The organism is Cohaesibacter sp. CAU 1516 (assembly GCF_005771485.1).
Classification (GTDB): Bacteria; Pseudomonadota; Alphaproteobacteria; order Rhizobiales; family Cohaesibacteraceae; genus Cohaesibacter; species Cohaesibacter intestini.
In genome coordinates this window covers 1-44,148 of record NZ_VANT01000013.1, presented here as the reverse complement: position 1 = coordinate 44,148, position 44,148 = coordinate 1, and the positions used below count along the sequence as shown (strand labels likewise).

Annotated in this window: 48 protein-coding genes; 10 read left to right on the top strand and 38 right to left on the bottom strand. The window is 54.5% G+C overall.

Annotated elements, in window-relative coordinates; genetic code table 11:
• Positions 1 to 595: 595 nt before the first annotated feature.
• Both FDK21_RS19470 and FDK21_RS19465 read left to right on the top strand, forming a co-directional pair.
• Positions 596 to 3,562: an ATP-binding protein gene (locus tag FDK21_RS19470; RefSeq protein ID WP_138150551.1), complete on the top strand. Its 2,967-nt coding sequence runs from the start codon at positions 596 to 598 to the stop codon at positions 3,560 to 3,562.
• 13 nt (positions 3,563 to 3,575) lie between these two features.
• Positions 3,576 to 5,240: a response regulator receiver domain gene (locus FDK21_RS19465; RefSeq protein WP_138150550.1), complete on the top strand. Its 1,665-nt coding sequence runs from the start codon at positions 3,576 to 3,578 to the stop codon at positions 5,238 to 5,240.
• A gap of 26 nt (positions 5,241 to 5,266) precedes the next feature.
• On the opposite strand, the gene FDK21_RS19460 is transcribed toward FDK21_RS19465, so the two are convergent.
• The 5 genes from FDK21_RS19460 to FDK21_RS19445 all read right to left on the bottom strand — a co-directional run bounded on the left by FDK21_RS19460 (position 5,267) and on the right by FDK21_RS19445 (position 8,794).
• The gene (locus FDK21_RS19460) at positions 5,267 to 6,361 is read right to left on the bottom strand and encodes a DNA cytosine methyltransferase (RefSeq protein WP_210238850.1); all 1,095 of its coding nucleotides are present in this window, start codon (positions 6,359 to 6,361) and stop codon (positions 5,267 to 5,269) included.
• Positions 6,362 to 7,017: 656 nt separating this feature from the next.
• Entirely contained in the window at positions 7,018 to 7,173 is a 156-nt protein-coding gene (locus tag FDK21_RS20710; RefSeq protein ID WP_171022182.1) for a hypothetical protein, read from the bottom strand.
• 249 nt (positions 7,174 to 7,422) lie between these two features.
• Positions 7,423 to 7,767, bottom strand: coding sequence for a hypothetical protein (locus FDK21_RS19455; protein ID WP_138150549.1), 345 nt, complete (start codon positions 7,765 to 7,767; stop codon positions 7,423 to 7,425).
• Between the two features lie 2 nt (positions 7,768 to 7,769).
• Complete coding sequence (locus FDK21_RS19450; protein WP_138150548.1) at positions 7,770 to 8,090, bottom strand: hypothetical protein; 321 nt, start codon at positions 8,088 to 8,090, stop codon at positions 7,770 to 7,772.
• On the bottom strand, positions 8,087 to 8,794 hold the full coding sequence (locus FDK21_RS19445; RefSeq protein ID WP_138150547.1) for a peptidoglycan-binding protein: 708 nt from the start codon (positions 8,792 to 8,794) through the stop codon (positions 8,087 to 8,089). The genes FDK21_RS19450 and FDK21_RS19445 overlap by 4 nt, the downstream gene beginning before the upstream one ends.
• Before the next feature lie 225 nt (positions 8,795 to 9,019).
• Between FDK21_RS19445 and FDK21_RS20705 the strand changes: the two genes are divergently transcribed.
• Positions 9,020 to 9,190: a hypothetical protein gene (locus FDK21_RS20705; protein WP_171022180.1), complete on the top strand. Its 171-nt coding sequence runs from the start codon at positions 9,020 to 9,022 to the stop codon at positions 9,188 to 9,190.
• A 195-nt stretch (positions 9,191 to 9,385) separates the two neighbouring features.
• Here FDK21_RS20705 and FDK21_RS19440 read toward each other — a convergent pair whose 3' ends face one another.
• The 32 genes from FDK21_RS19440 to FDK21_RS19290 all read right to left on the bottom strand — a co-directional run bounded on the left by FDK21_RS19440 (position 9,386) and on the right by FDK21_RS19290 (position 38,783).
• Positions 9,386 to 10,498, bottom strand: a complete 1,113-nt coding sequence (locus FDK21_RS19440; RefSeq protein WP_138150546.1) for a contractile injection system protein, VgrG/Pvc8 family — start codon at positions 10,496 to 10,498, stop codon at positions 9,386 to 9,388.
• Positions 10,498 to 10,725 (bottom strand): tail protein X, encoded by a 228-nt coding sequence (locus FDK21_RS19435; RefSeq protein ID WP_138150545.1) that lies wholly within the window; start codon positions 10,723 to 10,725, stop codon positions 10,498 to 10,500. Before FDK21_RS19435 ends, FDK21_RS19440 begins: the two co-directional genes overlap by 1 nt.
• A complete protein-coding gene (locus tag FDK21_RS19430; protein ID WP_138150544.1) occupies positions 10,725 to 11,165 on the bottom strand; it encodes a phage tail protein in 441 nt (146 codons plus the stop codon). Before FDK21_RS19430 ends, FDK21_RS19435 begins: the two co-directional genes overlap by 1 nt.
• On the bottom strand, positions 11,165 to 13,822 hold the full coding sequence (locus FDK21_RS19425) for a phage tail tape measure protein (protein ID WP_138150543.1): 2,658 nt from the start codon (positions 13,820 to 13,822) through the stop codon (positions 11,165 to 11,167). The genes FDK21_RS19430 and FDK21_RS19425 overlap by 1 nt, the downstream gene beginning before the upstream one ends.
• A gap of 196 nt (positions 13,823 to 14,018) precedes the next feature.
• Complete coding sequence (locus tag FDK21_RS19420; RefSeq protein ID WP_138150542.1) at positions 14,019 to 14,258, bottom strand: phage tail assembly protein; 240 nt, start codon at positions 14,256 to 14,258, stop codon at positions 14,019 to 14,021.
• Positions 14,259 to 14,335: 77 nt separating this feature from the next.
• Positions 14,336 to 14,854: a phage major tail tube protein gene (locus tag FDK21_RS19415; protein ID WP_138150541.1), complete on the bottom strand. Its 519-nt coding sequence runs from the start codon at positions 14,852 to 14,854 to the stop codon at positions 14,336 to 14,338.
• 12 nt (positions 14,855 to 14,866) lie between these two features.
• Entirely contained in the window at positions 14,867 to 16,141 is a 1,275-nt protein-coding gene (locus FDK21_RS19410) for a hypothetical protein (protein ID WP_138150540.1), read from the bottom strand.
• Between the two features lie 84 nt (positions 16,142 to 16,225).
• Positions 16,226 to 16,792 (bottom strand): hypothetical protein, encoded by a 567-nt coding sequence (locus FDK21_RS19405; RefSeq protein ID WP_138150539.1) that lies wholly within the window; start codon positions 16,790 to 16,792, stop codon positions 16,226 to 16,228.
• 4 nt (positions 16,793 to 16,796) lie between these two features.
• Positions 16,797 to 17,792 carry a hypothetical protein gene (locus tag FDK21_RS19400; protein ID WP_138150538.1) on the bottom strand — a complete coding sequence of 332 codons (996 nt, stop codon included), beginning with the start codon at positions 17,790 to 17,792 and terminating at the stop codon, positions 16,797 to 16,799.
• Positions 17,793 to 17,926: 134 nt separating this feature from the next.
• Positions 17,927 to 21,160 carry a DUF4815 domain-containing protein gene (locus FDK21_RS19395; RefSeq protein WP_246657631.1) on the bottom strand — a complete coding sequence of 1,078 codons (3,234 nt, stop codon included), beginning with the start codon at positions 21,158 to 21,160 and terminating at the stop codon, positions 17,927 to 17,929.
• Positions 21,160 to 22,284 carry a phage tail protein gene (locus tag FDK21_RS19390; protein WP_138150536.1) on the bottom strand — a complete coding sequence of 375 codons (1,125 nt, stop codon included), beginning with the start codon at positions 22,282 to 22,284 and terminating at the stop codon, positions 21,160 to 21,162. The genes FDK21_RS19395 and FDK21_RS19390 overlap by 1 nt, the downstream gene beginning before the upstream one ends.
• A complete protein-coding gene (locus FDK21_RS19385; protein WP_138150535.1) occupies positions 22,285 to 23,145 on the bottom strand; it encodes a baseplate J/gp47 family protein in 861 nt (286 codons plus the stop codon).
• A 15-nt stretch (positions 23,146 to 23,160) separates the two neighbouring features.
• Entirely contained in the window at positions 23,161 to 23,532 is a 372-nt protein-coding gene (locus FDK21_RS19380; protein WP_157967744.1) for a GPW/gp25 family protein, read from the bottom strand.
• Entirely contained in the window at positions 23,519 to 23,752 is a 234-nt protein-coding gene (locus FDK21_RS19375; RefSeq protein WP_138150534.1) for a hypothetical protein, read from the bottom strand. Before FDK21_RS19375 ends, FDK21_RS19380 begins: the two co-directional genes overlap by 14 nt.
• An 11-nt stretch (positions 23,753 to 23,763) precedes the next feature.
• Positions 23,764 to 24,288, bottom strand: coding sequence for a phage baseplate assembly protein V (locus tag FDK21_RS19370; RefSeq protein ID WP_138150533.1), 525 nt, complete (start codon positions 24,286 to 24,288; stop codon positions 23,764 to 23,766).
• Positions 24,288 to 25,052: a hypothetical protein gene (locus tag FDK21_RS19365; RefSeq protein ID WP_138150532.1), complete on the bottom strand. Its 765-nt coding sequence runs from the start codon at positions 25,050 to 25,052 to the stop codon at positions 24,288 to 24,290. Before FDK21_RS19365 ends, FDK21_RS19370 begins: the two co-directional genes overlap by 1 nt.
• Positions 25,049 to 25,423 (bottom strand): hypothetical protein, encoded by a 375-nt coding sequence (locus tag FDK21_RS19360; RefSeq protein WP_138150531.1) that lies wholly within the window; start codon positions 25,421 to 25,423, stop codon positions 25,049 to 25,051. Before FDK21_RS19360 ends, FDK21_RS19365 begins: the two co-directional genes overlap by 4 nt.
• A gap of 20 nt (positions 25,424 to 25,443) precedes the next feature.
• On the bottom strand, positions 25,444 to 25,770 hold the full coding sequence (locus FDK21_RS19355; RefSeq protein WP_138150530.1) for a DUF2190 family protein: 327 nt from the start codon (positions 25,768 to 25,770) through the stop codon (positions 25,444 to 25,446).
• 79 nt (positions 25,771 to 25,849) lie between these two features.
• Positions 25,850 to 27,769, bottom strand: a complete 1,920-nt coding sequence (locus FDK21_RS19350) for a prohead protease/major capsid protein fusion protein (protein WP_171022176.1) — start codon at positions 27,767 to 27,769, stop codon at positions 25,850 to 25,852.
• Entirely contained in the window at positions 27,753 to 29,264 is a 1,512-nt protein-coding gene (locus FDK21_RS19345) for a phage portal protein (protein WP_171022174.1), read from the bottom strand. The genes FDK21_RS19350 and FDK21_RS19345 overlap by 17 nt, the downstream gene beginning before the upstream one ends.
• A gap of 4 nt (positions 29,265 to 29,268) precedes the next feature.
• Complete coding sequence (locus FDK21_RS19340; RefSeq protein WP_138150527.1) at positions 29,269 to 29,460, bottom strand: hypothetical protein; 192 nt, start codon at positions 29,458 to 29,460, stop codon at positions 29,269 to 29,271.
• Positions 29,460 to 31,493 carry a terminase gpA endonuclease subunit gene (locus FDK21_RS19335; protein ID WP_138150526.1) on the bottom strand — a complete coding sequence of 678 codons (2,034 nt, stop codon included), beginning with the start codon at positions 31,491 to 31,493 and terminating at the stop codon, positions 29,460 to 29,462. Before FDK21_RS19335 ends, FDK21_RS19340 begins: the two co-directional genes overlap by 1 nt.
• 14 nt (positions 31,494 to 31,507) lie before the next feature.
• Complete coding sequence (locus FDK21_RS19330) at positions 31,508 to 32,104, bottom strand: winged helix-turn-helix domain-containing protein (RefSeq protein ID WP_138150525.1); 597 nt, start codon at positions 32,102 to 32,104, stop codon at positions 31,508 to 31,510.
• A 138-nt stretch (positions 32,105 to 32,242) separates the two neighbouring features.
• Positions 32,243 to 32,788 (bottom strand): hypothetical protein, encoded by a 546-nt coding sequence (locus tag FDK21_RS19325; RefSeq protein WP_138150524.1) that lies wholly within the window; start codon positions 32,786 to 32,788, stop codon positions 32,243 to 32,245.
• A gap of 171 nt (positions 32,789 to 32,959) precedes the next feature.
• Positions 32,960 to 33,694: a hypothetical protein gene (locus FDK21_RS19320; protein ID WP_138150523.1), complete on the bottom strand. Its 735-nt coding sequence runs from the start codon at positions 33,692 to 33,694 to the stop codon at positions 32,960 to 32,962.
• A gap of 298 nt (positions 33,695 to 33,992) precedes the next feature.
• Positions 33,993 to 36,626 carry a phage/plasmid primase, P4 family gene (locus FDK21_RS19315; RefSeq protein ID WP_138150522.1) on the bottom strand — a complete coding sequence of 878 codons (2,634 nt, stop codon included), beginning with the start codon at positions 36,624 to 36,626 and terminating at the stop codon, positions 33,993 to 33,995.
• Complete coding sequence (locus FDK21_RS19310; RefSeq protein WP_138150521.1) at positions 36,623 to 36,928, bottom strand: hypothetical protein; 306 nt, start codon at positions 36,926 to 36,928, stop codon at positions 36,623 to 36,625. Before FDK21_RS19310 ends, FDK21_RS19315 begins: the two co-directional genes overlap by 4 nt.
• The gene (locus tag FDK21_RS19305; protein WP_138150520.1) at positions 36,928 to 37,587 is read right to left on the bottom strand and encodes a hypothetical protein; all 660 of its coding nucleotides are present in this window, start codon (positions 37,585 to 37,587) and stop codon (positions 36,928 to 36,930) included. The genes FDK21_RS19310 and FDK21_RS19305 overlap by 1 nt, the downstream gene beginning before the upstream one ends.
• On the bottom strand, positions 37,587 to 37,748 hold the full coding sequence (locus FDK21_RS20700; protein ID WP_171022172.1) for a hypothetical protein: 162 nt from the start codon (positions 37,746 to 37,748) through the stop codon (positions 37,587 to 37,589). The genes FDK21_RS19305 and FDK21_RS20700 overlap by 1 nt, the downstream gene beginning before the upstream one ends.
• Before the next feature lie 129 nt (positions 37,749 to 37,877).
• Positions 37,878 to 38,378 carry a hypothetical protein gene (locus FDK21_RS19300; protein ID WP_138150519.1) on the bottom strand — a complete coding sequence of 167 codons (501 nt, stop codon included), beginning with the start codon at positions 38,376 to 38,378 and terminating at the stop codon, positions 37,878 to 37,880.
• Entirely contained in the window at positions 38,375 to 38,584 is a 210-nt protein-coding gene (locus FDK21_RS19295) for a hypothetical protein (RefSeq protein WP_138150518.1), read from the bottom strand. The genes FDK21_RS19300 and FDK21_RS19295 overlap by 4 nt, the downstream gene beginning before the upstream one ends.
• Positions 38,577 to 38,783, bottom strand: coding sequence for a helix-turn-helix transcriptional regulator (locus FDK21_RS19290; protein ID WP_138150517.1), 207 nt, complete (start codon positions 38,781 to 38,783; stop codon positions 38,577 to 38,579). Before FDK21_RS19290 ends, FDK21_RS19295 begins: the two co-directional genes overlap by 8 nt.
• 111 nt (positions 38,784 to 38,894) lie before the next feature.
• Between FDK21_RS19290 and FDK21_RS19285 the strand changes: the two genes are divergently transcribed.
• The gene (locus FDK21_RS19285) at positions 38,895 to 39,512 is read left to right on the top strand and encodes a helix-turn-helix domain-containing protein (RefSeq protein ID WP_138150516.1); all 618 of its coding nucleotides are present in this window, start codon (positions 38,895 to 38,897) and stop codon (positions 39,510 to 39,512) included.
• A gap of 66 nt (positions 39,513 to 39,578) precedes the next feature.
• Here FDK21_RS19285 and FDK21_RS19280 read toward each other — a convergent pair whose 3' ends face one another.
• Entirely contained in the window at positions 39,579 to 39,836 is a 258-nt protein-coding gene (locus FDK21_RS19280; RefSeq protein ID WP_138150515.1) for a hypothetical protein, read from the bottom strand.
• 364 nt (positions 39,837 to 40,200) lie between these two features.
• On the opposite strand from FDK21_RS19280, the gene FDK21_RS19275 reads away from it, so the two are divergent.
• From FDK21_RS19275 to FDK21_RS19250, 6 genes are all read left to right on the top strand, one after another.
• Positions 40,201 to 40,602, top strand: a complete 402-nt coding sequence (locus FDK21_RS19275) for a hypothetical protein (RefSeq protein ID WP_138150514.1) — start codon at positions 40,201 to 40,203, stop codon at positions 40,600 to 40,602.
• Positions 40,603 to 40,778: 176 nt separating this feature from the next.
• A complete protein-coding gene (locus tag FDK21_RS19270; protein ID WP_138150513.1) occupies positions 40,779 to 41,060 on the top strand; it encodes a hypothetical protein in 282 nt (93 codons plus the stop codon).
• 249 nt (positions 41,061 to 41,309) lie between these two features.
• Positions 41,310 to 41,909: a hypothetical protein gene (locus tag FDK21_RS19265; RefSeq protein ID WP_138150512.1), complete on the top strand. Its 600-nt coding sequence runs from the start codon at positions 41,310 to 41,312 to the stop codon at positions 41,907 to 41,909.
• A gap of 14 nt (positions 41,910 to 41,923) precedes the next feature.
• The gene (ssb, locus tag FDK21_RS19260; protein ID WP_138150511.1) at positions 41,924 to 42,379 is read left to right on the top strand and encodes a single-stranded DNA-binding protein; all 456 of its coding nucleotides are present in this window, start codon (positions 41,924 to 41,926) and stop codon (positions 42,377 to 42,379) included.
• A gap of 232 nt (positions 42,380 to 42,611) precedes the next feature.
• Positions 42,612 to 42,845 (top strand): hypothetical protein, encoded by a 234-nt coding sequence (locus tag FDK21_RS19255; RefSeq protein ID WP_138150510.1) that lies wholly within the window; start codon positions 42,612 to 42,614, stop codon positions 42,843 to 42,845.
• Positions 42,838 to 43,890 carry a tyrosine-type recombinase/integrase gene (locus tag FDK21_RS19250; protein ID WP_171022168.1) on the top strand — a complete coding sequence of 351 codons (1,053 nt, stop codon included), beginning with the start codon at positions 42,838 to 42,840 and terminating at the stop codon, positions 43,888 to 43,890. Before FDK21_RS19255 ends, FDK21_RS19250 begins: the two co-directional genes overlap by 8 nt.
• The last annotated feature ends 258 nt before the right edge of the window (positions 43,891 to 44,148 follow it).

The following is a 44,148-nucleotide window of genomic DNA, read 5'->3' as shown; positions in this document are numbered from 1 at the left end:
TGCTGGGGATTAGTTTAATGGTAGAGCATCGCGGATCCGCACAGATCTGCGATTTTTTTTGTAAAAAAAACGCTGTTTTTGATCAAAATTTCCGCAGATTGTAAAATTATCCTGTAGCACTAAGCGCCTCCAAAACCGCGACTTTGAGCCTTAACCGCACTAAGAAAAGCGCCAGTTCTACCTTTTGCAATTCATCTCTACGCTTAGATAGAGATCTATCTCCGCAGGCCCGCTTTCAAGACAAATGCACCTCTACGGCTAACCGGCCCGTTGCGTGCATTAGTCAAATTCCGCATACTGCGGCGCAGCATTCCGTTAGCGGACATCAAATATGGGAGTGTAGCTGCAACGAAACTCTCCAATGACGAACACCCTTGATCTGTAACAATCTGGCTTGGTTATGTCATGGACTTGACTGCGGAGCAAAGATGATGAATGCCACATAAAACGCTAGATCTCCTCCTGAAAATCTGTAGTAAATTTGGAGGCGCTATGATCTTGGCAACGCAATGTTTCCAAGGTAACGTTAAAGTTGAGGAGAGGTTGGGTGAGATTGTGAGTCCCCTACCTCACATCCAAATAAGGTAGCTGGGTAGTGGCAAAATTTAACATACGAGCGAGAACCATTGATCTTCTTGGTCGCCAACAAATCGCAAACATATCCACTGCTATCAGCGAGCTTTTCAAAAATGCGCACGATGCATATGCCACCAAAGCTGAAGTCGACTACTTTCGGGACGATGGTCTCTTTGTCTTAAGAGATGACGGTCTTGGTATGACCAAACAAGACTTTGAAGATCGCTGGCTCACACTTGGAACTGATAGCAAGGTGGGATCGTTTTCAGGCTTAAAACGCCCTCCGGTGGATAGCAAGCAAGATATTCGTCCGCTGCTTGGCGAAAAGGGTATAGGACGGCTAGCAATCGCGGTAATCGGCCGACAAGTACTTGTACTCACTCGCGCAAAAGTCGATGGAAAAGCTGAAGATAGCATTACCGCTGCTTACATCCATTGGGGACTGTTTGAGCTACCAGGGATCGATCTCGACGAAATCGTTATTCCACTTGAAACTTTTAAAGCTGATTCTCTGCCGACCCTAGAAGACGTGCAAAAGATGATAGCAAAGGCGAGGGAAAGCCTGGACATCCTATCAAGCCGGGTCGACGAGAAGGTTGCGAAGACTATCCGCAAGGACATGGATGCTTTCAAAGTCGATCCTCGCGATGCAGCCACATACCTAGGAAAGCCCTCCTTCGAACTAAACGGCTCCGGTACACATTTCTATATTTTACCTGCAGACGAGATCATCCAAGACGATATTGATGAGCGGGATGAATCCACCAAGGCTACAAGGTTCGAAAAAAACCTCATTGGTTTCACAAATACTATGACGCCGGATTTCCGGAAACCGAAGATCATAACTCGATTTAGAGATCACGTTGATGAAGGGGAACCCTTAGAGCGGGTTGGAGAGAAAGCCTTCTTTAGCCCTGAAGAGTTCAAGCAAGTCGATCATCATATTCGAGGACGTTTCGATGAATTCGGTCAGTTTCACGGGAAGGTCGGTGTGTATCAAACACTTCCAACGGAGTATGTTCTCAATTGGCCAAACGCAGATGGTAGACCGACTAGATGCGGTCCATTTGACTTTTCAATCGCAGTGATCCAACCAACTCCAACGGACTCGCTGGTTGGCCCGACAGAGCACGCTAAAATCCGACGTAAACTTGAACGCCATGGTGGCGTTTACATCTACAAAGACGGGATCCGAGTTCAACCATATGGGGGCCCTGACTTCGATTTCCTAGATGTTGAACGCCGGCGAAACTTGCGAGCAGCAACAGCCTACTACTCATTCAGGAACATTATGGGGGCGGTAGAACTCACATCTCGTGACAATCCCAACTTGGTAGAAAAAGCAGGGAGGGAAGGTTTTCGCGAGGATAAGGCTTATCGACAGTTTCGAAGTATCCTGATCAATTTTTTCATACAATCCGCGGCGGACTTCTTTCGGGAAAGCGGCAAGTATTCTGACGAGTGGATTGAGAAACGGCATGAACTTCAACACCTTGATGAAGTTCGAAAAAAGCGCGAGAAGCAATCTAAGGGCAAAAAAGACAAGTTCGATGCGCAGTTAAAGAAATTCTTCAAGGTCATAGACTCAGGACGGCTACCAAAAACTATCTCCGATACGGTTTCAGGTTTCGAAGAAGACGTGCTTTCCGAACTCAATAGTAAGAAGAGCCCTCAAGCAAAGGCACTTGCAATTGGTCGCCTAGAAGCCGCTGCGAAGCTGCAATTAGACCAACTTCGCAAAGAGCATGCAATCTCAAAGCCTCGAGGTGTTGGCCTTAATACTGAACTACGAAACAATTGGGAGGCCTACCAAACAGAAATGGGCTGGATAACAAATGATCTGGTTTTGCCTGCCGAAAAGAAAATCGAGAATATCGTCACAACGACCATAAAGAATAACAAGCTGAACCTTGAACCATCGCTGCGACTTAATGCGGCTGTTAAAAAGCATACGCATGAAACTCTTGCATCGATGAAGTCTCTACGGACGCAAACCGAAGAAACCCTCACAGACCTGACACGCACAGTCAGGGATACAACAAAAAACAGTTTTCGAACCGTATCGAAAGTCGTTGATGAGGTCCTTGCCGAACTAGAGGCTGTTAAAAGTAGTGAGCAGGCAGAGTTCGATTTCTCAAAACAGCGAGAGGCTTTCGAAACCTTAGTAGCCGACGCTTTCGAAGGAGAGAGCGAAAAACTAAGAAAAATTTACAGTCAACTCGAAGCAGTTCTCTCATCAACCCAATCCAACGGTTCAGATATGGTCGAAGTCACTGAAGCGCTAGAAGAAGAGGTCGTTGCGCTCCGCGAGCGACAAGAAGTCGATTTCGAGCTCGCACAAATTGGGATGGCGCTTAACACGATCAATCATGAATTTGGAAAGACCGCTGGTAGCTTGCGTGACGGCCTGAGGCGTATGAAGTCATGGGCGCATGCCAATCCAGACATGAAGCGCCTCTACGATGATATGCGCGTCAATTTTGATCATCTGGACAGCTACTTGGCATTGTTTAACCCGCTCGACCGGAAGCTGCAGTCGACTGCTGTTGACATCAAAGGCAGTGACATATTTCGATTTGTGTCTGACTTATTTGAGAAGCGCCTCAAACGCCACAACGTACAACTGGTCGCGGATCAGGGGTTTAAGGCCCACACGCTCCATGGTTTTCACGCAGACTTCTACCCTGTATTCGTCAACCTAATCGATAATGCGATCTATTGGGCCTCTAGCGCTAGAAGCGACGTGGGTATCATTGAACTAATTGAAGACAATGGCGACCTTTGTGTGAGAGACAACGGTCGGGGGGTGAGTAGAATTGATGTCAGGAACATTTTTGAGCTTAACTTTACTCGTAAGCCGGGTGGCAGGGGGATGGGGCTGCATATTTCAAGACAGGCGCTTGGTAGGCTTGGTTACGAACTGAGCTTAGATCCACCAACGCCCAATTCCGGTGCCTGTTTCCGTATTTCAAAGATGTCTCAATAGAAGATTTGATCAAATGAATTTTGCAAACGACCAATACAACGCTGCTAGCTCCTTCGCATATACTATGATCGTAGTTGATGACGAACCTGTAGCTGACTCGGTCGAACAGAAACCGATCGCTGAGGTTAAGACACCTGGTAGGCACGATGTTGCAGCCGCCCAGAAGGAAAGCCAGAAACCTGAAGCAAAGCGTTCACATCCACTAGACGCAAAGGGGTTAATAAAGAGCGCCCTAGACTTGGGGATGGTTTGCTCTGTTGTTAACCCTACTGGAGATGAGATTAGTGTAGCAGAAAGTGTCGCAAAGGCCTCCTTAAGAGCTGACATCGTTGCCCTAGATTGGCATATGAACGATGGTGATGACGGCGAGCTAGCATCTGAAATCATTAAAGAAATTCTTCGTGGAGACCAGGATATTGGTGGTCGTCTGAGACTCATTGCGATTTACACTGGAAACAAGAATCGCGATGACATCCTGGATAAAATTGCTCATAGGATCAACGCCGCTTCAGAAATCTCAGAAACGGTGGTCAAGAACGAAGAAGTCCTCTCTAATTCGGCTGGCCTACGTTTGGTGTGGATTGAGAAGTCGATGGGCAATGAAAAATTAGAGGGTGCAGTGTCTGAAGTACAGCTTCCGAACAAATTGCTCAAATCGTTTGCGGAGCTCTCAAGCGGCCTCTTATCCAATGTCGCTCTTGCCACCATTTCTGCCATTCGCGATTCAACCCACCATGTATTGAGCAAATTCTCATCTGACCTTGACGGTCCATTTTTCCACCATCGCGCTCTATTGGAAAACTCTTCGGATTCTATGGATTATGCTGTTTCTATCGTTATGAGTGCGATGAAGTCTGAAGTTAACAAGTCCCAAGTTGCCGAGAAATACGCTACACTTGATGCCATTAAGCGCCGACTTGAAGCTGCTGGAACCCATAATTTTGTACTGCGTTACATGAAAAACGGAGTTGAAAAACAATTTCATTTTTCGTTGGATGAAATTTTGACCATTATTGAGAGCAAAGAAAATAATTGGCCAAAGGAAATATTAAATTCCGCTAAGATTAGAATTGAAAATAACAGTAACGCGAAGCCCTCTCAAGCGAACTTCAAAAGCGATTTTACAACTGTTTTTGCTTCATCTAGAGATGAAGCCAATCAAGCAATGATGCGTTTTTCATTCTTAAGCACTTCGAATTCGAGCGAGTTGAGCAAAGTAAGTCGTAACGCACAGCCAAAGCTCGGACTGGGTTCAGTTCTTTATTCTGAGAAAAGTGGCTACCTACTATGCCTGCAAGCATCTTGTGATGCTGCCCGAGGCGATGGACTGTTTTTCTTTGTACCGCTAGAAATTGCTCAAAGCTCGCCACATGTCGTAGTCCCCCACCTTAACTCTAAGGGAGAGCCTAACTACATAGGCCTCGCGGTACCTTCAAATTGTTACACAAAATCTTTGACGATAAATTTTGGGAAGATCGATCCTGATAACGGTGGCGTTCCAATAAAATTTGACGCAGAGAAGAACATTTTCCACGTTCTCTGCGACGAGAACAACGATTTTCGGTGGTTAGCAAACTTAAAATACAAAAGAGCGCTAAGAATTTCGCAGGACGTTAGCCAACAGATGTCAAGGATTGGCTTTGATGAGTTTGAACCATATAGGAAAAAGAGATCCTAAATACTAACTACGAAAGCTTGCAGAAATTACTCTATACCAGTCAATGACTTCGATATTTCAATAGCATGCCGCCTAATGAATTCCGGGGGCAGCGCATTTCCGATCATTAGCGCAACCTTGCCGCGCCCTTCAGTGAGGTCAAACTGATAATCGGCAGGAAATGTTTGAAACAATGCCGCTTCCCGTAGGCTTATTGCACGATCTTCCTCTGGGTGAAGATATCGCCCCTTTGATGGATTTCCGCAGCCACCCGTCATTGTAGGGGAAACCTTGTCCCAAGACATGCGTCCGTACACATCGCGAAAGCCAGACTTTTTGCTCTTATGACAATCAAGTACCAGATGTTCTGGTAGCGATGTTCTCGACCCCCCGTCCTTCGGTATATTGCGGATAATTTCAGCCACATGAGGAGCTCTGTTTGGAACATGGTCGTGCAGCGGGTCACCCGTTTCACCAACGGGCGCAAGACGAACTGCTTCGAGGCATTTCCGGACAGTAATAGGTTCTGATTTTTCAGCTTGTTTGATCTGACCGGTCTTGGACGCGAGTAAGATCATCCTGTAGCGGCGCTGCGGAACACCATATTCCGAAGCATCTTCTACCCTGACATTTTTTCGTCCGACCTTGTAGCCAAGAACAGAAAGCCGCTTCAAAAACGTCTTCATCCTGTTATCTTTTGTTAACGCAGGAACATTCTCCATCATAATTGATCGAGGTGAAATTGCCTCTACAATCCTAAGGAACTCAAAAAGAAGATCGTTCCGGTCATCCACAACTGCATTTGACTTTTTTCGAGTTCTGAGTGTTGAAAAGCCCTGGCAAGGAGGGCAGCCAGCCAACAAATCTAGCTCACCTCGTTTCAGACCAATGGCCTTTAAGAGCTCAACAGCGCCAATCTCGCGAATATCTTTTCGAAAGCAGTAAACTTCAGGGTGATTGATAGTGTAGGTCGCGGCAGGAATTCGTTCGATTTCAATACCTGCTAGCACCTTAAAGCCAGCTTGCTTCAACCCAAGTGTCATGCCTCCCGCACCACTAAAAAGATCCACTGCAGTCAATGCCTTGTGCACCGAAGGCCTTGATTGTCGCCAGATGTCTGATTTGACTTTGGATTCTTTCACGGATCAACGCCTAGCCATTTGATATAAAACAGATAATTTTAGAATAGATGATACATCGGGCACGGTGTGATCTCAAGATGCAATTTTCAAGTTGTGCCTTTTTGATTGAATAGAACTCATAGTAAATCAACTGAGTTTTCACTGTTCCAATTGTACTCGACTTCAGTGCCAGATGTAAGGTTTCATTCTCATTTGATCAGTCTAGAGACCTGCCCGCTCGCAAGATCGTTGGCCACGGTGAATCATCGATCTCTCACTGGCAGCCAATCTAGCACCACTATCCACCCTGTATCGTATTTGCAGCAAGACCAGTTCAATCAGTATGATAGATGTCCGCTTTGTCGCAGGCAAAACAACCATGTTGCCGTACAGAAAATCCACTTTCCGCCCGATCATGCCGCTATTGCCGGGGCGAGCTCCCAGAAACCTCGAATGTCCGCTTCAACTGCCAGCTTCAGAAACCTCACACCCACGGCAGAGATCCGCTCACCGCCCAATCCAGCCGGATTTCTTAGTCAAACGCAGAAAACACTGCGCTGCGCCGGTATGACAACAAAAAGCTAATTCGAGCGATTTGATCAATGATGTGAGCAGCATTGCGCCCAGCCAGCAAGACACCAAAAAAGCCCGCCGGGATTAACCGGCGGGCTTTTGTTTTATTTGGCAGCGACCTCAGCCTCTCGGAGCTGATTGCGCTTGATCCGCCAGTCTTGCCATCTATTCAGGATCAGCATGAACATGGCAACGATAGTGAAGATCAGCAGGACGCCCTGCAAAATGGGATTGAAATACTGATCCCAATAATATGCCATTCCATTGACCCCCAATGCGGCAGCTACTTTGGTTTCCGACTGAGAGATCATTGGCCAGCCCTCACACGCGCGCCGCGCACCTGCTCATAGAATTGCACAGTGTCGCGGTGACGATTGCGGCACTCGGCCAAGGATTGACGATGGCGGGCGATCACCGCCCGTGCATCTCGTCCGGTCTGGACGCCCGGATCCGCGCACTGACGTTGCAGATCGGCAGGCATGGGCGGCAAATGAGCCGCCGCCACCGGCTCACCGGATGTTTTGCAACCGGCTAACGTCATCATCAGTGAGGATGCAAGCATCAGCCTGACCAAGTTGCGCCTCATAGTCTTTTACCTTCTGCTCAAGGTTTGATTGTTCGGCCTCACGGTCTTGTGCGCGAATAACAGCACTTTCCAAGGCCTCGGCATTGATCTTGATGGATCGGGTCAGGTTCTCGATTTTGCTATCCCTGAGATCGAGCTGCACCTCCTGAGCCTTGATCTCGGCAATGCGGGATTGATCCAGCCGCCCCTTGCCATAGGCACCGCCCACGACCAGGAGGAAAGCCAAAGCAAGCCACAAGCGCCGATCCGATAAAAGCGACAGGATCATGATCAGTCACCCGCCTCCATGCGCCCCGGATCTGGCGGAAAGAAACCGTCAGCGCCGTGACGCTTTTCCCACGACCGGCCAACCGTATGAGCCCCGGTCACCAAGCCGCCAGCACCAACCATAGCAATCAGCAAGTTGGACGCGTCAGCAAGTTGAGCGAGCCCCACGATCAGCAAGAAAAGAACCGTCAGCCCCAACGCAGCAAAAAAGCCGACATAAACCAAAGAGAAGAGAGGGCGCCAAAGCCGCCGCACCCGCCACGCATGAGCATAGGCAGGATCGGCCAACAAATAGCCCTTTGTTTTTGGCACTGTCTCGCTCATCGTGTTGCCCCATATCCAGAGGATGGCCGCGTCCCTGCAAAAGGCGCATAGATCTTGCCAGCCTCGGAAGGTGGCACGCGAAACGCAATGAAGTGACTTATGTGGAAACTGTCATAGCGGATCTGATCTTTCTGATTGCAGCCCAGCAGTGTGACCATGCCGGTCTTGCGGTCATAGTTGGCAACTACCCCAATATGACCAGCATTGGCGCTCCAACGGATGATCCCGAAAGATCCGACCAGCGGCCCGCCAGCATCAACGCCATAAAAGCGCCAGTCTTGCGCAAAGAACGGATTGGACGGCACCGGCACCGATGGAAACATTTCCAAAGCGGCATTTTCCGCCCCCTCGCCGCACCAAGGCAATTGTTGAGGATTGCCCAGCACTTTGCCAAAGGCGCGAAACCAGCCCAGCAGATCGAGCGTGTTGCGACCCTCATGCCAGCCAAGCCGCTGGATGAGTGGGCGAGCGAGAGGCGGAATGTCCAGCACCACCCCTTTGGCCTCGGTCTTGACCTCAAACAGCATCCGCAGAGTGATCGGCCCGACCTTATCACGCGGTTTGAGATTGACCGACTTTTTAAAGGCGATGATCGCCGCCGAGGTCATCGGCCCTGGCACACCATCAATAGCCCCCGGATCAAAACCCAAGGCCTTGAGCCGTGCTTGCACGCGCCGGAGTTGCTCGGTCGAGAGGTTTCTCATGTCTCTATCCTCATAAAAAAAGCCGCCTCAAGGGCAGCTATCTCAAGTCATTTTGGTGAGGTGTTTATTGTGGCCACTCAGCAGCCAAATCTTGGATCCGCTACGGCATCGATCTACAAGCGCACGAGGTGATCAAAACACACCCCATTGCCCTGATTTAATACAAGCGGAATCATCGAATCCCCTTTATGATCCGATCTGTCCCAGTGTGATGAAGAGAAAAGAATGTCCGACAATCCTGCCCCATGGCCCAAAATCGTCTCACTCATAAACCGAGCCATCTTGCTCACCGAAAATGAGGCCGAAGCCAATCACCTGCGCGCCTTGCTAACAGATGCACGCGTCGAGGCGCTGGATCGCTGTGTCCAGAGCCACAAAGACTACACATTTCATTGATCTGAGTTTGGCTGAAGCTGGTCAACTTGGTGCCCGACTGCCGATCACTGGTTGTTATAAAACTGTGCATACCGGTGCAGATGCAAGACCATAAGAAGAACAAAAGGCAATCAAAAGAAATACAACCCGAAACTGCACTAAACTTCTTTCTTAGTCAGTTTTCCGAAACCTTCCCACCGGGTGCGGGGTTTTTGTTCATACCCCGCCAAAGGTCACACCGTATCCGCTCGGCTGGCTGGATTGGGTCGCGCTCGACCGGGGTAAGGCCTGCTTTTTGCGCGTGTCCTTCCCGGCCCCGCCCTTTGGCAGCTCTATGGACAGGTTGCAGAGATAGCCTGAGGCGTTGAGCGTATGGGTGCAGCTCTTGACCCGATATTGGCCGTCTACACCAGCGCGCGCGCCTTTCAGATTGATCAGACCACCGGCAAAGAGAGAGGAATTGCCATCACATGTGATTGTGCCGCTCCCAGCCGCTCGCTCAGCGCCTTCTTTGTCCGATTTGGCCGCAGCCTCGGCCTCCTCTTTCGTTGCCTTGAGCGAGGCACTGGAACGCGCCTTGGCCTTAGCCTCTTTCTGACCCTCGGCCTCGACCTCAACCACCTCACCCTTTTCAAAATCGAAATAGCGCGAAGCAAAGGCCGAATGTGCAGGCCTGCTTTGCTTTGGCGAGATCGACCAGCCGGTCAGGTTAGGCGATTGCTCGGACCAAACAATATCGACAGGCACAAGCGAGCGCCCGCTCGCCGACTTGCCACCATTGGCCTCGATCATGACCGGCAGGTCATCAAACAGGCTCGACTTGCCGCCGACCTCACGCGCGATCCGCTTGGCAAATTCCAGATAGCTCTCACCATCCGCCACCTCGCTGACCCGCGTGATCTTGCCGATTGCCTCATCAATGCGAGGCGGCTGGAGACCGGCCTCTTTTGCCGCATCGGTGAGGATCTCTTTCACCGTCTTATTTTGCCAGCTCTTTTGCAGGGGTTGCTTGGCCTTGCCGGTCAGATCCGCCGCATCAGCCGAGACCGCCAGCGTCCGGCCACCACTGCCGCCGCTTGAGGTGACGTTGCTCACCTTGCCCCGGAATGTCTCTTGTGCGCCATGTTTCGAGCGTCCCAAGGTGATCGACACCGGGTCATTCTTTTGCGGCAGATAAATCGACCCATCCTTGTCATCGAGCGTCAGGGAAGCGGTTGCCGCCGTCTCATCGGGATCATTGATTGTCAGGCTGATCACCCGCGCGGGATCGTCCTCACAGGACAGACGCAATTGACCAGCGATTGACACCGCATAATAGCTTGCACCCATCAGTCAAAAATCCTCACTGCAGTGATCTGCTCAGCCGCCTCGAAACTGGAGGCGACCGGCACCTTGATCTCAGCGCCGAGCGGCAGCTCGACAAAAGCCGACAAGCCAGGATTTGACACCAAGACCGCCTCGACCGCACCAACGATCCGCCGCCGATAGTGAGACCAGAGCAGGCCAGACAGTTTCAGGCCGGTCGCCCTGACCTTGATCACATCATAATCAGACATCACAAGCCGAGCCTTTCCATCAGATTTTTGAGCCGGGTCATGGCCGCGACCCGATCCGGTTTGAGCGTCAATTCCAGCTCAAGGCTGACATCAATCACCCGCCCGATCCCTCGACCGCTCAAGTGCCGGTCAGACATCTCGCACGAGGCGATTGTGTACCAGCCCAGCACCGACCCATCCCCACGCGCCACAAAGACCGGCACCGCATTATCACACGCCTCCTCAAGCCCGGTGACCTCAGGAAAGCCACCAAGCTCGAAAGGCGCAATCTTGCCCTCAAGGGTGAATTTCTTGTCACCCTTGCCGATCTTCTCATGGGTCTGGCGACCGCCCAAGACGCCCTTGCGAGCGACCCGCGCGGTGGTCGATTGGGAGGCCCTCAAGCCGCCAAAGACTTGGCCCTTGATCACCACCCCATCAATGACAAATAGATCAGACATCACGCAAATTCCGAATTATGAAAGCTGCTCATCTTTTGGTCACGCCAAAGCCGTTCGATCTCGGCCCGCACCGCCTGAGCAATCGCCGCCGGGTCCATCCCGCCGCCGCTGATTGTGATCTGAGGGGCAAAGACTTCACCACCCCCACGGCCAGCCACCGCCGCCATGCTATCCTTGCGAGATAGGACGCGGCCATTTTTGGCAAAGGTGGCGATCTCGGTGCCGTCCTCATTGACCTCGTAGGAGGCCCCGGCATAACCCGGACCACCCAAGGCCCTTTGACCATCGACAGGCTTAGACACGGCCCCGCCTGACACATTGACAGACCGGATCTGAGCCGCCTTTTCCGCCAAGGCCTGAGCAAGAGGTGCAGACCGCACGCCCATGGCTTGAGCCTGCAAGGCCTTGTCAATCTCGGCCTGACGGATCCGCGCGGTCAGGCCATCAATCTCACCAGACAATTGCGACCGCTCAGCCTCAAGGCTGGCAGAGCCGCCGCCTGACGAAATTTGTGCATTGACCGCCTGCAGGCGTTGCTGCTTGGAGGCCAGATCATCCCGGATCGGCAACCCCGCGCCGGGCGATTGGCCCAAGCCCAGACTAGACCGCGCGCTTTGCCCCCATTTATAGAGGTCACCGATGATCGGCAGGTCACGCGCCCATTGCTCTTGAGACGCATGCTTTGCATCAATCCGCTTGCGATCCTCAGCCGTGACATCCTCGACCTTTTTAATGCCGGGATCATCCATCAGGGCCAGCGCTCCAAGCACCCCACCCATTGCGGCCTTGCCCATCAGCTTGCGAGAGGCCGAGCCGAGCGAGCGGGTTTTCTTAGCCGCCCGATCCGCCTTGGTGGAATAATCATCGAGCGCACTGCCAAAGGTGCCAAAGGCCCGCACGAGACTGCCCGCCCGGAAAGTTGCCTTGAGCAAGGCAACGGATCCAACAACCCCGGCCAAAGCAAAGGCAGCGCCACCGCCGACCACCAACAAGGTGCCAACGGATCCGGCCAACAGGGCAATGGTCTTGGTCAATTCCGGGTTGGCCTTGGCCCATTCCCGACCGGCATTGATCAACTCGGTGGTGGTGCGCAAAAGCTCCCGATAATCAGGCAAAAGTTGCGTGCCGATTTCCGTTTTGAGCGCCGACCATGCCGAGCCGAGACGATCTTCATCACCTTTGGCGACATCACCCATAACCTTGGATATCTCGGTCGCTTCTCCACGTGCTCTTTTTAGCTCATTTGCCAGCGCAACAATCTCATCCTTACGATCCAACAGCACAGCAAAGCCGCTCGCCGCCTCTTCACCTGCAATCTGCTTACCAAACTCCAATCGCTCCGCATTTCCATACTTTTGCATAGCGGCATGCAGCTCATCCAGAATGGTCGCCATTGGACGCATATTGCCCTCAGCATCCTTTGTTGCCACACCGAGCTTTGCCAACGCCTTTTCGGCCATTTTGGGCGGACCAGCCAAGCGGGAAATCACAGCACGCAGCGCCGTACCTGCCCGCGATCCCATAATGTTGGCATCGCCGAGCTTGCCCGTTGCAGCCGCCACATATTCAAGCTCAACCCCTGCCTGTTGGGCATTTGGCCCTACATAACCGAGCGTTTCGCCGATATCCTTCACACTCACCTTGGATCGAGTAAATGTCCCAACCAGTGTATCAGCAACACGGCCCATTTCGCCCGCTTCTAACTTATAGCCCCGCAAAATACCGGCAGAAATTTCAGACGTTTTTGCAAGATCGGTCCGCCCCGCCTTGGCCAAACTAAGGACAGAAGGCATTGCCGAAATAATCTCTTTTGAAGTCATACCAGCAGCACCAAGATAGTACTGCCCCCTTGCCGCTTCGGCATTGGTAAAGCTGGTCGAAGCGCCTAAATCCAATGCCTGTTTGCGCAACGCCTGAAACTTTGCTTCACGCACCGTTCTGTCTTTATCCTTCATGGCGCTAGTGGAAAAAGTTCGTGTGACTGCACGCACACCTTGCATTTCCTCCTCAAATCTCTTGGCCTCATCGACCGGATTTTTCAAGCCAGACAAGACCCGGCGCCCGGTATGGATCCCGGTATAACCCGTTGCCGTCAGACCAGTCGCCCGGTTTAGGCTCTCATCAAGCTTGCGCTTTGCCTCAGCCCATTGTTTCTGTTGAGCCGTGACCTTTTTGAATTTTGAATAGTTGGTGTCGAGACGGGAATTGACCTTGCCGACCGCAGAGGCAAGCTCGCGCTCTTTATCGGCCAGGTTCTTGACGCTAATCCCGGCGGTTTTGAGTGCCTCACGGTTGTCTCTTAATGCCGCCCGGTTGGCCTTGAATTCTGAGGAAGCCTTTCGCGCAGCACTTTGCGCCCGCTCCAGTTCAACTCGCATTTTTGTGGTTGGTCGAGTAGCATTCTTAAAGGCCTGACCAAGCTCTTTCGCTCGCTGTTGCGCAGTCCGCATTTTGGTTGCCGACTTGCCGAGGTGGCTTTCAGCCTTGCGAAAATCCTCGATCAGCTTGACCGGCCCGCGCAGCTTTTGGAGCTGGCCCAACTCACGCTTTGCCTTGGCACCGAATTTGCCAGCCGCGCCGGACATTTTGCCAAGAGGCCCGGTGAGCTTATCGACCCCCCGCACCGTTAGTTTTGTTTCAATTTCCCGCGTTGACATGGCGCACCTCGAAAAGAAAAGCCGTCACCCGATCACTCGGCTGACGACCTGTCAGGGATTAGGGAATGAAGAAAGCCCAGCTCACCAAGAGGCAGGGCCATCAGCTCAGATAGCGACCAGCCGGTCGCTGAGCCGATCTCAAAGCAGACCCGGTAAAGATCCACCTTGATCGGGTTGGCTTTGGTAAAGTCAGCAACTAGATCAGATCGGGAAAAAAAGCTGCTTTACCGCGCGCCGCAGCCGACCAGAAAGATTGCGGATCCATTGAGCGAATATCATCAAGGGTCACACCGGCCATGAGCGCCGCCGCCTTGCAATAGCTCACGAGGACCGGCTCTTTTTCGTCAAGCTCAGCATAAAAATCAATAATATCGCCACCGGTCGGCTCCTTAAAAGTGAGATCGGAAAAGGTGAGTTTCTTTTTGCTCTCGGTCATTGGTCTTTCCTTAGGATGAGATTGGTTGAGAAAAGGCGGGCCATGGCCCGCCTCAGGAGAGGGAAGAAATAAGGGCCTTAAACAAGGCCAAGGATCGCATCATCCTCGGCCTCGATCTTGACACCGGCAAAGCGAGGACTTTCGCCCCACGCCCAGCCAAACAGCTCTTTGCCGTCCTCGGAGATATCCGCCGCCATGATGCTTTTCAGCTCATAGTCATGCTTATGCAGGCCGGTGCGATTTTTGGCCTCAGGGGTGATCCCACCAAGGCGACAGGTCGCAGTGACCTCATGCGGCACTTTCTCGCCGGTGACCTCATCCTCGACAACGCCGGTAAAGGTCCAGGCGGCCTTTTTACGGAAGACCGCATAAAGATCCGAATGGTTGCCCAGCATTTTGAGGGTCATGGTCAGCTTTTCCATTTGGCCGGTGCTGATCTCAATGGTCGGGCCAGATGCACCAGCGCCATCAAAATCCTCATAGCCATCCACCAAAGCGGGAAAGCCCAATTCCTCGATCAGCTCGGCAAAGACCTGATCAGGAAGCTCGGAGCAAGTTGCGGAAACCCGCTTCATTACCTTGAATTTTTGCGCCATGGTTTCAGCTCCTTACAGGCTCAAGTTTTTGGCAAAAGTTTCGAGCTCGGCGATCTCCAGCTCAATGCCGGCATCGTCGCGCTCCATGGTCAGATCAATCCGGGTGAGAGGGGCACGCGGCTCGGCCCGGCCCGTGAAGGCCAGCTTGCCTTTGCGCCAATCGTTTGGCGTTTCAGCATCCGGCACGAACAGGACTTTAGGAGCGGAATAGATGATTTCCCGCTGAGCCATCCCCACCAGCCAATTGTTGGTCTGTTTGATGACCGCCTTGATCGCCCGCTTGGGGTTCATATTGTATTTGAGCAGGAACACCTTGTAGGAGCGCAACAGCGTCAGCAGGATGTAATTTTGCATCCGCACAACGTTGTAATACATCTCCAGCGGATCGCTGGACAAAGTGTGGCAGGTCACAAGGATCATGCCGCCCTCGCCCGCCGCAAAGTCATCACCAACGCGACCGCGCACGATGATATCGCATTGCGCATTGAGGAGCTGCTGACCTTCCGTCGATGGATCCATCCAATCAAAGGTCATCTCACGGCCCGGCGCGGCAATGCGCAAAGCCCGATTGCCCGCCACATGAGACGGAACACCATCATGCTCGGCATCGACCGCCGCTTGCAACCCGGCCACAAAACCAGACGCCCCGACCGTCTCCAGATTGTTGCTCTCATCGGCGATCTGCACACCGGTCTCAATCATCGTGAGACTGGCATCAGAATAGAGCGAGCGCACCGCCTTGGCCTCGACCTCGGTGCTGTTTGGCCCATTGATAAAGGCATGACCAAAGGTCGAGGCATTGACCGCCGTCAGCGCCGTCACAATGGGATTTGCGGTATTGTCTTGGATGAATGCATCATACCCGCCCGCAATCGTATTGAGGCGCGGCATGAGCGCCCCTTGCGCAACCGCATGCTTGAGAGCAAAGACCCCGGTCTTTTGGTCATCCAAGCCACGCAAGGCTGCGATATTGGCGTTGCGTTTAGCGGTTGGATCGGTCTCGGTGCTATCCTTGACCGGGACCACCGTCACATTGAGCGCCTGCTTGCCACTTGGCAGACCGCGACCGATGGCTCGGATCTGATCGACCAGATCCCCCTCACCTAAGCGAGCGACCAGATCGGGGTCATTGGTGGCGACCGTGTAGCAGCGGTTTTGCTCGGTGCCTTCTGGCAAATTCTGGCAAATACCGGTCACACTCGGCACACCGAAATCAGCTTGTTTGATCGGTCGGGCTTGATTGGACAGATCCCAACGGCCCGACAGACCGACAGCAACATCTGACATTGATTTTCTCCATTCAGAGAGACATGAAAAAACCCGCTCTGACGCGCGTCAGGCGGGTGGTGAGAGGTTTGCGTTTGGTGAGGCTCAGACGAGGCGACTTTCAGCCTCGCGCCACAGGGCTTCGAATTGGGTTTGATCGGTAAGGTTCAGAACCGCGCGCATTTGATCGATCAAAGGATGATCGGGCCGATAGTAGCTTGCATTATTCCATGCGTTGAGAGCGCGGGCCTTGGCCTTGGCCGGGTCTGGTTCCCCGCTATAGTCTTCTGCCTCCAGAAGCGCGGTCACCTGATCCTCATAGACATCAAGATCGAGGAGCACATCGATCAATTGGGCGCGGGTGATATCTTTGAGGGGTGGCGGGGTTTCAGGCTCCACCGCCGGAGAAGTGAAGATCTCGCCATCAAAGGCCCAGCCAGTCAGCGGGATGGTCTCACCATCCTCAATCACAATCACAGACTGACCATCAGGGACAAGCGCCGTGATATCCACCGCAACCGAGGTGACTAGCCCTTCGGACACGAGAGCAAAGGCACTGCCCTGCTCTTCTTTCAAACTGTACCAATCCACACCACTTGCGTTTTTGAAATACAGAATATTCAACGGATTGTCGGGCTTTTCATATCGTGTAAAGTCGCCAAGATTTTTCACATCATCACCCCGAGATTGTCACCCAAGCGCCGTCCACTTGGATTTGCAGATACTTGTAAAACTGGTAATGCGTATTGCGGTTTGCCCCCGATACATATTCGAAGGCTGATTTTGAGCCTGTAACAAGGGATCCCGCAGGAACGTGTAGATCGTGAGGAATTGGAGACCATTGCGACGATCCACCGGACTGAGCCCGAACATAGCTTTCAGCACTTAATCTTACGCCCGTAACCAAGCCGGTCGGCACTGATGGAAGCTCCGTTTTCAAGGCATATGCAGTGGGCACTTCGCCACCAAACAGGCCATTGGTCAGGTCGAAGTTTGCATGAACATTCCCAGCATGAAAGACATTGCGATCCGCTCCGCCTTCATGCACCTGCATTGCACCATAGGCACGAACCCCGCCGGAATATGCGGCCATCTTTAAAACGCCGTCATACAAAAGCTCAGGGTAATGCCCATCGCGAATAGTAATGGCCGTGCGCACCGTGCCATCTTCTTTCTCACCCTGGATGAAAGTTTCGCGACCGTGGGCCCGATTGACGATATAAAGATCGTTCGAGAAGCTCTGAAGATAGCTGTTTGTACCGTTGAAGGTAAACCGCAAATCCCCATCGCTGCCGAGCCTGAGATCAACATTATCAGCAAAGGTCAAAGGGTTGCTGATAACGTTGGCTTGATCGGCACGCACATACCGAGCATCATGATTGTGATCGCTCGTCGCCTTGCCGTTGAGCGCATCGGCCAGCCCATCAACAGAGTTGATATTGACCGAGAATTGCCCAAAGACGGCATTGACGCTGACCGGCACCCAAGCTCCGGCCTGACGGGCGAGGAGATAGCCCTCGCCCGCCTGAGCGGCATCCACATCGGCGAGATCGGCCAAGTTGTGGCTATGGCCCGCCGCCGCCTTGCCGGTGAGGGCATCATTGAGGCCCGTCACCTTGTCCATGCCGATGCTGGCATCCGCATCGCGTTTGCCAGAAAGGGCAGCAAACAAGGCATGCACATCACCATCAATCTTGCCCAGATTGAGGTTGAAGGTCGCTAGATCCTCAGACATCCAGCCATTCGGGCCAAAGCCGATTAGGCCATAATTGCGGTTAGGAGTTGTTGTCATAACCTTGCCTTTTCCTAGTAGATGGCCGCAGCCTGATCGCCGATCAGAGGCCGAGCGTCAGGTCCGCCGGTCAGGGTGATCTTGACCCGCCCCTCGACCGCACTGACACCGGACGCCTCATGCCGACGATCCGACCAATGGTTTTCAAACAAAGCCTCGGTCTCGGTCAGTGGCAGCTCGACCCAATTGTCATCAGCCTGATCATAATGGACACTTGCCCCCGCACCCGGCGGCAGGAACGCCCGAAAATAATCAGTCAGCCGAACATTGGCCCCGATCTTGAACGCCTTGGAGATATAGGTCGCACTTTGGGCGATCTCCCCGGCGATCAGGATGACTGGCGCAAAGAGGATCGGCGAAAGCTTCTCCGTTCCTCGCAGCACCGCCCGCAATTGGACGCTCTCGGTGATATATTCATCCAGCGACAAGACCTGCCCCGCCGTGAGGCGATAGATCACCCCATTGGTGCGCTCGATCTCGAAGGTCACCGAGCAGTCACCAGACGGCACAAACACCCCGGCCCGCACCTGCAAATCAGAGCAATTGACCAAGGCATGAGAGCCGAGATCCACTGTCTTGGTGGTTTGCGTGTAACGCGCCGCGATCAGCCTGAAAGTCAGATCCGAATTTTGATGAGGCGTCCAGCTTTTGGCATTGGAGGACGACAGCCGCACGCCGACCGTATAGGGCTGAGCCGTAATATAGCGTTGATTGACCACATCGAGCGCGCCCAAGGTCGCCTCGGCCACCGCATGCACCCCGTCATCTGTTTTGATGACAAAGGCATGCTCTCGGTCACTTTCGGTCAAGACGGGCAGACGATAGCGTGCGCCTTTCCATCCCACGGCAGCGCCCGCCATTGGCACAAAGCCCTCAGAGACAATGTCCGAGGTTGGATCACCATTCTCTACCGTCACCTGATTGACGAGGATTGAGTTCTCCTCACCACCGATGGCACAGAGTTTGAAATCCACACCGATGACCTGACGGGTTTCCGCAGGCGTGAAGGTTTGGGCCTGAGGGTCACTGTCCCCCGTGTTGCCCCCTTCCCCGGATCCGCCACCACCCCGCTGGCTCCAGTTGGTAAAGCCGTCACTGCTCGATTGCTCGACCAGATCGACCACGCCCCGTTGCCAAATGCTGATAGAGGTCACCCGCTGCAGGGTCTCGACATTGATTGACCCCTCAGCCGTGAAAGCCGCCCACGCCTCAAGCCCCGCCGCAGACTTGGCAAAGACCTGTTTCGTGCCAGTGGTGACGCCCTCAGGAATTGTGAAAGCAACCTCGATCTCACCTTGCGCATCGGCAGTTTGCACGCCCGCTGGTTTGACATCACGGCCATCAAAGGTCAGCTCAGCCAATTGCTCGCCTTCCGACAAGCCCTTGATCGTGGCCGTCACCGAAATCGACCGCATGAATTCAGCCTGCTCGGTACGCGACCCCAAAGAGCGGGTGCTTTCGTCTACGGTCTGGAGCGGCCCGCCATCCCACCGCGTACCGCGCTGGAATTCTTCCGTTTCCGGAGAGGCCCATTCGGTGGTTGAGACCGTCCAATAATCCGCCTGAGGCGACAATTCCATCGCCCCTGGCATCGGGTTAAAGTTCTGGTAGGGGTTGATCGGCTCGCACCCTGATTGCGCCTCTTGCGCGATGATCACCTCCTCGACATAGTCGAGGAGCACCGGGCCAGAAAGTGGCGCAGTGTAAAAGGTCGAAGCAATCGGCAATTGCAAGAGACCGCCAAACACCGCAGCATTTTGAGGCTCACCCGCATCGCGGTTGCTATCATCGAGAAACGGATCCACGAATGTATTGCGCACCCGTGCATTGTCCCGCCGCACCGCTTGCGCCTCCAGGAGGGAAAGTTGCAGCATGCGGGTCATATTTTCCATATGCGCCCATCGCCGGGCGAGCTCATCATAGGTCGGAGCAAAGGTGCCATTGTTGACCACAGTTGGCGTGCCGAACCAATCATTGTGCACCTCAGCCAGCTTGAGCAAATCCGCAGGGCTTTGCGGCTCCAAGGTTGAGCCCGGCACGCCGTTGACATAAGCCGGGAAACCGTCTTTGTCCAAACAGATCAGATCAATCCGAGGCAGCTTGTAGGTATAGGCGAGGATCGCCTGACCACCCGCCGCCGAGCCCGACACTGTGATCGAGGTGGCATCAAAGGCATCCGGCACCACGACCGCGCGATAGCGATAGGTCACGTTATAGGTGGTGCTCTCAGCAGGCTCAGCACCCGGCAATTGCCAATCCACCCCGCCAGCAGTCAGCTGGTAATCCGTCCCCCGCACGTAAGTCGTGCCGCCTTGCACCACAGAGATGATACTGGTGACGCTATTGTCAGGCAGGCCATCCACACCATTGGCGATTGTGCCGCGCGTGATCTGGACGGTCTTTTCCTTCTCGATCAGGACTTGGCTGACCTCGGCAATCGGCGCATAGGCGACCGTGAGTGTGGTGGGATCTGAGCTGGCAATCACATGGGTTTCACCCGGCACCGCCGCGACTTCAAAATCCTCCTCATGGCCGATCCGAAGCGCGGCAAAGCGGGTGCGCTTGCGGCCTTGGATATTGGCCTCGCCCTGTTCGATAGAAAAATACTGCTTGGTGCCATCTTTGCCGAGCGCCGTCACGCGACAGCCCGATACAATGTAATTGCCACGCACGCGGTCATATTGCGCGATGGCCGCGGTCACGCCTTCCAGCGCAGGCGGAGGGGTCTGATCAATGATCGCCCCATCCTGCAGCGAATAGACGCGATAAAAATCGCCATCACCGCCATCATCGACAAGGCCCCACGTCAGAGACCAGATCTCACGCGCCGCACCCGGCTCGCCCTCGGCATCCGATCCCGGCACCTGACCCTTGAGCTGAGGATATTCCTCATCGGTCAGCTCGCTCTTGATCAGCCGCACACCGATCTCAACAAGGCCGACCATCGAGACAGGATCAAGCACTTGAGCCTCGACCGTCAGCACATCACCAGCGATATAAATCTCACCGGCTTCCAGCGTCACGGCAGCGGCCTCAATATCGACAATCGCCAGCGCCCCGGCAATCCGGTCACCATCATTGGCGATCAGGTTGCCGATCCGCCGCGTGCGCGCCCGCGCAATGGTCTGCAGCTCATTGAGCTCACCGCCTTGGATCAACGGTTGTTCACCGTGGAAGGTCACGCCTTTCCACTCAGGTTTATCGACCGCACGGTCAATCACAAAATTCAATTCATCCCGCGTTGCCATCATACCCTCACTTGAAATTTAAGTTGTTCTCGCACAGTCTTGCGCAATGGGATCTCGACCGCTTGCCGCGCCATCTCGACCCCGCCAGAAACGAGATCAGGGGTCAGCCACATCCGACCGGGCAAGGTGCCCTCGGCAATGTCAGCCTCGGCAATCAGCGCGATATGGTGAGCGGTCATCAGATCCGCGTCATCAAACGCCGTGAGCGCCTCGACATAGAGCCGATCACCCGCCTCACTTGGCGCCAGAGAGACCCCGTTAAACTGATAGGCACCATCGACCGCCACGCCGACCGGATGGACCGCCCGTACCCGACGATAGCCAATGGCCTCACCAGCCTCATCAAACAGGCCAACCAGATAAGTCAGCCGCTTGAGCTGGCTCATCATCACGAGACGCCGTTGCGCCACCGCGTCCGACACCCAGGGGAAATTGGCCTCACCCCAAGGGATATCGGCATCAGCCCACGTCAGACCGGCATTCTCATCGACCGGCTCATCAATCCAGAGATCGAGCGCCTCACCGACCGCTTGAGAGAGCAGAAAATCCGCTTCCCACGTCCGGCCAAAAGACCAGATCGCGCCGCCCTCCTTGACCCGGATCCCGCTTGAGAAATCCAACATGGCATTGTCAAGCCGCGCGCCATCCGCCTCGGCGGCCCGCACGTCATAGGCAAAGACACCGCGCCAGAGGTCCGACCGCATGGCCATTGACAGCCGCGTCACCCCCTCGATCTGCTCCAGCAGCGGGTCATCATTCCCCGGCAGGCTGGAAAACAGGAGAGTGATTTGGTTCCAATAGGTCCGGGTCGGTCGCGCCTTTTCGATCTCAGCGACCAGATCCAGCCAGCCGAGACCCAGCGCGACCGCCCCATCACTGGAGCGCACCCGCGTCCAATCCGGCCCCTCATTAACGAGGGTATATTGGTTTGCGATGTAGGGCGTCAGCTCAGTCAGCCCATATTCGATGATCAGCGGCAGAAGAAAGGAGGGTGACGGGTGATCATGCTTAAAGCCCCGCATCGTGCCAATGGCATTGTGCAAGACTTGAGGCATGGCCATGGCGTCAGCCATCGCGCGTTCCCATGGGGTCGCGTTCGATGGCAACAACGATGCAAGAGACATTTAAAAAGCCCTTCCGACGAGCTCCAGATTGACCTCACCGAGCACCGCCACCTCAGTGAAAGGCACCTGCTTGTCAGAGGCCGGAGAGACGATCTCAATGCGATGCACGCCCGAATGATAGAGCTTGGCCTTAAGCCAAGTGTCATTGACATCGCGGCCCAGCAGCATGATCTCGGACCATGCTGCGATGAGCTGAGCCCGCATCTCCTCGATCACCGTGACCGAGGCATCCGGCAACAGCCAGACACGCGCATGCACATCGGTCACCGCCCGTGCGGCAGGCCCGACGATGATTGTGTCATTGGTCAGACGAGCCTCAGGGCTTTGCAGAGCCGCATCAACCGCCGCCAGCAACTCAGCATCCGGCACGCCGTTGTTATCGGTCGAGATGATCGCCACATGGACGGTCGGATCCCGCCCGATCCGATAGGGCTTGGCATCCGCGACGCGCATATCGGCACTCATGGCGATGAGCTTATAATGCGGCTCACTGCCCCCAAGATCGCCGGAGCTGGTCTTGAGCACAATCCGGGTGAGATAGCGATCATCGCTCTCACCCGCCATCCGAGGCAGTTTGTGAAAGCAGCCCAGATAGTCGATATCACTGCCAGTCGCAAAGGGCAGGAATTGCCCCCGCACCGCCTCATTGACTCTTTGCCGCATCATCAATTCTTCATAGGTCGAAACCTGCAGAAGGATCACAGCCGGGTCAGTCTCCAGCGCCTCCACGTCATAGGTCAGCCCTTGCGCTGCAAAGGCCTCGACCGCCCGATCAATCCGAGCCGCCAAGAAAGCCTCATAATCAATCTCATTGACCATGGTCGGCAAAGGCAGGCCCTCAGGCCAAAGGCTATTGGACATTGACTTTCTCCAACCCTAAAGCAGCACAGAGACATTGTGCTTTTCGACCGTGAAATCACCCAGATGACCGCGCGGCATGAAATCGCCAACGACCGCGACCGGCAACCGGCCTTTTCGCCGGGTGGTCACCGTCTCAGCAGGCTTGACCCGCTTGACATCAAAACGCGGCTCCCAAAGGTCAATCGCCAAAGCAATCGCCCAAAACATCAGGAGCGCATTTTCATTGTCGAGATTTTCGCGCAGCAACATAAAGGGGATGAGCGAGCCAAAATCCTCACGCATCACGCGCACACCAAAAGGCGTCGGCAAGATGTAATCCCGAATGCTTTGGATCGTATGATCCCATTCGCTCGCCATCTTGCCAGTGTTGCGATCAATCCCCGGCATCGTCTTTTGCACGCGACACGGTCGGAGCCTTGTCAACCTTTGGCGCAGCCTTGGCCTTTGCCTCGGACTTTTCATGCGCCGAGGTGGTGACATGACCGAGCAACCAAAAATGGTTGAATTGTTTCTCGCTCAGCTCGATTGTCTGCCCCGGCTTGACCGGCGCGCCATTGATCCGCTCACCGGCCTTGTCAGTAACCTTGCATTTGATTGTCTTGGACATGGTTTCTTTCCTCATTTTGGTGTGAGCGTGCGCGCCGGACCTTCTGCAATCCCGCCATGGGTATGGGTCTCATCAATCGTCACACCGTTATTTTTGACATAACCCTCATCAAGATCGACATTGCCGACCGTGCGGATCCCGGAGCCGGTCAGCTCAAAACGCTTGCCATCGACCTCAGCCAGAATTTGACCATCCTTGATCAGCAAGGAAGTCTTGCCGACCGTCAGCCTCAGCTCATCGGGCCCCTCAGAAGGATTTTCATTTTCACCAGTCCAATCACCGGGCAGGTAAAAAGCTTGTCGCGCATCGCCATTGGGACAAAAGAGTGTGACAGGCTCGCTCTCACTTGCGGTAATGTTGAGTTTGACCGCACCCGCCGCAAAGCTCTTTTTACGCGCGCGGATAGGGTCACCCGGCCCGACCGAGACCTCAGATAAGTCACCATCAACTTTGGTAATCCGGCCCGGTCGGATGAGCCGTTCGATCCGCTTCTCAGCCACAGTGAGCCGCGATAAGATTTCCTGAAAGGGATCCATCAATCCAAAACCTTATCAGCCGGGTCACGACCATCGACCGGCAACCAGACAAAACCGCCCTCATCCGGCACAAGATCACCAAGCCCCAGCAATTGAGCATCAAAGCTGCTCATATTGCGCTCAGCCAGCTCAGCCAATTGCGGCAGCGCCGCCGGGTCCCCGTTAAGATCAGCACGCAACAGAGCCGCATGCCGTGCCGTCTCTTGGACATTTTCAAGATAGGTGAGCGCCCGATCCACCCAGCCGGAGGCAGGCTTGTTAGGCGCAGGCTCGGCCAGCATGCGCGTGGTCAGATGGATCTCACGCGCGGCAAACCGCACCCCATCTTTGCGACCACCGCCAACCATGCTCTTGCCGGTTACCAGATCCAACCCATCATGGAACAGCTCAGCCGCCTCGCTGCTTTCGGGTTGCAAGGCGAACAAGACACCTCGCTCCAGACGCGAGAGATAGATCACCGCCCCCGGATCCGAGAAAGGCAATTTCCACTTTTGTCGGCTTGGATCATTGGCCGCTTGCTCATCGGCATAAAGCACCGCCATTGAGATCAGAAAGGTCTGCTCAGATCGCCCCTTGAACACCGAGGGATTGAGGGACAATTGCGTATCCTCGGAATTAACAATCACGATAGGCGCACAATGGTGCGCCTTGTCCTTGATGATATTGCCGATCAGAGCATCAAACACCCGCTCTTGCCCCGCAAGGGTCTCAGCGGCCTTGATTGCCTGCACAAGCAGCATTTGCAAAATGGATCTGATAATCATGCCACTGACACCTTGACGCTGATCAGGCCATTGGAGGACGCAGGAGGCGCATATTCAACGACATAAGCATTCCGCTCATGGTCGAGCTGCTCGATCCGATCCAATTCCTTGAAGATAAAGCCCGGCGGCAAGTCAACTTTTCGAAACCGGATAAACGGCACCGTCAGGGTCACATCGCCCTTAAAGTTGACGCCGATCCGCTCGCCATCGAGCTTTTGCGAAAACTCTTTCTCTTGCGGGACACCCACGCATTCAAAAGGCTCGACCGCCCCGCTCTCATCAACATTCCCATATTGGTCGCGCGCCACCCGACTGATCAGATAGCGCTCACCAAAAACTTGGTTGTTAATGCCAGCGGAGACGGTCGCCATAGCTCGCCGCAGGGACATGGTTAAACCACGGTCGGGACCAGCACGATCTCAACCTTGTTGGACGCACTCGCAGCCGCCGCAAAGCCGATCTTTGTGTTGCCGGTTGCAACGCCGGTGACAATGCCCGGGTCAGCCTTCCAATAGAGCTTGGCCCCTTGCGTTACATCAGCGCCATCCAGATCAGCCTCAAATTTACCGACGCGGCAAAGACCGACCGGCTCACCCTCAGCCGCAGAGGTAACGAAACAGCCGAACATTGCGCCAACCATGGCAAAATCGCCAGACTTGGCACCGCCAGCAGGCGCAGGCACATCAATGACATTGCCCTCGGAAAGATAGTTTTTCATGATTTTGGATCCTTAAAACGAGCAAAGCCCAGCACGAGGGCTAGGCTTTTGCTCAAGGGATAGATTGGATCGGCCTAAATTATTGGCCGGGATTTTTGACCGCGCCACGGAAATCAGACGCCGACACATGGAAATCAAGAACCACGACAAGCTCAACACCATCAACCGGGCTCGACTGGTTGCGCATGAAGATCGGCCCCGGATTTTGCCGCAAATAACCGTAGGTCATCACGTCATACATTTCCGGGTTAGCGAACAAACGCCAAGATTTATCGGTGATCTCAGACTCGACAACCAACTCCAGCTTGCCGCTGAACGGGTTGAAATCGGCCTGCTTGGTCGGGGTGACCTGAGCAAGGAACATTTCCGCTTCCGTTTCCAGATCCGGGCCAACCAGCAGCTTTTTCGCCGGAATGCTCAAGCGCTGTTTATCAAGGCTTTCCTGCAAGCGCATAGCCTTGCGCGCTGCAGAAACCCCGGCGACCCCAAGCGCCGCCGCAGCCAGCAAGTTATTGTGAGCGGCATCAAACAGCGCTTTGCCATCCGACAACTTTGGACCATTGCCGCCATTGGCAAGCAAGATCTTGTAAGCCAGACCATTCTCGAACAGCAAAACAGCCTGAGCCGCTCGACGGCCAATGTCAGCAAATGCGCCGAGATTGTCGTTGATCAGCATTTGACGGGTGATCGAGACACGCCGACCGAAGGTCTTGAGCTGAGAGGTTTCCTTACCTTCCGAGATACCACCGAAATCAATCTCGCCCTTTTCCGTCACCTGCTTGAGCGTCGGGAAATCGCCAAGGCTGTATGAGCTGGAGGTCTTGAAATCCTGCAGGTCAGACCGGCGCATAATCTCGCGATAGGTTGGAGCCGCTCGATCATATTCACGCCGCATGAGCTGATGATTGACCCCCTCCAGGATGAGCGGGAAATCACCGGTGGTGAGAGCGCGCTGGATGATATCAACATCATTGCGCCCGAACGTTGCCCGCTCGCCCATCGCGGTCGCCGCCACGTCAACAATCGAATAGGAGGCAAACTGACGGGCCTGATCACTCGGCTGGCTACCAGCCGCACGCGAGGCCAAGGCATCAATCAAGGCACCGCGCATATTGGCCGGGTTGTCGAGCGTTGTCTCGTTATGCGTGCCATTGGTCGGAGCCGAGGTGCGAGCCTGCAGAGCATTCAGCGCCGCATCACGCACCTCCTGCTCAGTGCGACCGCTCATCGAGCGCACCCAATCCATACCAAGGCCAGAGGCCTCGGCCTGACCGCAAACATAATCAATCGTTGCAGCAGAGCGCTCAGACTGGACAGGCGCAGCAGGCTCATTCGGAGCGCCCCGCGTTTCCTGAGGGGGTGCAGGATTGCCACCATTGACAGGATCCTGATTGGCGGACTGATCAGCCCGCTGGTTATCGGTTTCGGTTGACATCGCGCCATCCTCATTTTCTGGGGTTTCAATAGGTTCGCCTTGCGGCAAGGAACGAATATTTGCAGACGGATCGGCAGGAACGGAAACGAGAGACACCTCAAGCAATTCCCACTTGCGCGCCGTCCAGATCTCACGGTCATCCTCAATGCCGGTGCGCTCCCAATTATCGACCTTGTAACCAATCGACACACTGGAAAGCTCACCGCGTTTGACCTGACCCTCGGCATCTCGACCGACATCACTATCAGCGAAAGTCAACCGGCCAACGAGCTGGCCATTCTCGACCCGAACATCGCCGACCGTGCCGAGAACAGCAGACCGCTCACGCTGATTGTGATGATCGAGGAGCTTGACTTGACCACCAGCCGCGCGGGTCAAATCAATCGCCGCGTCACTGATTTCCAGCTCCTCGAAGTCATACCAGCGCCGCACCCGCGACCCGGTTGAGAGGATCGCCTCAACAGAGCGCGACCCCTCATCATAGCTTGAAGGCGTCAGGTCAGCCGCGCGAGAGAGGCTCTGATTGCCCGGCTGGAAACGCTTTTGCTCAGTCTTCTTGGGCATCATCATCACCTTTCTTGTCATCATCATCGGCATCATCCGGCGGATCATCCGTTTGAGCCTTTGCATTCACATTGCCCGAATAGTCAAAGCGGACCCCGGCATCCTTGAGCACCTGATCAGCCTCAACAAATTTTGCGACCACATCGTCGAAATCACGGCCCCAGCGAGCGGTAAATTCTTGCGGTGGCATGGCACCGGCTTTGACCGCCAAAATGTCGGCCTGCATATCCTTGATTGGATCGAGATTTTCCTGCACCGGCGGCACGAAATCAGCCGGGTAACCGCCTTTTCTCGGCTTGAGCTCACCCTTGAGCACCGCCGCAAAAATGAACGACTTTTGGACGCGAGAGCAAAAGCGAGGAATGAGCAACAGCTCTTGCGTCTGCAGAACAAACCGATAGAAGGGCAACCGCCCGGCGCGCATTGAGCTATAATTGGCCTTGCGCATATCGCCGGAAACGAGGTCATACGTCATCGAGACGCCGATCCCCACCAGCATCAGAATATTGGTGACGAACATCTCAAAGCTGGAATTGCTCGAAGGCGCGACCGCCTTGAATTCCTCACCCGGCTTGCCATCAATGATCACCCCCGGCGAGATCTTGCTCACCGATGGACCACCGCTCTCATCCTTTGCACCGGGTAGAACCGCGCCACCGGCCTGAGGACGTTGCCGAAAGACCGCAAAGCAAGCCTCAATCTTGGCCTTGACCAATGCGGCCTCAAAAAACTCATTGAGATCCTTGAGCGTTGGCAGCACCGGCGCAAGCCAGCTCACACCATTGATCTGACCGGGCCGATCCTTGCGATAAAGATGGATCACATCTTCCGACAAAAATCGGGTGCTTTGGAAGCCATCATAAGAGATCGCCTCACCGGGATGCTCATCATAGATATGATAGGCGACCCGCCGACCATGCCGGTCAAATTCGATCCCCATATCAATGCGGCCACCCTGAGGCAAAGGCCCATCTTTCGAATGATCAAGGTGATCAATCTCAAGCACCTGCAGGCGCAAAGGCAAAACCGGAAAATCCCGATCCCACCGATAGACGATCAGCACCGCGCCGCTCTCAGCCATCGCGCGCACAACAAGCCGCTGGAGACCATAATAGGTCTCCTCGCCGCCAAAATCGGCAACCTCGGCCCATTGGTCAAACAGCTTGTTTGTCTTTTTGTCGAGCGTCTTGACCCCGGTCCTCGACTTTGTTTTGATCCCGCGACCGATGAGATAGATCTCAAACAGCCGCACAATCCGCTCAGCGACCGGATTGTCGCGCACCGCCTGACGGGCATTGGCCCGCACCGTGCCAGCCGAGGGCCGCACCTCGGCATTGGCAGAGGTTCGAGGCGCAACAAACTCACGAAAGCGCTTGGCCAGCATCTCGGCAGCATAGGAGCGCTGACCCATGATCGAGCGTCCGACCTGATAGCGCACATATTGGAGCGCCTGCCCAGAGGCAAGCGCACCCGCAGCATTCCACAAAAAGCCCATGGCGCTAACTCTCATAGATTGTTTGAATAAAATCGGATCGAGGTTTCCCGGCGAGATCCCGCTCGATCATGTCAATGATCTCTTTCATCTCGCTCAGAGATCTATATTCGACCTCCTCACCAGCAATCCGGGTTTTCTTGGCACCAAGGGCAAAGGCCTTTTTGAGATTGGCCAAATCTTCTTGTGTCCAGCTCATCAGCTCAACCAATCATCATTTTGCCCAAGCCATCCATCACCGTCAGACAACCAACCATCGGCTGGACTGTTGCTCTCAGGCTGAGGATCGGGCTCAGGATCCGGCTCAGGCTCAGGCTTGGTCAGGGCCTTGACGGGCTCAGACGCAAAAAGCTCCTGTTGCGCGCCGACCTCACCAAGCAAGCCATATTGTTTTTCGAGATAGTGCCAATTGTGATCCTCAAAGAGAGAGATCTGGAGGATCTCGGCAGAGGCGACCGCATAGATCTCGCAGTCGAGCAAATGGTTGTCGCCGACCGGTTGCCACTTCTGTTTTGGGATCCCCGCGACAATCACATCTTTGAGATATTCAGAGGTGATCTGCTTGTAATACCAATCCGGCAAAAAATCGCCGTGATGGCAATATCCCGGCGGATCCTCAGAAGCCCCGGAGACAACCCCCTCTTTGTGGAGATTGTCATAAAAGGTCGCCTTGAGATCCCATGTCCCGACCGCGCGAAGCGTTGCGCCATCCTTGACCCGCCGCCCCTGATAGTCATAGGTGATCGGCTTTTCAGGGCCAATCGGAGGCTTGCCCCAGCCATCCACCCCATGGATCGCTTGCGCCTTGAGGCGCGCACCGCACCAAGTATAAACCGCCCCGGCCCGGCCACCGTCGCCCGCATCAACGCACATCATCTCAATCGGTCTGAGACAACCATTGACATCGGGAAACTCTTCCTCATAGACACGCGCAAGCTTTTTCCAAGCGCCCTCATTGGCATCCGTTGTGTCACCATCCAACCACCGGGCCGAAATGGTCCAGCTTTGTTTGCCACGGCCAAAGGCCTTGATGATGACCCAAATACCCTTATGCTGCACGTCAGCACCGGCAACCAGAATGAGGCCACCGCGCGGGATCTGGTTTTCAGGATAATGCTGAGACCGCTCCATCAAGCGTTTCCACTCAGGCGCATTGCCTTTCATGGCAAAGGGCAAGCCAAGGACAAGGTTTTTGAAGCCCTTTGGCCCTTTGGATCCGCCATTTTCTGACGCCAGATAATCCTCGGCAATTGCCTCATAGCTCATCATCAGCGAGACAAAAGCATCCATATGGAAACCGGGCTCACGGCCCTCATTGCCCCGGTGCGCCCGATAGTGACCGGCCTTGACGCCCTTCACTCGCTCGGCCTCACTCACATGATGGCCGCAATGCGGACATTCATATTTTGACTTGTGAGGCGACTTCTCATCAATCACCAAGCCGTCAAAATGCTGATAGAAATATTCACCACATTCAGGGCATTGGATATACCAAAAGCGTTGATCAGACGCGAGAAAGGCCCGGTCAATTCTGCAGTGACCGACACCCTTGCCACCCTCCTCGCCCGCGTCAAGCTCAGGCGTCGAGAGCTGAAAAATCTTGTAAGTCTTGGCCCGGCGAAAGGCAGTGAAGCGACCAAAGAAAAGCGTTTCCGGGTCATCCTCGCCCGCAATATCCTGCCACTTGGAAACCTCATCCTTGATCCCATATTTGACCGTCTTGGATGACAGATCCATCGCCGAGTTGGCATTGGCAAATTTGATATAGCCGCCGGGAAACTTTTTCAGGAATTTTGAGGAGCCCTCATCCGACCGGCTGGTCATCGGCTTGATGACTTGCCGCCCGGTTTCATTTTCCCAAGCATCAATCAAGGGCCGGAATTTCTGATCGCTCATATCCTTGAGCGCATCAATCGAAGGCACCGCAAAAAGCGTATTGGCAGGCGTTTGATCCGCGATATAGAGCGCCCACGACAGGGCCAGAATTGAGGCCCCGGTTTGCTGGCTCTTGCGGATTGTCACCACATTGCACGGATGCTCAACGCTCAAACATTCCGCAGGCTCGATGAGATAAGGCGCATTCGACCGGCTCCACAATTGCCCCGCATGATCGCCGTCAATCAGGACAATATTTTTCTCGATCCAGTCAGGGAAACTCACCGGCAAGTTTGGCTTGATACCAGCCGCAAGCTCACCGAAGATCAGTTTTTCAGCGCCCGCAAACCAAGCCATAACAACACCAACAGTTAAAGCGGCGGATCTCCCTCAGGAGCCTCGGCAGCAATCGCCGCCAGCTCCTTGGCTACAAGGTCACAGATCTCAGCCGAATATCCTTTCAATTCCAGCCGCGCCGCATGCGACCCCTTTTCAGCCGCGAGACAAATGTCATCGGCCCTATTTTCGAGCCGGTTGATCCCGGCTTGGATCACCTTGCCCGCCCGCTCCAGAGCAGGCCGCAACAGATCCAGCCGCACCAATTGCCCCATCTCAAGGGCCTCGGCGCGCTTCTTGCGGTCAATATCGAGCTGCTTTTCCTCAAGCCTTTTATGCTCCAGCGACCCCGGCAAGGGACCCGCCGCAATTGGCTGGCCATCCGTCTTATGCTTTTCGACCTCAGGCCGCGCCGCCGACACCTTGATCGGATCAATGGTCACATTGGCGAGCGCCTCATAGTCAGCAACCGGCACCCCGACAATATGACCGCGCTCATTGCGCTTGAGCTCCAGCCCTGCGGCCTCAAGTTTTTTGAGCCGCTTTGAGATCGCAGCTTTAGAGATCCCTTCCATCTCGGCGAGCTCAGTCACCGTCTTCAAAAGCGTCTCACTGTTAACCTGATCACCCATTTCCGTTAACCTCGTTAACCGCGTTAACCCAACAAAAACATAGCTTTAACTAGAAAACCCACGGGAGGTTACAACCCCGCGGGCGGGGGTGGGGGCTGGAAGGACCCGCGCGCCTTGGGCGGGTTAACAGGGGTCGGGTCAGGCAAAGAGCTGAGCGATCTCTTGTTGTAGGGTTGCATTGAGGGCCTCCTCGCTCTCTTTCTCGAACGTATCCGCCGCCTTGCCGCGTGCGCCTTCTATTGCCACGTTTGGGCCATAGAGCTGACGGATCGGCAGGCGGTCCTCAGTCTGGCGAATGAAGACGCCAAGATGAGACTTGCCTGACTTGCCCGCCTCGACCGTGCCGAAGAATGACCCGGCGAAGATCTGACGCGATCCCCACGGGCTGGCCTCGATCCCCTCATCGGTTTGAGCCGGGCTAAACTCGGTCAGGTAAGACCATTCGGCTCGCACCCGGATCTCAAAGACGAAGTCCCCAGCGCTTGCATAACTCTTGGACTTGGTTGAACGCTGGACCTTGCGCGCCTTGACGCCCGACTGCTTGGCAGTGGCTTGACGCCATGGGGTCATGGCCTGACGCCCGGCCTGACGAACGGTTGCCTGCAGCATCCGGGGCGACTTGTTGCCCATCATCTGGATGAGGTCGAGCGTCTTCTCGAAGTTGGATAGATCCACATCAATCACATCGCATCACTCCAGATCGGCCATGAGAAAACCCGCCCCGGACAATCAAGCCGGAGCGGGTTCACCTCACCACAAGGAACGCCAACAAAAAACCCGCGCTTGCTACGTGAGCAAATCGCGGGTGCTTTTCGACTATTAAAAGCTATGTCAAGCGCGATGTTTACACAAGCCCTAAAGCAGGCTTTCAACCGGGTCTTGCACCCGCCTGACGAAAGGCGGCAGCTCGAAGGGCTTGAGGGCCCAGCGATGCAGGCGCGGGATCATGGCATGGATTTCCTCAAGACCGCAGGCCCAAATTTCCCATTTTTTCAATTCGTTGGCATGACTTGCATGGTCACGAGAAAAGGCAATATCGCAGGCCTGCCCCTTGCGGATATATGGCCCGTCATAGCCGCAAGGCTTACGCATGATGTTTTTGGGGATAAAGCTCAAACGCTGATCACCGGCCCAATAGCTACACTTGCCTTGATCATAGCAGCGCAGGGCTGGCAGCTCGCTGAGCACCCCCGGCTCAAACCCGGCCCGCGCATAAAGGACCAGAGCGCCCGCCCGCATGGCCTGCTCCTGCCCCATTGCCGCATAGATGCAAACTGTCTCATGGACTGCCAGCGCCGCCGGGTCGAGATCTTGACCAACAGGGCCAGAGCCGGAAATCATCACGCCCATTTCCTCGATCCGGTCAAAGGTGCCGTTGGCATTGGCAAAGCCCAAGACCGCATCATCGGCCTGATAGCCGCTCACGCGGTCGGCTTTCTGATCGCCATAGACCCACCGCAGGAGCCCGACAATGCTGATCGGTTTGGGCTCAAGGCTCTCCTGACGGGCTTTGACGGCAGGCGCGTGATAGTAGACCTTTGCGGTCGCATTGGATGGCAGAACCGGACCGGATTTGTAAATTTCAACCATTTGCTGAGCCTTTATTGTCAAATTTCACAAGGGAGACAGTTTTTCGACGGTTGATCGACAGTTTCAAAGACAACTGTCGAAGCTGTTTTTATTAATGTTTCAATTACTTGCCTAAATGGGTAGACAGTTGCGATAGTTACATGAGGTTAAAAGGTTACGCACACACACCCACACACACCCACATGAGCCTTGATACAGCCAAAACCCTCGCAACTATCGCAACCCTCTACGCAGCCTTGAAAAGACTACGTTTTTCCCGTCGACAGTTTGTCGACAGTTGGCGACAGTTGCGCACCCTTTAGCCATTATAATCCTCGACACTTTGCGGCACGGGTGGCACAGGAGGCCCGTCATGGACGCCGCCAGCATCGGGCATGACATAATCCAGCCGAATGTTGAGATAGCTGACCGTGCGCTTTTTGCGCTTCTCAAGCCCACGCTCAACCATGGCCCGGCCAAAGCCGGTCGCCTTATAGATCGGGGCCTCATTCAACCGCGCCCAAGAGCAATAGGCCTCATAGAGGGTGGTGGCATTGACCTCCTCGCCCGGAGCGCGCTCGATACAGTCGGCAATGAAGCGCCCAAGCGGGTCACTATCCTCCTTATAGTCGTTGGTTTCTTTGGTGATCACATCAGGCACCTGCAAACCATCCTCCAGATAGCGCCTGACGCCATCCAGCAGCCAATTGAGGATCCCGCTCCTCTCTTGCCATAGCTTGTCGGGCAAGCCCTTGTCCTGTTGATCCTCAGGGATATTTTGATCCCAATGGAACAGCACCACGCGCCGCCAGATGCCTCGGTCAGCCGAGCGGATCGAGGGCCGATGATTGCCCGAAACCATGAGCTTGAATTGCGGGAAAAACTCGAAAAAATCCTCACGCAACTTGCGCACCTGCAAAGGCTCGCCACCGGTGATTTCCTTGATCACCGCCTCGGCCAAAACAGACCCACGCTCAGGCTCGGAGGCCTTAACCAAGCGCTTACCTGGCAAGCGGGCGAGATCCGGGGTCGCCTCGGAGCCACGCTTGCGCTCATCCTTCAAGAGGGTAGAAAAGTTGATTGTCGCCGCATAAGGCCCCATCATCTTGGCCAGCAGATCCATAAACACCGATTTGCCGTTGCCACCCTCCCCGAAGTTAAAAACAAACTTCTGCTCACGCGTCAGGCCGGTCAGGCAAAGCCCCGCCCAAACCTGCAGGAAGGCCTGCTTTTTCTTGCAAGGGATCGCCGTATCCATGAACCTTTGGAACAGCTCATAGCTTGCATCCGGGTCATAGCTTACCGGCATCACCTTGGCCAAGCGATCCTCGCGCCGGTGCGGCTTTAAGGTCTCGCACGCGCCCTCAAGTTTCATCGTGCCATTTTCCAGATTGATGACCATGAGATCGGCATCCATCTCGGAGGGCTCGATCGTCATGTAATTCTGAGCGGTGGCGATCATGTTGGCGATCCGCCCGGCATTACCGCAGGAGATCGCAAAGCCGAAATGACTATTGGCAAATTCGGCGATCTCATCCTCATCCTGCAGCCAATCAGGCGGCTCATGGCGCAAGGCAGTTGCCTCATCCTGCATTGCCCTTGCGGTCTCATGGGCGCGCTTGTGAACATACTCCCAAGCGTCATCCTCGGTCCAATGCGAGCCGCACCAATGGTGCCAGCCAATGTCTCGCACATAGAGCAAATCCTGACCAAACCGGGCCTGCAGCCGCTCACCATTGCCCAGATCATTGCGCTCCAGCTCAGCGAGCTCACGATCCAAAGCCGAATAGAGCGCAGATCGAGGCGGCACGGCAAAGGATGATTTCTTTTTGCGCTTCTTTTTGCGCTTGTCACCGCCCTCGCCCGCCTGATTTCCTTTTTCTGCCTTTTCGGCATTATCCCCTTGATCTTCTTGGTTTTCAGGGTGATTTCCTTTTGAGCTACCCTCGGCAAATCCACCATAATCCTCAGGGCTTGGCGCTGGAGGATAAAAGCTGGAGCGAGAGGCCCGTCGGGCGGCTTTGGCGCGGATCTCGGACAGGTCGCGCGGATGATTAGCCCCATCATTCAGCCCGCTATTGATTGTGGCTTGCACGGCCTTTGCGCCGTCATCTTTCATCAAGCCATTGCTTTGCGCCGCATCCTGCAGCAGGCCGAAAGCCATGGCACGGGTGATCACTTGAGCACCGACCAATTGGCCGATGGAAAAGGCCGCTTTGTTGAGCTGATTGTTGCGCCCGCCTTTACCACAGGTGCGTACCGCATGACACTCGCCATCGACCGCCGCAAGCGCATATTTTCGGACCGCCTCATCCTCCTCGGCCAAGGTCGATTGAAAGTCACCCTTGACCGCCGGAGCCGCACCGCCCTCCTCCTCGGCCTGCTCGACCGGCTTGATCACCAGATCCAACAGGGCCTCAGGAGCCTCGACCGGATCAACCTCATCAGCCCAGCGATAGACCGCACTGTCAGCCCGGATCGAAGGCGGCACAATGACATAACCGCCCTCACCCCGGACATCGATATTTTCCATCAGCGGGTTGCGGTTGCGCACCTCTCGGCCATCGCTCGGCATGCGGTAAAAGAGATGGCGCCCGCCCCTTGGGGTCGCGGTTGCGAGGGTCTGAGGCAAAGGCTCGCCGATGGCCTCCTCGACAATGGCGATCAGATCCGCGACCTCGATCACCTCGCCGGTGACATCATCGACCTTTGCATCAAGATCCAAGACCCACAGATCGCAGCCCCAGCCGGTCGGCGCGCCGATCAGCGCACGCGGCCACCGCACCCACCATTGGCGGATCTGATCGGGATCCTTGGTTGCATTTTCTTGCCAAGCCTTGATCAGTGATTTCTTGTTGCTTGGATTGGCCGGGAAGACCGCAAAGCCCTTTTCTGCCAGCGCCAAGGCATGATCCAGCATCGACAGAGGCAACGTTGTTTTCTTGTCTGTCATAGCAAAACCCCTTGTTGTTTTTTGAGATTGCGCTCTCGCCGCGCCTTGCGAGCGCGAACCGGTTGCGGCAACAAATAGTCAGGAATATCGGAAGGCTTGCGGGTCTCAGCGCAGAGTTGTTTATGCGCCTGAGCAATATGGTCACTGCAAAACCATTGCCCCGGCTTGCCCGCCTTGAGCGAGACCCCAATCCCGAACGCGCCCCAATTGGAGCAGCCCTTGGCCATGCAGAAATGTTTCACACATGCCGGATTGCTCTTATATCGGGTCGGCTTTTTGGCTTGGTCGATGATGAGGGTCATCAAGCCGCCCTCCTCATCTCGGTTTGATTAATAATTGGGGTCCACTGCTCGGCCATTGCCTTGGCAATACCTGGGAAGAAACGGGAGCGCTCTTTGGCGCGATCCGCGCCGGGTGGCATGCGATGGACGCGGGACCAAGCCTTGTGCTCTTTGGTTCCCGATTTTGGAGCGGTCAGCCGGTCGGTCTCGACCAGATTGGGGAGATTGCGCAGATAAAGACCGGTTGCCTTGAATTGAGGCTCGCCAAACCACCATGGCTGTACGATCTGAGCCGGATCCTGATAATTCTCAATCCTCGCCTTGGCATGCTTGTGCATGACCGGATTTTCGACAGCCACATGAGGAACTTCCGCGTTCCAGAGCTTGGAGAAGAAAGCCGCGCCCTCATCGAGCTCATGCCACATTTGTTCGAGCGTCTTGCCCTTTGGTGGCTTATGCAGCCAACGCACACCGGAATTGCAAAGCCGGGTGCAAGGCGGGTGCGCAACGATGATCAGATCCCAACCATCATGCAGGATCTCAAGCACATCGCCTTGAATATGCCGATTAGAGCCGCGCTCACTGGCAATCAGGTCACAGGACCAAGCATCATGATCGAGAGCGAGAAAAGCATCCCGCACAATGCCCGAATATTCGCAAGCCACCAGCACCCGCCCCATCACGCGCACCCCTCGACAGCGAGCCGGGCTTGCTCATCGAGAAAAGCCTCCAGCTCGGCCTCATCAGACAGGAACACCCCATAGACGACACAACCATCAGACATGTTGACGAGAAAGGCATCCTCATCACCGAACACGACACCGGCGCAGACCTCGCCCATGCGGGTCAGCTCATTGGCCAATTTTTTTGAGAGACAGAGTCTTGGGTGCGGATGGACGCTCTCACACATTGCATCGCAATGTGTTGGCGCTTGCTTCGACGGCACTCGCTTTGCTCGCTTGTCGGGCATCTATTCCCCCTCCTCAACGCGTGCCGTGTAACGCGCTTCAAGGGTCATGCAGACGCGCGCCAAGGCCTGCAGTTTGCCGCAGAGATCCTTTTCGATGATCTCCTCGGCACTGACCTTGCCATCATCAGCCAGCGCCTCAGACAGCGCCTTGACCAGCCCGGCAAATTCATCGGTCACAGCACAGAATGCAGCATGACCGCGCCCCACCTGACAGCCGTCAGGCTTGGGAATGGCGATCATCCCCGCAAGATCAGCAAGGCGCTTGACCCCGTTGTTGGATCTCCCCTCGCTGAAAAGGATGATCTCAGCCAAGACGAGCAAAGACATGCTTTGTTGACGGCATGGATCTTGCGCCTCTTTGGGGCGCGCCATCCGGTCGAGGCTTTGGGCGCGATAGCCGGTAATTTCCGAAACGGCCTCGGCACCGCCCGCCGCATCAAGATCGAGGCGGCTGGCAGCCAAAAGAGCGCTGATTTGCTTGTTGGAGAGCGCATAAGTCATGAGCGAAGACCCCGCGAAAAAACATGGACCGAGGCTGACCAGTCTTGCAGACTGGTCATCAACCACAGGAGATCAAGAAAATGGGAAACAACAGGAATGACGATGACCCGGCGGATCTGAGAGAGATGAGCGCCGAGACTTTCCGACAGGAAGCCGCAGCCCTCGGCCAAGAGCTGGCCAAACAGGGCAGAAAATTGGCTAAGCATCGGAGCGAGTCCCCGTCACCCAACTTGCGACAGGAACAGCACCACCGCTCCAACTTTCAATGCGGACAGCGAGATCGAGTGAAGGCCTTTTCTTTCCCGCAAACAGCAAGGAAAGATAAGGCTGACTAATGTTGAGCGCCGCAGCGATCTCGCCTTGGTTACCCTGATAGCCATTTATGTATGCCTGAAACTGGGTCATGGATATTATTTCTCATAGAAATATATGATCGTCAAGACAGATTATTGATGTCAGAAATATTATCACTGGCAGAATATCGCGCAAACCAAGCCAACGCGCTAAAATGTGAGTATGAAAATGAAAATCAAATCGATCAGAAAACAGAAGCGCATGACGCAGATGGAGCTTGCCGAAGCGAGCGGCCTTTCTCAGTCTTATATTGGCGCGATGGAAAGCAAGAATATTGCGAAGCTGCCTTCAATGGACGCTCTAATCGCAATAGCAAATGCGCTGGACGTTCGTGCAAGTGATTTGATCGACGACGCCCGACCCGTTGCAGTAGCCGGGAGAGTGGGCGCAGGCGCAAAAGTTCCTCTTTTCGACGCCTACGCCAAGGGAGACGGGATCTACCATGTAGCCTGTCCTAGCGACCTTCCCTTTGATACGCATATTGTTGCGGTGGAAGTGGAAGGCGAAAGTATGACCCCTCTCTATTCATCCGGGGACGTGCTCTTTTATTCTCGCGACGTCATCGGGGTACCCAATGAAGCATTGGGGCGCATTTGCATTTGCGAGGATGAGAATGGGGATGTATGGGTCAAGCATATTAAGCCAGGATCAGAACCCGGCAAGTTTCATTTAATCAGCACAAACCCGATGATCGACAATATGCTCGACACCAAACTAAAATGGGCCTCGCCCGTGAAAATTTCACTACCAGCCGACTTGGTTCAGAAACTCGACTTTTAAACAATAAAGGGGCGCAGCCAACCAAGCTACACCCCCATTGAACCATTGCAGAAACGCGCTTTCGCCCTACGCCTTTACACATTCGAGCAACTCACACTCAATAACATTTCTTAGCTTCTTCTCCTGCTCGGCCATAAGACTTTGAAGCGCCCAAAACACTTCGATTGACACAACATCTACACCACCTTGCGTCATTTTTTCCAAGGCAATTCCATTGAGCTCTAAAAGGTTTTTCTGCGTATTTGCAAGCACTTGCAACCTATCCGCAATTTCCCAAAGCGCATCCATTTCGGTCTCTGACGGCCCACTAGTTTGATCAGTCATTGAGCTCAAGCCTCTTTATTCGTAGTCCTTCATCCCAAGAGCGCCCTACACTGAAACATCAGCCCTCCATTCAATTCTGTTTTTCTAAGTCGATTGCCCTTTCTCAAAAAATCTCACGATGCTCGATGTCAGCAATAGGGCACAAATTGCGACCCTCTGCAAAGAGTCAGCTTGTTTTTTTGGACAAAAAGTTAATGGAAATTAACTTTGCCACACCAATCAACAGCGTGAAACATTTTCGCCTTTTGTAGCTAGACATAGACAGAAATCCATGAATCGCGTTTTCTAATGATTTGCAACCCAAGATTTACGAACATCAAGCGCACAAAGAGTCCGAACAATAGCGAAAATGGAGCGGCAAATTATGCACAAACCCTTACAAGCACTCGCCTTAAGCGCTGCCTGCCTCCTTTCCTACATATCAAATGCGATGGCGTTTGATATCTCAAAGGTATCAAGCGCAATTGCCGAATTCCAACCAATGGGAATTGAATTTGTCGAAGAAAAAATTCGGATTGCCGTTCCACAAGCGCAGGTATCAGAACAACAATATGCGCTCATGATTAAGGGCATCTGCTACCTTCAATGGTCAGGAGAATTGTCCCTATCTCCCCTCAAGGAAGTTATCATCTTGAATGAGAACGCTTGGAGCGGATGGGTATTGGAGACGCCGGGCGACGCATGCGATACCTTGGGCAAAAAGAATTCAGACGAGTTCTCACCTTCCCTGATGAGCTTCACTCATCTCGCCTCTCAAGGCTGGTAACCCCCGCAGACAACTGTAGAAAATGCGTTTCCTAAAGCCCGTTCATTGAGCGGGCTTTTTTGTTTTCGCTAAATTCATATTCCCTCACATTATTTCTATTTGTAATTTTTTGATTGACACTATTTATTTCTATCAGTAATTTTATGTGAGACTTCACAATCTCACTGGAGCGAAACATGCTCAAGAAATCACTCAACCATACTGCAACAGACAACGCAGACAGCACTGCGATCATCAATGGCCGCTCCTATCGCTGGCCCTCCAACTATCAATGGAAGCAGCTCTCCAAGCGCCACAATGCGGATGAGTTTGATGCCATTCGCGGCATGCTCAAAGACTGGTTCAACAGCACCCCGGTGACAATCGAGCTTGCGCAGGAAGTCGCAGACAATGCCCTCAGCGTCTTTGATGCATCCGGCCAAGCCCTCGCCTTCCTGAGGCGCGCAAACGGACGCTAAGGGGAGGCTCTCCCCAACTCACCCCTTTATCTGGCGACAAGTGAGGGGTGAGCACCTGAGGGGTGGATCGGTGATTTCTCCTCCCAATCACAGCGGATCCGCCCCTCTTTTCTACCATTCCAGAAAGGCCCACACCATGATCATTCGAGACATTCTCGCCCTTGGCAGCTTGCTCACCTTCATGACGATGCTTGGCGTTTGGGCCTCCATTCTCTTTTGACCCGTTCACCTCCAGACAGAGAAACCGCGATGTCACTGCATTTCATTCTCCCTGAGCGCCGCTCTATGCCGCAATTGCCAGAGCCGCACGATATTGATTTCCGCCTGCTCGGCAGGCTTCTTTCCCTCAAGCCTTGGATGCCGTTGCTTTTTGGTGGTCGCTATAGCTTTGCCGATCATCTGCTCAATCTTGCCGAGATCGCACCGGCTGATTTCCAGCTTGAGTCCCTGTTGCTCTTTGCACATTCGGCCTTTGATGAGCCGGTCATGCCGATGATCGAGGAGCAGACCGACAGCCACCGCTTTAGCGCCAGCATCAAGCCAGTTGGTCAGGGTGATCCATACATTACCCGGATCCGCGCCTCGATCCGCCTAGCCGCCGGGCTGGAGCGTCATCCAGACGTCGGCACCCTACGCTTTTTGATCGCGGCTCAGAACGCAACCATTCAGGCGGAATTGCGCGATATGGGCAGCGGCCACGCAAGCAGCGTGACCAGAGGCGCAGCCATCACCAAGCATCCCATCATGCCACGCACCCCCGAAAGCGCCGCCGCTCTTTGGGCCGACCGGGTGGAGCAGCATATCCCTGACCGCATGGCGGAACGCAACCCCGAACGGGTCGCAAGTTAGAGAGGAGCCATCCAATGGCCGGATCAGTCAATAAAGTCATCCTTGTGGGCAATCTGGGGCAAGACCCTGAGATCCGCCGCACCCAAGACGGACGCCCCGTCTGCACCCTGTCCCTCGCCACTGGCGAAAGCTGGAAGGACAAAAACACCGGCGAGCGGAAAGAAAAAACCGAATGGCACCGGGTTGTCATCTTTACCGAAGGCCTTTGCAAGATCGCTGAGCAATATCTCAAGAAAGGCTCGAAGGTTTATCTTGAGGGCAAACTCATGACCCGCAAGTGGCAGGACCAGAACGGTCAGGACCGCTACACCACCGAGGTGGTGCTGCAGGGCTATAACGCCGCCCTGACCATGCTGGAGAAGCTCGGAGCAGGAGGCCCACCGCCAGCCGACCCCGGCAGCTATGGCGACCAACCACCCGGCCCAGACAGCCGCACCCGCGATGATCTGGACGACGATATCCCATTCTAGGCGATTGCGACAGCAAACGCCGACCGCAAGCGAAGCGCGCCAGCTCTTTGCGCAGCAATGAGCGAGAGCCTTACCCCTCCACCTCACCACAGGAGCACAACAATGGATCGCCTGATCATCCCAATCGCCGCCACCCTTTCCGCCCTCGGCTTTGGCGCATATTTCGCCATCATGAAAGCCGCCACCATCATCACCCCAATGATCGCCGGATAATCGCGCCAGGAGGCCAATCATGCGCCAATATGCACCTGATTTATGCTCAGCCCATGAGATGGCTTATTTGATCAGCATGAAGCCGAGCGAGTTTAAGGAAGCCGTGAGAACCGGCTTTCTCCCTGCCCCCATCCAGCAGCCTTTCACCGGCAAAGAGCTGTGGGACAGACAGACGGTCCTCGACATGGTACGATCTCAGACCGGCAAGAAATCACCAACGCAACAAACCATTCTGGATGCAGCTCGTGGGTAGAAAGAGAAAAACCGGCATCGAATTGCCCGCCAATGTTCACGCGGTCAAAGCACGCGGCAAGACCTATTACTATTTTCAGCCCGGTCGCAATACGCCCCTCGCAGGCAAACGCGTGCGGATCCCACACGACCCTCAGACGCCTGATTTTTGGTCCTTTGTTGCCAAGCTATCCAACGCAAAAGATGAAATCCAAGAGCCGGAATATAGCGTCAGAAACCTGATCAAGGCCTATCAGGCAAGCCAAGCCTACAAAGCCTTGGCTGAAAGCTCCAAGCGCGACTATGACCGCTATTTGACTTTGTTGGAGCAACGTTTGGGGAAATTCGACACCAGCTTGGTCACGCTGCAAGTGATGGTCACGCTGCAAGACAGCCTCGCCGACCGGCCCAGCACCGCAAACCATGCAATGAGCGTCTACAAAACGCTTTTCAAATGGGGCCTGCCACGCAGCTTTGGCACGGCCAATCCGTGCGATGGCCTTGAAAAAGTCAAACACAAGGCCAAACGCGCCAAGCCATGGCCAGACGATATCTTGCAACTTGCCCTCGATCATTGCCGGTGGGAAATCAGAGCCTTTGTGATGCTCGGCCTTTACACCGGCCAGCGCACCAGCGACATCTTGCGCATGCGCCTCAATGACATCGAGAATGGCGAAATCCGGGTCATCCAGCAAAAGACCGGCAAAGATCTATGGATCCCGATCCATTCCAAGCTAAAGCCAATCATTGCAGAATGCCGCAAACGCGGCTCTATGGTCTTGATCCCGCGTCACGATGGCAGCGAGCTGGACGCCAACGGGTTTCGCGCCATGTTCACCCGCGAAATGGGCAAGGACCAGACAAAGCAGATTCGCGAGGAAGGCTATTCACCCCACGGCCTGAGAGCCAGCGCCGCCAGCCGCCTCAAAGAGGTCGGGTGCTCCAATGGACAGATCTCATCCATCACAGGCATGAGCAGCGCCATGGTCGAGCGCTATACCAGCCAATACAATCAGCAAAAGACCGCACGCTCAGCAATCGCCTTGTGGGAAAAGGGTGAAAAGTAACGCTCGGAATTGGCGACTTGCTCCTTTGCACCGATCCACCTCAAATTTACTTGGCATCGGCTTACCACCGCTGATGATCAAACTTGTGGGAAAACACGCCCATTGCCCACTTGTCACAGCTTTTTCAACTTCACCCCTTGACCGCCCAAAAGGACAGAGCTAGAACGCGTCCACCAACGATTTGTAAAACATTCTACCAAATCTTGTAAAACATAGGCTTAAGCCTTTGTAATTGCTGGGGATTAGTTTAATGGTAGA

What these genes read in the sequence shown, in the direction of transcription:
- FDK21_RS19440 (WP_138150546.1), bottom strand. Translation starts at nt 10,498, where the DNA reads ATGGGTGCAAGCTATTATGCGGTGTCAATCGCTGGTCAATTGCGTCTG.
- FDK21_RS19275 (WP_138150514.1), top strand. Translation starts at nt 40,201, where the DNA reads ATGCACAAACCCTTACAAGCACTCGCCTTAAGCGCTGCCTGCCTCCTT.
- FDK21_RS19450 (WP_138150548.1), bottom strand. Translation starts at nt 8,090, where the DNA reads ATGAGCGAGACAGTGCCAAAAACAAAGGGCTATTTGTTGGCCGATCCT.
- FDK21_RS19280 (WP_138150515.1), bottom strand. Translation starts at nt 39,836, where the DNA reads ATGACTGATCAAACTAGTGGGCCGTCAGAGACCGAAATGGATGCGCTT.
- FDK21_RS19465 (WP_138150550.1), top strand. Translation starts at nt 3,576, where the DNA reads ATGAATTTTGCAAACGACCAATACAACGCTGCTAGCTCCTTCGCATAT.
- FDK21_RS19310 (WP_138150521.1), bottom strand. Translation starts at nt 36,928, where the DNA reads ATGACCCTCATCATCGACCAAGCCAAAAAGCCGACCCGATATAAGAGC.
- FDK21_RS19255 (WP_138150510.1), top strand. Translation starts at nt 42,612, where the DNA reads ATGCGCCAATATGCACCTGATTTATGCTCAGCCCATGAGATGGCTTAT.
- FDK21_RS19330 (WP_138150525.1), bottom strand. Translation starts at nt 32,104, where the DNA reads ATGGGTGATCAGGTTAACAGTGAGACGCTTTTGAAGACGGTGACTGAG.
- FDK21_RS20705 (WP_171022180.1), top strand. Translation starts at nt 9,020, where the DNA reads ATGTCCGACAATCCTGCCCCATGGCCCAAAATCGTCTCACTCATAAAC.
- FDK21_RS19285 (WP_138150516.1), top strand. Translation starts at nt 38,895, where the DNA reads ATGAAAATGAAAATCAAATCGATCAGAAAACAGAAGCGCATGACGCAG.
- FDK21_RS19390 (WP_138150536.1), bottom strand. Translation starts at nt 22,284, where the DNA reads ATGTCTCTTGCATCGTTGTTGCCATCGAACGCGACCCCATGGGAACGC.
- FDK21_RS19360 (WP_138150531.1), bottom strand. Translation starts at nt 25,423, where the DNA reads ATGGCGACCGTCTCCGCTGGCATTAACAACCAAGTTTTTGGTGAGCGC.
- FDK21_RS20710 (WP_171022182.1), bottom strand. Translation starts at nt 7,173, where the DNA reads ATGGCATATTATTGGGATCAGTATTTCAATCCCATTTTGCAGGGCGTC.
- FDK21_RS19265 (WP_138150512.1), top strand. Translation starts at nt 41,310, where the DNA reads ATGTCACTGCATTTCATTCTCCCTGAGCGCCGCTCTATGCCGCAATTG.
- FDK21_RS19385 (WP_138150535.1), bottom strand. Translation starts at nt 23,145, where the DNA reads ATGTCCAATAGCCTTTGGCCTGAGGGCCTGCCTTTGCCGACCATGGTC.
- FDK21_RS19370 (WP_138150533.1), bottom strand. Translation starts at nt 24,288, where the DNA reads ATGGATCCCTTTCAGGAAATCTTATCGCGGCTCACTGTGGCTGAGAAG.
- FDK21_RS19420 (WP_138150542.1), bottom strand. Translation starts at nt 14,258, where the DNA reads ATGACCGAGAGCAAAAAGAAACTCACCTTTTCCGATCTCACTTTTAAG.
- FDK21_RS19270 (WP_138150513.1), top strand. Translation starts at nt 40,779, where the DNA reads ATGCTCAAGAAATCACTCAACCATACTGCAACAGACAACGCAGACAGC.
- FDK21_RS19300 (WP_138150519.1), bottom strand. Translation starts at nt 38,378, where the DNA reads ATGACTTATGCGCTCTCCAACAAGCAAATCAGCGCTCTTTTGGCTGCC.
- FDK21_RS19455 (WP_138150549.1), bottom strand. Translation starts at nt 7,767, where the DNA reads ATGATCCTGTCGCTTTTATCGGATCGGCGCTTGTGGCTTGCTTTGGCT.
- FDK21_RS19430 (WP_138150544.1), bottom strand. Translation starts at nt 11,165, where the DNA reads ATGTCTGATCTATTTGTCATTGATGGGGTGGTGATCAAGGGCCAAGTC.
- FDK21_RS20700 (WP_171022172.1), bottom strand. Translation starts at nt 37,748, where the DNA reads ATGGGCGAGGTCTGCGCCGGTGTCGTGTTCGGTGATGAGGATGCCTTT.
- FDK21_RS19355 (WP_138150530.1), bottom strand. Translation starts at nt 25,770, where the DNA reads ATGAAAAACTATCTTTCCGAGGGCAATGTCATTGATGTGCCTGCGCCT.
- FDK21_RS19425 (WP_138150543.1), bottom strand. Translation starts at nt 13,822, where the DNA reads ATGTCAACGCGGGAAATTGAAACAAAACTAACGGTGCGGGGGGTCGAT.
- FDK21_RS19365 (WP_138150532.1), bottom strand. Translation starts at nt 25,052, where the DNA reads ATGATTATCAGATCCATTTTGCAAATGCTGCTTGTGCAGGCAATCAAG.
- FDK21_RS19380 (WP_157967744.1), bottom strand. Translation starts at nt 23,532, where the DNA reads ATGCCGGGGATTGATCGCAACACTGGCAAGATGGCGAGCGAATGGGAT.
- FDK21_RS19290 (WP_138150517.1), bottom strand. Translation starts at nt 38,783, where the DNA reads ATGACCCAGTTTCAGGCATACATAAATGGCTATCAGGGTAACCAAGGC.
- FDK21_RS19345 (WP_171022174.1), bottom strand. Translation starts at nt 29,264, where the DNA reads ATGGGCTTTTTGTGGAATGCTGCGGGTGCGCTTGCCTCTGGGCAGGCG.
- FDK21_RS19335 (WP_138150526.1), bottom strand. Translation starts at nt 31,493, where the DNA reads ATGGCTTGGTTTGCGGGCGCTGAAAAACTGATCTTCGGTGAGCTTGCG.
- FDK21_RS19350 (WP_171022176.1), bottom strand. Translation starts at nt 27,769, where the DNA reads ATGCCCAAGAAGACTGAGCAAAAGCGTTTCCAGCCGGGCAATCAGAGC.
- FDK21_RS19395 (WP_246657631.1), bottom strand. Translation starts at nt 21,160, where the DNA reads ATGGCAACGCGGGATGAATTGAATTTTGTGATTGACCGTGCGGTCGAT.
- FDK21_RS19375 (WP_138150534.1), bottom strand. Translation starts at nt 23,752, where the DNA reads ATGTCCAAGACAATCAAATGCAAGGTTACTGACAAGGCCGGTGAGCGG.
- FDK21_RS19435 (WP_138150545.1), bottom strand. Translation starts at nt 10,725, where the DNA reads ATGTCTGATTATGATGTGATCAAGGTCAGGGCGACCGGCCTGAAACTG.
- FDK21_RS19445 (WP_138150547.1), bottom strand. Translation starts at nt 8,794, where the DNA reads ATGAGAAACCTCTCGACCGAGCAACTCCGGCGCGTGCAAGCACGGCTC.
- FDK21_RS19415 (WP_138150541.1), bottom strand. Translation starts at nt 14,854, where the DNA reads ATGGCGCAAAAATTCAAGGTAATGAAGCGGGTTTCCGCAACTTGCTCC.
- FDK21_RS19295 (WP_138150518.1), bottom strand. Translation starts at nt 38,584, where the DNA reads ATGCTTAGCCAATTTTCTGCCCTGTTTGGCCAGCTCTTGGCCGAGGGC.
- FDK21_RS19320 (WP_138150523.1), bottom strand. Translation starts at nt 33,694, where the DNA reads ATGGTTGAAATTTACAAATCCGGTCCGGTTCTGCCATCCAATGCGACC.
- FDK21_RS19410 (WP_138150540.1), bottom strand. Translation starts at nt 16,141, where the DNA reads ATGTCAGATGTTGCTGTCGGTCTGTCGGGCCGTTGGGATCTGTCCAAT.
- FDK21_RS19315 (WP_138150522.1), bottom strand. Translation starts at nt 36,626, where the DNA reads ATGACAGACAAGAAAACAACGTTGCCTCTGTCGATGCTGGATCATGCC.
- FDK21_RS19340 (WP_138150527.1), bottom strand. Translation starts at nt 29,460, where the DNA reads ATGAGCTGGACACAAGAAGATTTGGCCAATCTCAAAAAGGCCTTTGCC.
- FDK21_RS19305 (WP_138150520.1), bottom strand. Translation starts at nt 37,587, where the DNA reads ATGGGGCGGGTGCTGGTGGCTTGCGAATATTCGGGCATTGTGCGGGAT.
- ssb (WP_138150511.1), top strand. Translation starts at nt 41,924, where the DNA reads ATGGCCGGATCAGTCAATAAAGTCATCCTTGTGGGCAATCTGGGGCAA.